This window comes from Stenotrophomonas maltophilia group sp. msm1 (assembly GCF_032025805.1).
Classification (GTDB): domain Bacteria; phylum Pseudomonadota; class Gammaproteobacteria; order Xanthomonadales; family Xanthomonadaceae; genus Stenotrophomonas; species Stenotrophomonas hibiscicola.
Genome location: NZ_JAVSKH010000001.1, coordinates 459511 through 517181 on the forward strand (window position 1 = coordinate 459511; position 57671 = coordinate 517181).

At 67.7% G+C, this 57671-nt stretch carries 34 protein-coding genes, 1 tRNA gene and 20 pseudogenes (2 of these 55 only partly in view); 27 read left to right on the top strand and 28 right to left on the bottom strand.

Annotated elements, in window-relative coordinates; all coding sequences use genetic code 11:
• Positions 1–36, top strand: the 3' end of a protein-coding gene (locus ROV95_RS02065; RefSeq protein ID WP_014648782.1) for a MoxR family ATPase. The gene continues 951 nt to the left of window position 1, outside the view; only the last 36 of its 987 coding nucleotides appear in the window; its start codon lies off the left edge, out of view; the stop codon is at positions 34–36.
• A pseudogene (locus ROV95_RS02070) lies at positions 33–1329 on the top strand (DUF58 domain-containing protein). Before ROV95_RS02065 ends, ROV95_RS02070 begins: the two are co-directional and overlap by 4 nt.
• 85 nt (positions 1330–1414) lie before the next feature.
• Here the strand turns inward: ROV95_RS02070 and ROV95_RS02075 are convergent.
• The 3 genes and pseudogenes from ROV95_RS02075 to ROV95_RS02085 all read right to left on the bottom strand — a co-directional run bounded on the left by ROV95_RS02075 (position 1415) and on the right by ROV95_RS02085 (position 3817).
• Positions 1415–1684 (bottom strand): hypothetical protein, encoded by a 270-nt coding sequence (locus ROV95_RS02075; protein WP_312542616.1) that lies wholly within the window; start codon positions 1682–1684, stop codon positions 1415–1417.
• Between the two features lie 376 nt (positions 1685–2060).
• Positions 2061–3237: pseudogene (locus tag ROV95_RS02080) on the bottom strand (glutathionylspermidine synthase family protein).
• Between the two features lie 7 nt (positions 3238–3244).
• Positions 3245–3817, bottom strand: coding sequence for a DUF1190 domain-containing protein (locus ROV95_RS02085; protein ID WP_005420172.1), 573 nt, complete (start codon positions 3815–3817; stop codon positions 3245–3247).
• Positions 3818–4265: 448 nt separating this feature from the next.
• Between ROV95_RS02085 and ilvD the strand changes: the two are divergent.
• Positions 4266–6101 (top strand): annotated as a pseudogene (ilvD, locus tag ROV95_RS02090) (dihydroxy-acid dehydratase).
• A gap of 142 nt (positions 6102–6243) precedes the next feature.
• Complete coding sequence (locus ROV95_RS02095; protein WP_312542619.1) at positions 6244–6798, top strand: hypothetical protein; 555 nt, start codon at positions 6244–6246, stop codon at positions 6796–6798.
• Between the two features lie 115 nt (positions 6799–6913).
• Here ROV95_RS02095 and dinG read toward each other — a convergent pair.
• From dinG to aroE, 3 genes and pseudogenes are all read right to left on the bottom strand, one after another.
• A pseudogene (gene dinG, locus ROV95_RS02100) lies at positions 6914–8983 on the bottom strand (ATP-dependent DNA helicase DinG).
• Positions 8984–9163: 180 nt separating this feature from the next.
• On the bottom strand, positions 9164–9517 hold the full coding sequence (locus ROV95_RS02105; RefSeq protein WP_134730918.1) for a hypothetical protein: 354 nt from the start codon (positions 9515–9517) through the stop codon (positions 9164–9166).
• Entirely contained in the window at positions 9493–10365 is an 873-nt protein-coding gene (aroE, locus tag ROV95_RS02110; RefSeq protein WP_312542626.1) for a shikimate dehydrogenase, read from the bottom strand. Before aroE ends, ROV95_RS02105 begins: the two co-directional genes overlap by 25 nt.
• Before the next feature lie 48 nt (positions 10366–10413).
• Here aroE and ROV95_RS02115 point away from each other — a divergent pair.
• Positions 10414–11285: pseudogene (locus tag ROV95_RS02115) on the top strand (hypothetical protein).
• A 148-nt stretch (positions 11286–11433) separates the two neighbouring features.
• Here ROV95_RS02115 and ROV95_RS02120 read toward each other — a convergent pair.
• The 4 genes and pseudogenes from ROV95_RS02120 to ROV95_RS02135 all read right to left on the bottom strand — a co-directional run bounded on the left by ROV95_RS02120 (position 11434) and on the right by ROV95_RS02135 (position 14031).
• Positions 11434–11682, bottom strand: coding sequence for an SHOCT domain-containing protein (locus tag ROV95_RS02120; RefSeq protein WP_312542628.1), 249 nt, complete (start codon positions 11680–11682; stop codon positions 11434–11436).
• A gap of 50 nt (positions 11683–11732) precedes the next feature.
• Positions 11733–12710: a porphobilinogen synthase gene (gene hemB / locus ROV95_RS02125; protein WP_312543795.1), complete on the bottom strand. Its 978-nt coding sequence runs from the start codon at positions 12708–12710 to the stop codon at positions 11733–11735.
• 30 nt (positions 12711–12740) lie between these two features.
• A pseudogene (locus ROV95_RS02130) lies at positions 12741–13662 on the bottom strand (bestrophin family ion channel).
• 121 nt (positions 13663–13783) lie between these two features.
• Positions 13784–14031: pseudogene (locus tag ROV95_RS02135) on the bottom strand (hypothetical protein).
• A gap of 212 nt (positions 14032–14243) precedes the next feature.
• Here ROV95_RS02135 and ROV95_RS02140 point away from each other — a divergent pair.
• Positions 14244–14671: pseudogene (locus ROV95_RS02140) on the top strand (hypothetical protein).
• Positions 14672–14755: 84 nt separating this feature from the next.
• Here ROV95_RS02140 and ROV95_RS02145 read toward each other — a convergent pair.
• The 4 genes and pseudogenes from ROV95_RS02145 to ROV95_RS02160 all read right to left on the bottom strand — a co-directional run bounded on the left by ROV95_RS02145 (position 14756) and on the right by ROV95_RS02160 (position 20405).
• Positions 14756–16556, bottom strand: a pseudogene (locus ROV95_RS02145) (DUF885 domain-containing protein).
• 236 nt (positions 16557–16792) lie between these two features.
• Entirely contained in the window at positions 16793–17308 is a 516-nt protein-coding gene (locus ROV95_RS02150) for a cytochrome c oxidase assembly factor Coa1 family protein (protein ID WP_019661666.1), read from the bottom strand.
• A 25-nt stretch (positions 17309–17333) separates the two neighbouring features.
• Positions 17334–19557, bottom strand: a pseudogene (locus tag ROV95_RS02155) (S9 family peptidase).
• A gap of 159 nt (positions 19558–19716) precedes the next feature.
• Positions 19717–20405, bottom strand: a pseudogene (locus ROV95_RS02160) (glutathione binding-like protein).
• A gap of 110 nt (positions 20406–20515) precedes the next feature.
• Between ROV95_RS02160 and ROV95_RS02165 the strand changes: the two are divergent.
• The gene (locus tag ROV95_RS02165) at positions 20516–21157 is read left to right on the top strand and encodes a TIGR00645 family protein (RefSeq protein ID WP_019661669.1); all 642 of its coding nucleotides are present in this window, start codon (positions 20516–20518) and stop codon (positions 21155–21157) included.
• Positions 21158–21358: 201 nt separating this feature from the next.
• Entirely contained in the window at positions 21359–22360 is a 1002-nt protein-coding gene (locus tag ROV95_RS02170) for an energy transducer TonB (protein WP_227853735.1), read from the top strand.
• A gap of 82 nt (positions 22361–22442) precedes the next feature.
• On the opposite strand, the gene ROV95_RS02175 is transcribed toward ROV95_RS02170, so the two are convergent.
• On the bottom strand, positions 22443–22697 hold the full coding sequence (locus ROV95_RS02175) for a hypothetical protein (RefSeq protein ID WP_134730910.1): 255 nt from the start codon (positions 22695–22697) through the stop codon (positions 22443–22445).
• Positions 22698–22775: 78 nt separating this feature from the next.
• Here ROV95_RS02175 and ROV95_RS02180 point away from each other — a divergent pair, with 78 nt between their 5' ends.
• The gene (locus ROV95_RS02180) at positions 22776–23561 is read left to right on the top strand and encodes a helix-turn-helix transcriptional regulator (protein WP_312543797.1); all 786 of its coding nucleotides are present in this window, start codon (positions 22776–22778) and stop codon (positions 23559–23561) included.
• A 67-nt stretch (positions 23562–23628) separates the two neighbouring features.
• Entirely contained in the window at positions 23629–24057 is a 429-nt protein-coding gene (locus ROV95_RS02185) for a hypothetical protein (RefSeq protein WP_312542644.1), read from the top strand.
• A 72-nt stretch (positions 24058–24129) separates the two neighbouring features.
• Here ROV95_RS02185 and ROV95_RS02190 read toward each other — a convergent pair.
• From ROV95_RS02190 to ROV95_RS02200, 3 pseudogenes are all read right to left on the bottom strand, one after another.
• Positions 24130–25315 (bottom strand): annotated as a pseudogene (locus ROV95_RS02190) (ABC transporter permease).
• Positions 25312–26058, bottom strand: a pseudogene (locus tag ROV95_RS02195) (ATP-binding cassette domain-containing protein). The pseudogenes ROV95_RS02190 and ROV95_RS02195 overlap by 4 nt, the downstream one beginning before the upstream one ends.
• Positions 26055–27574, bottom strand: a pseudogene (locus ROV95_RS02200) (alpha/beta hydrolase). The pseudogenes ROV95_RS02195 and ROV95_RS02200 overlap by 4 nt, the downstream one beginning before the upstream one ends.
• Before the next feature lie 296 nt (positions 27575–27870).
• Here ROV95_RS02200 and ROV95_RS02205 point away from each other — a divergent pair.
• The 3 genes and pseudogenes from ROV95_RS02205 to ROV95_RS02215 all read left to right on the top strand — a co-directional run bounded on the left by ROV95_RS02205 (position 27871) and on the right by ROV95_RS02215 (position 31106).
• Positions 27871–28395: pseudogene (locus tag ROV95_RS02205) on the top strand (DUF1203 domain-containing protein).
• 191 nt (positions 28396–28586) lie between these two features.
• Positions 28587–29758 (top strand): annotated as a pseudogene (locus ROV95_RS02210) (lytic polysaccharide monooxygenase).
• A gap of 178 nt (positions 29759–29936) precedes the next feature.
• The gene (locus tag ROV95_RS02215) at positions 29937–31106 is read left to right on the top strand and encodes a lytic polysaccharide monooxygenase (protein ID WP_312542647.1); all 1170 of its coding nucleotides are present in this window, start codon (positions 29937–29939) and stop codon (positions 31104–31106) included.
• A gap of 113 nt (positions 31107–31219) precedes the next feature.
• On the opposite strand, the pseudogene ROV95_RS02220 reads toward ROV95_RS02215, so the two are convergent.
• Positions 31220–31928, bottom strand: a pseudogene (locus ROV95_RS02220) (ferredoxin--NADP reductase).
• A gap of 123 nt (positions 31929–32051) precedes the next feature.
• On the opposite strand from ROV95_RS02220, the pseudogene ROV95_RS02225 reads away from it, so the two are divergent.
• The 4 genes and pseudogenes from ROV95_RS02225 to ROV95_RS02240 all read left to right on the top strand — a co-directional run bounded on the left by ROV95_RS02225 (position 32052) and on the right by ROV95_RS02240 (position 36043).
• Positions 32052–33013: pseudogene (locus ROV95_RS02225) on the top strand (ABC transporter ATP-binding protein).
• Positions 33010–33800, top strand: a pseudogene (locus ROV95_RS02230) (ABC transporter permease). The pseudogenes ROV95_RS02225 and ROV95_RS02230 overlap by 4 nt, the downstream one beginning before the upstream one ends.
• A gap of 381 nt (positions 33801–34181) precedes the next feature.
• A complete protein-coding gene (gene panE, locus ROV95_RS02235) occupies positions 34182–35120 on the top strand; it encodes a 2-dehydropantoate 2-reductase (protein ID WP_312542649.1) in 939 nt (312 codons plus the stop codon).
• Entirely contained in the window at positions 35117–36043 is a 927-nt protein-coding gene (locus ROV95_RS02240; protein ID WP_312542651.1) for an NAD-dependent epimerase/dehydratase family protein, read from the top strand. The genes panE and ROV95_RS02240 overlap by 4 nt, the downstream gene beginning before the upstream one ends.
• 77 nt (positions 36044–36120) lie before the next feature.
• On the opposite strand, the gene ROV95_RS02245 is transcribed toward ROV95_RS02240, so the two are convergent.
• The gene (locus tag ROV95_RS02245; RefSeq protein WP_312542653.1) at positions 36121–36918 is read right to left on the bottom strand and encodes a TatD family hydrolase; all 798 of its coding nucleotides are present in this window, start codon (positions 36916–36918) and stop codon (positions 36121–36123) included.
• Positions 36919–36984: 66 nt separating this feature from the next.
• Between ROV95_RS02245 and hrpB the strand changes: the two genes are divergently transcribed.
• Together hrpB and ROV95_RS02255 are read left to right on the top strand one after the other, a co-directional pair.
• On the top strand, positions 36985–39489 hold the full coding sequence (gene hrpB / locus ROV95_RS02250) for an ATP-dependent helicase HrpB (protein ID WP_312542655.1): 2505 nt from the start codon (positions 36985–36987) through the stop codon (positions 39487–39489).
• Between the two features lie 120 nt (positions 39490–39609).
• Positions 39610–39999 (top strand): hypothetical protein, encoded by a 390-nt coding sequence (locus ROV95_RS02255; RefSeq protein WP_019661686.1) that lies wholly within the window; start codon positions 39610–39612, stop codon positions 39997–39999.
• Positions 40000–40089: 90 nt separating this feature from the next.
• On the opposite strand, the gene ROV95_RS02260 is transcribed toward ROV95_RS02255, so the two are convergent.
• The 3 genes from ROV95_RS02260 to ROV95_RS02270 all read right to left on the bottom strand — a co-directional run bounded on the left by ROV95_RS02260 (position 40090) and on the right by ROV95_RS02270 (position 41957).
• Entirely contained in the window at positions 40090–40629 is a 540-nt protein-coding gene (locus tag ROV95_RS02260) for a pseudouridine synthase (protein ID WP_164144069.1), read from the bottom strand.
• Positions 40630–40736: 107 nt separating this feature from the next.
• The gene (locus tag ROV95_RS02265) at positions 40737–40988 is read right to left on the bottom strand and encodes a hypothetical protein (protein ID WP_224329425.1); all 252 of its coding nucleotides are present in this window, start codon (positions 40986–40988) and stop codon (positions 40737–40739) included.
• Positions 40989–41099: 111 nt separating this feature from the next.
• A complete protein-coding gene (locus ROV95_RS02270; RefSeq protein ID WP_312542658.1) occupies positions 41100–41957 on the bottom strand; it encodes a methyltransferase in 858 nt (285 codons plus the stop codon).
• Positions 41958–42126: 169 nt separating this feature from the next.
• Here ROV95_RS02270 and ROV95_RS02275 point away from each other — a divergent pair, with 169 nt between their 5' ends.
• The 4 genes from ROV95_RS02275 to ROV95_RS02290 all read left to right on the top strand — a co-directional run bounded on the left by ROV95_RS02275 (position 42127) and on the right by ROV95_RS02290 (position 46562).
• Positions 42127–43083 (top strand): aldo/keto reductase, encoded by a 957-nt coding sequence (locus ROV95_RS02275; RefSeq protein ID WP_312542660.1) that lies wholly within the window; start codon positions 42127–42129, stop codon positions 43081–43083.
• 645 nt (positions 43084–43728) lie between these two features.
• A tRNA-Gln gene (locus ROV95_RS02280) sits at positions 43729–43802 on the top strand.
• A gap of 357 nt (positions 43803–44159) precedes the next feature.
• Positions 44160–45284: a slipin family protein gene (locus ROV95_RS02285; RefSeq protein ID WP_099561891.1), complete on the top strand. Its 1125-nt coding sequence runs from the start codon at positions 44160–44162 to the stop codon at positions 45282–45284.
• Between the two features lie 57 nt (positions 45285–45341).
• The gene (locus ROV95_RS02290) at positions 45342–46562 is read left to right on the top strand and encodes an RtcB family protein (protein WP_312542666.1); all 1221 of its coding nucleotides are present in this window, start codon (positions 45342–45344) and stop codon (positions 46560–46562) included.
• A 109-nt stretch (positions 46563–46671) separates the two neighbouring features.
• Here the strand turns inward: ROV95_RS02290 and ROV95_RS02295 are convergent, their stop codons facing one another.
• Positions 46672–47577, bottom strand: a complete 906-nt coding sequence (locus ROV95_RS02295) for an NAD(P)/FAD-dependent oxidoreductase (protein ID WP_312542668.1) — start codon at positions 47575–47577, stop codon at positions 46672–46674.
• On the bottom strand, positions 47567–48022 hold the full coding sequence (locus ROV95_RS02300) for an Rrf2 family transcriptional regulator (RefSeq protein ID WP_312542670.1): 456 nt from the start codon (positions 48020–48022) through the stop codon (positions 47567–47569). The genes ROV95_RS02295 and ROV95_RS02300 overlap by 11 nt, the downstream gene beginning before the upstream one ends.
• A 182-nt stretch (positions 48023–48204) precedes the next feature.
• Between ROV95_RS02300 and ROV95_RS02305 the strand changes: the two genes are divergently transcribed.
• A complete protein-coding gene (locus ROV95_RS02305; protein ID WP_312542672.1) occupies positions 48205–50325 on the top strand; it encodes a methyl-accepting chemotaxis protein in 2121 nt (706 codons plus the stop codon).
• A gap of 245 nt (positions 50326–50570) precedes the next feature.
• Complete coding sequence (gene dkgB / locus ROV95_RS02310; RefSeq protein WP_134732091.1) at positions 50571–51380, top strand: 2,5-didehydrogluconate reductase DkgB; 810 nt, start codon at positions 50571–50573, stop codon at positions 51378–51380.
• Positions 51381–51453: 73 nt separating this feature from the next.
• Here dkgB and ROV95_RS02315 read toward each other — a convergent pair whose 3' ends face one another.
• Entirely contained in the window at positions 51454–52155 is a 702-nt protein-coding gene (locus ROV95_RS02315; RefSeq protein WP_019661696.1) for an alpha/beta hydrolase, read from the bottom strand.
• Between the two features lie 127 nt (positions 52156–52282).
• Between ROV95_RS02315 and ROV95_RS02320 the strand changes: the two are divergent.
• Positions 52283–52488, top strand: a pseudogene (locus ROV95_RS02320) (heavy metal-binding domain-containing protein); the annotation flags it as partial.
• A 73-nt stretch (positions 52489–52561) separates the two neighbouring features.
• Here the strand turns inward: ROV95_RS02320 and ROV95_RS02325 are convergent.
• Together ROV95_RS02325 and mgtE are read right to left on the bottom strand one after the other, a co-directional pair.
• The gene (locus ROV95_RS02325; RefSeq protein ID WP_312542674.1) at positions 52562–55282 is read right to left on the bottom strand and encodes a bifunctional acetate--CoA ligase family protein/GNAT family N-acetyltransferase; all 2721 of its coding nucleotides are present in this window, start codon (positions 55280–55282) and stop codon (positions 52562–52564) included.
• 129 nt (positions 55283–55411) lie between these two features.
• Positions 55412–56782 carry a magnesium transporter gene (gene mgtE, locus ROV95_RS02330; protein WP_019661699.1) on the bottom strand — a complete coding sequence of 457 codons (1371 nt, stop codon included), beginning with the start codon at positions 56780–56782 and terminating at the stop codon, positions 55412–55414.
• A gap of 344 nt (positions 56783–57126) precedes the next feature.
• Here mgtE and ROV95_RS02335 point away from each other — a divergent pair, with 344 nt between their 5' ends.
• A protein-coding gene (locus ROV95_RS02335; RefSeq protein ID WP_312542677.1) for a monovalent cation:proton antiporter-2 (CPA2) family protein crosses the window boundary here: on the top strand, positions 57127–57671 show its start. The gene runs 1234 nt beyond the window's last position; only the first 545 of its 1779 coding nucleotides appear in the window; it begins with the start codon at positions 57127–57129; its stop codon lies off the right edge, out of view.

Genomic DNA, 57671 nt, shown 5'->3' on the forward strand with positions numbered 1-57671 from the left:
GCACTGCTGGCCAAGGTGGAAGCGCCGCGCCGATGAGGCCGGCTCCGCTGCTGCTGCTGGCGCTGCTGCTGGCCGGGCCGCTCTGGGCGGGCTGGTGCTGGGCGGATGGCTGCCGCGCTGGAGCTGGGCACTGGCGGCCGTGGCCATCGCGTTGCCCGCCCTGTGGGACCTGTGGCGGCAGTGGCGGCGTCCGTCGCCGCAGGTGCAGCGCGAGCTGCCCGAAGCGCTGGCACTGGGCGTGCGCCGCGAGGCGGCGTTGCGTGTGCAGGCCGAGCAATCGATGACGGTGCAGGTGTTCGACCTGGTGCCCGGCGGCTGGCCGCTGGAAGCGCTGCCGCAGCGCGTGAGCCTGCAGGCCGGTACGGCGTCCACCCTGCACTACCACCTGCAGCCGCTGCAGCGTGGGCACTTCCGCTTCGAGGGGTGCACCTGCGCATGCGCTCGCCGTGGCGCCTGTGGTGGCAGCAACGCACGCTGCCGCCGGCGCTGGAGGTGCGGGTCTATCCGAACTTCGTGCCGCTCACCCGCTTCGCATTGTTCAGTGCCGACCAGGCCTCGCGGCTGGTCGGTGCGCACGTGAAGCGCCGCCGTGGCGAAGGCACCGACTTCCACCAGATGCGCGAGTACCGCATCGGCGACAGCCTGCGCCAGCTGGACTGGAAGGCCACCGCACGTGCGCGCAAGCTGATCTCGCGCGAGTACCAGGACGAGAAACCAGCAGTTGCTGCTGATGCTCGACAGTGGCCGACGCATGCTGGCCAGCGAAGGCGGGCTCTCGCACTTCGACCATGCCTTGAATGCCTCGCTGGTGGTGGCCTACCTGGCGCTGCGCCAGGGCGATGCCGCCGGCCTGTACGCTGCCGGGGGCGAACGCCGCTGGGTAGCACCACAGCGCGGCATGGGCACGGTCGAGCACCTGCTGCGCGCCAGCTACGACCTGCAGCCGCGCGCGGTGGCCACCGACTACCTGGCTGCGGCCACCGAAGTATCGCTGCGCCAGCGCCGGCGTGCGCTGGTGATGCTGGTCAGCAATGTGCGCGACGAGGACATCGAAGACCTGCTGGCGGCGGTGCGCCTGCTGCAGCGGCGCCACCTGGTATGCGTGGCCAGCCTGCGCGAGCGCGAGCTGGACGGCGCGCTGGAGGGTGACGTGCAGACCCTGGAGACGCCACCCAGGCCGGTGCCGCCGCGCTGTACCTGCAGCAGCGCTCGAAGGCGCACGAGGCACTGCGCAGCGAGAAGGTGATGGTGCTGGACGTGACCGCCGACGCCCTGCCCGGCGCGCTGGTGGAGCGCTACCTGGCGGTGAAGCGCGAAGGGTTGCTCTGAGCCGAGCGTAGGCTCGGCTCTACACGAATCGGGTTGCCTGTAGCACCGAGCCCTTGCTCGGCTGTCGGCCAGCGGCCGGCACTACCTACCCCTGCAGCAAGCGCCGCTGCAACCGCTCCACCGCACGCTGCAGCAGCACCCGGTTGCGGGCCAGCTTCATCCACTGCGGCAGGCGCGAGAACATGGATCGGTGATGGCCGCGGCTTTCGCGCAACGTCGCGCCCGCGTATTCGTGCAGTGCCTGCAGATGTTCGGCGTTATAGGCCCAGAGCAGGCCCGCGCGGGTCGGTTCGACCAGGCGCAGCGGCAATCCGAAGTGCGGATCGGCAGGCTCGGCGTCACGCAACGGACGCACCGCGACCGAAACATCGGTACTGCGATCACATTGCGCACATCGAGCAGCGAAGCACGCCGGTGCAGGCACTCCCGCGGGAGCCCGGCGACGCACATGCAGCCACTGATACCCACAGAATCCACAAGGTTGGCGGCCCAGCATGTAGACCGCACCGACCCAGTCACCACTATCCAACGCAGAACTGCAGCCGGTGCAGCGGAAACGCGCGGTCCATCGATAGGGTTCCCAGCGGGCGATCACCCAACCGGGGGTGTCGCAGCGGTGGCAACGCACCGCGACGCGGGCCGCGAAGGCCTGCAGGCTGCGCCCGTCATCGAAATGCCGGCCCGGCGCGGGCGTGGCACGTCCATGCCGGCCAGGCAACGCCGCACCGTCATCAGACGTAGATCCGCGTCGGCGCCTCGTCGACGATCGCGTGCGGCACGAACCGCGCACTGTCGCGGGTGATCGCGCTGTCGTCCTCGCGGATGCCGATGCCGCAGGCGTGGTCACCCACCACCCAGCTGCCGATCAGCGGGTAGCCACCTTCGAAGCGGGTCAGCGGATGGGCGCGCTGGATGATCGCCGGGCCGTCATAGGGACCGTCGCTGCGCTGGGTGCTGCCATCGGCCAGGTGCATCTCGATGTTGGCACCTTCGCGCGAGAACAGCGGCTTGCGCACCCAGCCCGGGGCCAGCGTGCTGCCGTCATCGAAGTGCGCCTCCAGCAGGTTCGGATGGCCTACGTTGCGCTGCCACAGCAACGGCAGGATGCCCTTGTTGCTCAGCACCGCCTTCCAGGCCGGCTCCAGCAGCTGCACGCCCGAAGCGGGCAGCGCGCGGCCGAATTCCTCGGCCATCAGGTCTTCCAGCGGATACAGCTTGAACAGCGTGCCGATCACCGAATCATCCAGCGCGGTGAAGCGGCCATCCTCGGACAGGCCGATGTCCTCGATCGCGATGGCCTGGCCATGCAGGCCGGCCTGCGACGCGCAGTCGCGCAGGTACTCGACCGTGCCGCGGTCTTCTTCCGAGCTTCCCACCGCGCTGAAGTACAGCGGTGGCGGCAGCTGCGTGGCCAGTTCGCCGAAGCGCTCGACCAGCGCCTCATGGATCGCATTGAACTGGTCGGCATGCTGCGGCAGGCGGCCGGCGTTGCGCTGGTCTTCCAGCCACTGCCACTGGAAGAAGCTGGCCTCGAACAGCGAGGTCGGCGTATCGTAGTTCAGCTCGTACAGTTTGGCCGGGCCGGTGCCGTCGTAGGCCAGGTCCAGGCGGCCGTAAAGGTGCGGCTGGCGCTGGCGCCAGCTGTCGGCGATCCAATCGCGGTAATGCGACGGAATCGCCAGCTGGTCCATCAACCGCTCGCTGCCGATGACATCACCGACCAGGTCCAGCGCCATCTGGGCAGCTCGGCACTGGGGTCTTCGATGTCCTGTTCGATCTGGCGCAGGGTGAACGCGTAGTACGCGCTTTCATCCCAGTAGGGCTGGCCATCGATGGTATGGAAACGGAAACCCGCTTCCCCGCGCGTGCCCGCCACTGGGCACGCTCGGCAATCCGGATGCGCTGCATGGGTCGATCAGCCGCCGTAGCTGCCGCTGGTGCTGCGGCGTGCGCTGGTGTTGCCGAAGCCACCACGGCTGGCAGTGACCGCACGGTTCGGTTCGCTGGTGACCGGTGCCAGACCGGCCTTGCCGGCGCCGATGCCGCTGGCGGTGTTCAGGCCACCGGTGCCGCCCGGTGCCGGGCGCGCCCAGCCAGCGTTCTTGTCCTGGTATGCCGGTGCCGACGCCGGCGCCTGCGGGGCGAGGCCGCCGCGGTTGCTCAGCATCTGCGACATGAAGAAGCCCATCATCATCGGGCCGATGAACGAGGTGCCGGCCGAGGTGTGCTGCTGCACGCACTGCTCCGGCTTGTAATCCTTCTCGCAGGCTTCCTTGCTGGCGTACTTCGGCGCCGCATCGGCGGCCTGCTTCTGCGCTTCGGCAAAGGCATTGCGGCACGACGACGGATCACCGGTGGCCTCGGTGCAGGCCTCGACCGAGGTGTACAGGCCTTCCTGCACCTTCACCTCCGGCTCCTTCTGGCAGGCGGTGAACAGCAGCGGCGCAGCGCTCATCAGCAGCAGCGCGGTGGTGCGGGAACGTTTCATGGCCTCATGCCCTGTCGACGGATCAATGCCCCAATGATGCCAAATCCGGGCCAGCAACCGGAATCGGCAAAGTGCGAAAGATGAACGGAATTTCATTTTCGTCGTTCCCCATCATCCGCGCATGACGTGGATCCACCGGTGTCGACCAAGGTCGACACCTACCAACAGCCGCAGGAAACGTCGAAGGCGGGGTGGGTCCGGTGGCAGGGGTGTGAGCCGCATGGATGCGGCGACCAAGCCCCCATGGACGGGTTAAGGCGTCCCCTGCCACCGGACCCACCCCGCCATCCCACGGAGCGCCCGCCTTTGACGTTGACGTGGACGTTGCCTCTGCGGGTGCCGGGCGCAGCCCGGCCGGACCACCCGGTGGTTGCAGCAGCAACCGAAAAAAAAAATTGGCCATGATCGGCTGACCCCCACGTCGTACGGCACGCCCGTTCCGCCCGCCATGCCCGAATACCGTTCCCGCACTTCCACCGCCGGCCGCAACATGGCCGGCGCCCGCGCCCTGTGGCGTGCCACCGGCATGAAAGACGGCGACTTCCACAAGCCGATCATCGCCATCGCCAACTCCTTCACCCAGTTCGTGCCCGGCCACGTGCACCTGAAGGATCTTGGCCAGCTGGTCGCGCATGAGATCGAACAGGTCGGCGGTGTCGCCAAGGAATTCAACACCATCGCCGTGGACGACGGCATCGCGATGGGCCACGACGGCATGCTGTACTCGCTGCCCAGCCGCGAGATCATCGCCGACGCCGTGGAGTACATGGTCAACGCGCACTGCGCCGACGCGCTGGTGTGCATCAGCAACTGTGACAAGATCACCCTGGCATGCTGATGGCCGCGCTGCGCCTGAACATCCCGGTGGTGTTCGTCTCCGGCGGGCCGATGGAAGCGGGCAAGACCAGGCTGTCCGAGCACAAGCTGGACCTGGTCGACGCGATGGTGGTGGCCGCCGATGACAGCGCCTCCGACGAGAAGGTCGCGGCCTTTGAACGCAGCGCCTGCCCCACCTGCGGCTCCTGCTCGGGCATGTTCACCGCCAACTCGATGAACTGCCTGACCGAAGCGCTGGGCCTGTCGCTGCCCGGCAACGGCACTACGCTGGCCACCCATGCCGACCGCGAGGCGCTGTTCCGCCGCGCCGGCCGCCTGATCGTCGAGCTCTGCCATCGCTGGTACGGCGGCGAAGACCCGAGCGCGCTGCCGCGGGATCGCCACCCAGGCCGCGTTCGCCAACGCGATGACCCTGGACATCGCCATGGGCGGCTCCACCAACACCATCCTGCACCTGCTTGCCGCAGCGCAGGAAGCGGAGGTCGACTTCGACCTGACCCACATCGACGCGCTGTCGCGACGCGTCCCGCAGCTGTGCAAGGTGGCGCCGAACACACCGAAGTACCACATCGAGGACGTGCACCGCGCCGGCGGCGTGTTCGGCATCCTCGGTGAGCTGGATCGCGCCGGCCTGCTCGATGCCACGGTGCCAACCGTGCACAGCGCCAGCCTGGCCGACGCACTGGAACGCTGGGACGTGGTGCGCAGTGACAACGACACCCTGCACACCTTCTTCAAGGCCGGCCCAGCCGGCATTCCCACCCAGGAGGCCTTCAGCCAGGCCACGCGCTGGCCGACGCTGGACCTGGACCGCGCCGGGGGCTGCATCCGTTCGCTGCAACATGCGTATTCGCTGGAGGGCGGCCTCGCGGTGCTGCGCGGCAACCTGGCTGTCGATGGCTGCGTGGTGAAGACCGCCGGCGTGGACGAATCGATCCACGTGTTCGAAGGCCCCGCGCGCGTCTATGAAAGCCAGGACGCCGCCGTCGCCGGCATCCTCGCCGACGAGGTGCAGCCGGGCGAGGTGGTGGTGATCCGCTACGAAGGGCCGAAGGGCGGCCCGGGCATGCAGGAGATGCTGTACCCGACCAGCTACCTGAAATCGAAGGGACTGGGCAAGCAGTGTGCGCTGCTCACCGACGGCCGCTTCTCCGGCGGCACCTCGGGCCTGTCGATCGGCCACGTCTCGCCGGAAGCGGCCAGTGGCGGTGTCATCGGTCTGGTGGAGAACGGCGACCGCATCCGCATCGACATCCCGGCCCGCCGCATCGATCTGCTGCTGGACGAGGCCACCCTGGCCCAACGCCGCGCCGACGCCGATGCCCGCGGCTGGAAGCCGCGTGCGCCGCGCCCGCGCAAGGTCACCAGCGCCCTGAAGGCGTACGCCCTGCTCGCCACCAGTGCAGACAAGGGCGCCGTGCGTGCGCAACGCCGCCCTGCTGGGTGATTGACCGCCATACGGTAGTGCCGGCCGCTGGCCGGCACCTGCACCGTGACGGCCCACATCGATGAGGCTGCCGGCCAGCGGCCGGCACTACCCATCCTGATCCGTTATGGTGGTCCAGGAAGTCACCAACACGGAGGTTGCGATGATGTTGCTTTCCTTTGCGCTGGCCGCTGCCATGGGCACGTCGACAGAACCGCCAAAAGCACCCGACTGCCGCTACGACCGTGCAGCGATGCTGGCGATGGAACCGGATGCGTTCGATCAGGACCTGGAAGGTGGCTGGCGCACGCTGGCCGACCGCGGCTGCCACCGTGAAGCCGCTGATCTGCTCGCCGCCTATGCTGCGTTGCCCAAGGCTGCGGGCAACACCATGATTCTGTGGCATGAAGGCCAGATGCGTGCGGAGGCGGGCCAGTACCCGCAGGCGGTGGCGCTGATGCAGCGCACCTACAAGCCCACCGACACCGACCCCGGTTACTGGAACGCCTACGTGGACGGCACGATCGCCTTCCTGCGGCGGCGCGATCGCGGCGCTGGAGAACGCGCGAGCAAGGTTGATTGCGATTCCTGCGCCGGAGCAGATTGCCAGGGCGCTGAAGAATGGGCGTTATCATTTCACGACCGCCGGCGGGCAGAAGGTGGATGTGCCGTGGCCGCCCAACCTGGACGTGCTCGATGGTTTCCTGCGCTGCTTTGATCGCGACTACCACAATGCGATGGGCAACCAGGCCTGCCGGAATCCGCTGGGCGGTTGAACAGCAGAGTGCGTGGTGGGGTCAGAGCCTTTCCTGCGGAAGGGATCCGACCCCGTCTCAGCCGATCACGCGCTTGAACGGTGGCAGCGCGTCGATGATGCGCTTGCCGTAGCGGCGGGTCAGCAGCCGCGAATCGAGGATGATCACGCGGCCGGTGTCGGTGGAGGTGCGGATCAGGCGGCCGGCGAACTGGGTCAGCGTGCGCAGCGCGTGCGGAATGGCGATCAGGTTGAAGGCATTGAGCCCGCGCCCCTCGAACCATTCGCTGAGCGTGGCGGTCTGCGGGTCGGTCGGCACCGCGAACGGCACCTGGGTGATCACCACCGTGGTGCAGGCTTCACCGGGCAGGTCGAGGCCTTCGCCGAACGAGTTCAGGCCGAACAGCACCGAGCCTTCGCCTGCCTCAACACGCCGCAGGTGTTCCTCGATCAGGCGGGTCTTGGACATCTCGCCCTGTACCAGCACCTGCTTGCGGCGCGCGGCCGGCATCAGGCCGGCCACCTTCTCCATCTTCCAGCGCGAGGTGAACAGCACCATCGAACCCTTGGCCCAGTCCAGCTCGGTGTCCAGGTAGCGCGCCACTTCGCGGGGATGGCCTTCGCGATCGTCGGGGGTGACCGGAAACTTCGGCACGATCAGCTCGGCCTGGTTGGGCAGGTCGAACGGCGACGACAGCGAGACCATCTCGGCCTCTTCCGGAATGCCGTTGTCGATCGCCAGCGACTGGAAATCGCCACCGCCGGTCAGCGTCGCCGAGGTCATCACCACCGAGTCCACTTCATCCCACAGCAGCTTGCGCAGCACGTGCGCGGCCGACACCGGCGAGCCGTGCAGCACCAGGTCGCCGTCGCGGGTGGCGGTGACCCAGCGCGCCATCGGCGGCGCGCCGTCCTTGTCCTCGCGGCGCCAGGCCTGCCACAGGTTGTACTGCTGCTCGATCATTTCCAGCGCCATGCCCAGGTTGCGCTGCGCGCGCGGCGGCATCGTCCGGCTTGCCCTTGGCCACCTGCGCGGTGGCGGCATGCGCCCAGTTGTAGAGGCTGCGGGTATCGTCAGCCAGCGCCTCGATCGGCTCGCGCCAGGCGTCGGGCAGTCGCCCATTGGCCGCGCGCCACATCGGCTCTTCGTCCGCCGGCGCCGGCATCCACACGCGCTCGATATGATCGCGGAACGCGCGCAGCTGCTTGGCCACGTTGCTGGCCACTTCGATCGCTTCGTTCGGCAGCAGGTTGCCGAGGCGGTCCTTGTCGACCGCGCGGTAGGCACCGGCGATCAGGATCTGCAGGCGGCCGGTGCGCTTGGCCATTTCATCCAGCGCCAGGCTGGCCGCGCCCTGGTCGATCGCCACGTTGCCGATGTGATGGCCTTCGTCCAGCACCAGCAGCATGTCCGACGGCGGCGCAATCAACGGCTGGCCGTTGTCGCTGTCACCGATCGACAACGCCGACAGCAGCAGCGCGTGGTTGGTGACCACGATCTGCGCATCGCGCACGGTATTGCGCGAGCGCAGCACCGCGCACTGCGCCGAATACGCACAACGGCGCCCGGCGCAGCCCGAAGCCGGCGTGGTGATGCGGCTGCGCAGGCCGGGGCTGATGGTCTCCGGCGCATTGTCAATGTCGCCATCCCAGCTGCCGCTGGTGAAGGCGTCGGTCAGGCGCTTGGCGATGTCCATCTCGATCGGCGCCAGCGGCCGGTCGAACAGCGGCGCGTCATCCTCGAACATGCCGCCCTGCGAGCCCTCGCCCTGCGCCTCGGCGGCATTGCGCGTGCACAGGTAGGGGTACGGCCCTTGGCCAGCGCCACGGTCGCCTCCAGGCCGGTGGCCTTGAGGAAGTTGGGAATGTCGCGCTCGACCAGCTGCGACTGCAGCGCCACGGTGCCGGTGCTGATCACCAGCTTCTTCCTGGTGGCCAGCGCGATCGGCACGCCTGCGGTGAGGTAGCCCAGGCTCTTGCCGACGCCGGTGGGCGCCTCGACCACGCCGACGCCGCCACTTTTCGACAGCGCACGCGACACCACGCCGATCATCTGGCTCTGCGAGCGGCGGGTGGAGAAGCCGGGGGTATTGGCCTGCAGCGTGGTGTACGCCTTGCGGATCGCGTCCTTCAAGGCGTCATCGAGCATGCGCGGAGCGGCGACGGTTTCGGTCACGCCGGGAACTACCGTAGCTGGATCAGGCCGGTCATTGTCGCATGGCCGGCCACGACCGCCGCCGCTGCCTGCCTGAACAAGCCAGCGACGACACCCGGCGGCCGGATGAACACGCCGGACGCTGCTGGGGACAGACCAGGGCCGTCACCGGGGTCACTGCACCACGTTGCCACGCAGCCGCAGCAGGCGCACCAGCGCCCACACCAGCAGCACCACGCCGATGGCCTCAACCATTGCCAGCGCGAAGTGCAGCACGCCGAGGATGGTGCCGATGCCCGACACGGCGCCGAAGTTGCCGCTGCTGACCAGCCACATCGGCAGGATGCCCGCTGCCAGGCCGCCGAGACTGGACAGCAGCAACAGCAGCAGGCCGGCCAGGGCACCGGTGCGGGTGGCATCGCGCGGCGCGCCGACCACCCAGACCAGGCCGATGCACAGCGCGATCAGCACCGGCAGGCGCACGCCCACCATGCTCAGCACGGTCACCAGCAGGGTTGTGCCGTCCATCGATCAGTCCTCGCCGGCCAGCACGGCCGAGCCCTGCGCAGCGACTGGTAGACCTCATCGGTCTGCGGGCGCACGCCATGCCACTGCAGGAAGCTCTCGGCGGCCTGTTCGACCAGCATGCCCAGCCCATCCACGGTATTGCGGCAGTTCGACGCGCGTGCCCAGGCCAGGAAGGCGATGGCAGCCTCGCCGTAGTTGAGGTCGACGGCGGTGGTCATCGAGTTGACCAGCGACAGCGGCAGCTTGAACTCGACGTCGCGGTCGCGGCCGGCCGAGGTGGCATTGACGATCAGCTCGAAGTCACCCAGGTCACGCAGGTCTTCCCAGTAGCGGCTGATCGCGCGGCCCGGTTCGCCCATCGCGTCGATCAGTTCATCGGCGCGTTCCGGTGTGCGGTTGACCACCACCAGCTCGGTGATGCCGGCATCGAGCAGCGCCGGCGCGACGCTGCGCGCGGAACCGCCGGCGCCGATCAGCAGCACGCGGCGGCCACGCAGGTCCAGGCCATGGCGGTCGGTCAGGTCACGCACCAGGCCGATGCCATCGGTGGTATCGCCGTGCCAGCGGTCGCCCTTGCGCAGCAGCGTGTTGACCGAGCCGGCGCGGCGCGCGCGCGCGGTCAGGGTGGTGCACACCGAGAACGCGGCTTCCTTGTGCGGCGAGGTGACGTTGGCACCGACACCGCCTTCGGCGGCGAAGGCTTCCAGGCCGGCCAGGAACGCATCAGGGGCCAGGTCGATTGCACGGTAGTCGATGCTGATGCCTTCCTGGCGACCGAACGTCGCGTGGATCTTCGGCGACTTCGAGTGGGCAACGGGGTGTCCGAAGACGGCGTAACGGTCGGTCATGGAATCCTCAAGCTGGCTAGACTGATGCTCTTTCGTGCATGGACCCGGATGATGCGCATCACCCCGCCCCTGCTGGTGCTTGCCGCCAGTCTACTCTCTGCCCCCGTGGCGATGGCGTTGAACGAGTACGGCATCGAAGGCATGGGCGTGGTCTCCACCCGTGCCGACGAGGGCCGCGCCACGATCAGTCCCGATGGTCAGCGCATCGTCTTTGCCCGCCGCGGTGAGGCTGGCTGGGGCCTGTGGGAGGCGCGCGTGGTCGACGGCCGCTGGCAGCAGGCGCAGGCCCTGCCGGTAGGCGTGGCCGGTGAGGTCCGTATCCCTACTTCAGCCGTGACGGCCACTGGCTGCTGTTCGCGGCCGGCCGCGAGGGCAGGCTGGCGCTGTACCGCGCCGCACTCTCCGCCGATGGCCAGCTGGGCAAGGCGCAGCCTTTGGCGGGCGACGGTGACCGCCGCGAAGAGCGCGGACCAGCCCTGAGCGTGGATGGCAAGCGGCTGTTGTTCGCCCGCCAGCAGGGGCGTGGTGCCGGCTGGGACCTGCTCGTGGCGACGCTGGACGCGCAGGGCGTGCGTGGCCCGGCAACCGCACTGACCGCCTTGAACAGCGGCGACGACGAGACCGACGGCGACTGGCTGGGCAACGACGGCGCGGTGGTGTTCAGCCGCGGCAGCGGCACGACCGCACAGGTGTGGAGCAGCGGCTGCGCGTGGAGTGGCGCGGCCCTGCAGCCGTTGGGACTGTCGTTCAACCAGACCGGCGGCTGGACCGGCGCGCCGGTGATCGACAACGCCAAGCCGGGCGAGATGCTGGTGGCCAGCAGCGCGGCGAAGGCGCCGCGCGCCGGTGGCGTGGACGTGTACCGCTTGGCGGTGCCGAAGGTGGCGGCGGTGGCCGGGTGCGTGCCAGGCGCGCGGTAACGGCAGACGCCAACCAAGGTTGGCGACTACCAGGGCGATGGAGGTGCCAGGTGCGTGCGATAGATCCACGCGATGCGTAGATGATCGCGGGGTAGGTGCCGACCTTGGTCGGCACGCCAAGGTGCCAACCAAGGTTGGCACCCACCCGTCAGCGAGACAACACCTTGGCGCGCTGCTGCTCGTACTCCAGCTCACTCAGCTGGCCGTTGTCCTTGCGCTGGTTCAACGCGGCCAGCTCGGCCTGCACGCTGTCCGGCAGCGCCTGCTCACGGGCCACGTGGCGGGCAGCGGAGAGCTGTTCCGGCGGGCGCTTGCCGGCCCGCCAGGCGGCGATGAAGACACCGACGATGATGGCGCCGAACACCAGTGTTCCGGTGCCCCAGATCAGCCATTGCATCCATCCCAGTTCGGTGCCATCGCAGTCCTCCGTCTATCGTGTCGCTATTGTCAGCGCTCGCGCAGCCATCGCGCCACCTGCGGCGCGAAATAGGTCAGTACGCCGTCGGCGCCGGCCCGCTTGAAGCCCAGCAGCGACTCCAGCACGCAGGCGCGTTCGTCCAGCCAGCCGTTGGCGAAGGCGGCCTTCATCATCGCGTACTCGCCACTCACCTGATAGGCGAAGGTCGGCACACCGAATGTCTCCTTCACCCGGCGCACCAGGTCCAGGTACGGCATGCCCGGCTTGACCATCACCATGTCGGCGCCCTCTTCCAGGTCCAGCGCGATCTCGCGCAGGGCCTCGTCGCCGTTGGCCGGGTCCATCTGGTAGGTCTTCTTGTCGGCCTTGCCGAGGCTGGCCGCGCTACCCACCGCATCACGGAACGGGCCGTAGAACGCCGAGGCGTACTTGGCCGAGTAGGCCATGATGCGCACGTTGATGTGGTTGTCGGCATCCAGCGCACGGCGGATCGCGCCGATGCGGCCGTCCATCATGTCCGACGGCGAGACGATGTCGACCCCGGCTTCGGCGTGCGACACCGACTGCTTGACCAGCGCTTCCACGGTGATGTCGTTCAGCACGTAGCCCTTGTCATCGATGATGCCGTCCTGGCCGTGGGTGGTGTACGGGTCCAGCGCCACGTCGGTCATCACGCCCAGCTCCGGGAAGCGCGACTTCAGCGCGCGGATCGCACGCTGCGCCAGGCCGTCCTCGGCCCAGGCGGCCGATGCATCCAGCGACTTCAGCGACGGGTCGATCACCGGGAACAGGTCGATCACCGGAATGCCCAGCTCCAGCGCCTCTTCGGCAACCTTCAGCAGTTCTTCGATCGACAGCCGCTCCACGCCCGGCATCGACGGCACTGCGGTGCGGCCGGCCAGTTCGTGCACGAACACCGGGTAGATCAGGTCGTCGGTGGTCAGCGTGTTCTCGCGCATCAGGCGGCGCGAGAACTCGTCGTGGCGCATGCGGCGCGGGCGGTACAGCGGTGGGACATGGCAGGCTCCGAGGAGTGGCTATTGCAACAGGTAGCCCTGCGGCAGCAGGGGTTCGGGCAACGGGCGTTCGCCGAGCGCATCGAGCTGGTCGATCTCGATCGTGCGCACCAGCGCGTCCAGCGGCAGATCGTTCGGCTCAAGGCCGAAGGGGTCTTCCATTTCTTCGCCCAGCTGGTCCAGGCCGAAGAAGGCATAAGCCAGCACCGCCGACAGCACCGGCGTGCCCCAGCCCAGCGAACTAGCCAGGCCGAACGGCAGCAGCACGCAGAACATCCACGCGCAGCGGTGCAGCAGCAGGGTGTAGGCGAACGGCAGCGGCGTGGTGAGGATGCGCTCGCAGCCGGCCTGGATCGACGACATCGCGTGCAGGCGCTCTTCCAGCTGGGTGTAGAGGATCGGATCGAGCTCACCGCTGCGCAGCGCCTGGGCCAGTTCGGCGGCGATCATCGCCAGCAGCGCGTCGGGCACGTTCTCGCGCTGGCCCAGCTGTTCGCGCTGGCGCTTGTCCAGCCACGGCAGGGCCATCAGCGCCACGATGCGCCCACGCAGGCGCCCGGCCAGGGCGTGGGCGAACGCGGTGGTGACGTAGGCGATGCGGCGACGGCGGCCGGTGTCATCGGCCAGCAGCAGGTTCACCTGGCGGGCGGGCCAGCGAACGCGATTCGTAGACCAGCTGGCCCCACAGCTTGCGGCCTTCCCACCAGCGCTCGTAGCAGGCGCTGTTGCGGAAGCTGAGGAAGATCGACAGCACCAAGCCGAGCAGCGTGAACGGCGTGACCGACACGCGTTCGATGCCGGTCGGCGGCGCCAGTTCCACCACCGCAGCCACGGCGATGGACAGGATCAGGATGGCCAGCACCTTGGGCGCGATCGCTTTGACGATCGAACCGCGCAGGATGTACAGCAGTTGCCAGCCGTGGGGACGGGGTCGGATGATCATGGGGCAGCCGCGCCGGGCGCGGATTCACAGGCACGCGGGGGCTCGCGCAGCCATTCATTGTACGCCCCCGCCCGGCCATCGGCCGTGCGCCTGCGACGCCCTGTCGCACCCGGGCGCGGGCTCAGATGACGCCACCACCCAGGCCGAGGCGGAGGATGCCCACCACCACCACGATGCCGTTCAGGACCAGGCCGGCCCAGGCCCGGCCACGCTTGCTCGGGTGGGTGAACAGGATGCCCAGCGCGGCGATGACCGCGCCCACCGCAGCGAACGGGATAAGGAACCAGTTGCCCCAGCCGAGCAGTGGAATCAGCGCCAGATCATCCACAACAGCGCCAGTACGCCCCACAACAGACTGATCACGCCCATGCCACTCTCCCGCAGTTGGTTCCTGCCCCAACCATAGACGTTCCCGCTGCCGTCGCCTACTGCCGTTGGCGGGGCTGTCACCCCCGGCGTGCTAGCGTGCTGCCGTGCGTGCCCTGGCCCGGGTGTTGGCGCCGATTCAGAGTGGCCCGCCGATGATCGCAACCAGTCCTACAGGGGTCGTGCCATGAACATCCGTTGGGCCGCGTTCGGCCATCCTGCTGGTCGCCGCCGGCTGTGCCAGCACCTCCAAGGTGATGCTGGGCCGCGCCCGCGCACCCATCGATCCGGCACTGGTGCAGATCTATTCGACGCCTCCGGCCGGTTCCCGAGGAAATCGCCCAGCTGGAATCGGCGTCCGCCGTCGGCTTCGGCACACAGGGCCAGACCGATGCAGCTGTGGCACGCCTGAAGCGTGAGGCCGCCGCGCTCGGCGCCAATGGCGTGGTGCTGATGGGTGGGCAGCAGTGGCTCGCCGGTGGGCATGTCGGTGGGCGCCGGCACGTTCGGCTCGCACGTCGGTGGCGGCGTCGGCATCGGTATTCCGACCACGCAGAAGCGCGCCGCCGGCGTCGCGATCTGGGTGCCGAATCCGGCACCGCCGGCGCGATTGCCGACACAGGTGATTACCCCGCAGCGGTGAGGCGGCAGCGTCACCGCGGGTAGCGCCGGGCCATGCCCGGCGTCTCTCCCGCTGCGCTCGCCGGGCATGGCCCGGCGCTACCGATTATTTCTGCCGGTACTTCGGCACGAACACCTTGTTCACCGCATCAGCCAGCTGGTCCGGCGGCAGCAGGCCCTGGTCGAGCAGGAAGTTGTTGAACGCAAGGCGGTCGAACTTCGCACCCAGTGCCAGCTCGGTCTGCATGCGCAGTTCCAGGATGCGGGTGTAGCCGTAGAAGTAGCTGCCGGCCTGGCCCGGCATGCGCACCATGTAGCGGTCCAGTTCCTGGGTGGCCATTGCCTTGGACAGGCCGACCTGCTCCATCAGCACGCGCTCGCCGTTGGTGCGGTCGGTCAGGCCGAGGTTGAGCATCGGGTCCAGCATCGCGCGCGCGGCGCGCAGCAGGCGGAACTGCAGGGCGATCATCTGACCGTCCAGCGGTTCGTAGGGCACCATCTCGGCCTCGGCATACAGTGCCCAGCCTTCCACGTTCACCGAATTGAACGCGAACATGGTGCGTGCCAGCGACACGCCACGCTCGACCATCGCGGTGAACTGGAGCTCGTGGCCGGGGCGGCCTTCATGCGCGCTCAGCGTCCATGCTGCCGCACCGAAGTTGAAGTCGTCGTACTGCGCGCCCGGGCCCGCTGCCGGGTTGCCCAGCGGCAGCACGAAGGTGCCCTGCTGCCCGGTGTTGTTGACCAGCGGCGCCGGCAGGAAATGCGGCGCGGGACTGGCCGCGCTCGGCGGCCGAACCCAGGCGCATCTGCATGGCGCGCTGGGGCACGTCGACGATGGCATGCTCGCGGATCAGCGGATCGATCGCGTCGATCACCTTGCGGTAGTGGCCTTCCAGATGGTCGTCGGCGATCTTGTCGGCCTTCAGCGCGCGGATCACCGCCACCGGGTCGCTCGGGTCGGCCACCTTCAGGCCCTTGTCCTTCACCACCAGCGGCGCCAGCTGCTGCATCGCCGAGCGGGTTTCCATGAACTCCAGCTGCGCGCGCTGCATCAGCAGCTTCGGGTCGATGTCGATGCCGACCTGCTTGAGCTGGTAGGCGTAGCGGCGCGCCGGCAGGCGCGCATCGGTGCGTGCCTTCGGCAGCACGTCCTTGCGGGTCCAGGCGGCGTAGTCCTTCATCTGCCCGGCCAGGGCCTTCATTGCTTCATCGGTGCCGGCGATTTGGTACTTCTTCAGCAGCGACTCGATACCGGTGATGTAGGTCTCGACGTTGTCCAGCGACTGCTGCACTTCGATCCTGGTCGGCTGCAGCAGGCTGGTGTCCTTCAGGCGCTCTTCATAGCGCTGGCGGGCCAGCGTGGTGAAGGCGGTGCCGCCCGGCTGCAGGCCGGCATAGGCCTTGAGGCGGTCGATCGCCTTGGCCCGGCGCTCGGCCGGCACCTGGTCGGACAGCAGCAGGTTGAGGCCGCTGAACACGGTCTGCGGCGCATCACTCCACGGCAGCAGGTATTTCTCGTTGAGCTCGCTGCCTTCGATGTTCTGGCTGGCGGCGTGGATCATGATCTCCAGGTCCTGGCGGACGTTGGGATCCTTCTCGGTGGCCAGCTTTGCCTTGAGTTCATCGCGGGCTTTGGCCATCGCGGCGCGATAGCGCTTGCCGTTGTCCGGGCCAAGGTCTGCGACCTTGTCGTCGTAGCCGGGAACGCCGAAGAAGCCGGTTTCCTCCGGCTGGAACGGGCCTTGTGCATCAAGCAGGATCTGCGCCAGTGCATTGCTGCGGGCAACCCAGGCCGGGCTGGCCGGGGTAGCGGCCTTGGCGGCGGGTGCGGCCAACGCCGGTGGCGCAGACAGCAGCGGTGCGGCAGTCAGGGCCAGGGCAACGGCGAACGCAATCGGCTTCATGGTGCACTCCAGGACGGGGTTGCCCGCACCCTACGCGCTCACGGCGATGGCGACAATCGGCGGGAAGTCATGGCGGCTGGTTGTGCAGCCGGGGCTCCGCGGAAGCCTGCCGGCGTAGAGTCGACTGTCAGTCGACTATCGCGCGCAGCGCGGGGGTTTCGCTATCTGACCGAAGAGCAGTCGACTGACAGTCGACTCTACCCGGTCGACGTCCCGCAGTCGCCTGCCCGGGGAGGTCACAACGCGGCGGTCAGCGGGCATTCGCCGCGATCACGGCAGGCCTGCAGCTCGCACTCCTGCGCAGCCTCATCATCATCCAGCGCCGTCAGGTCGAAGGTCTGCTTGTCTTCGGCCAGCACGTACATCACCGGGTAGTCCCAGACATCGTCACGACGGATGCCCTGCACGAACAACCGCCCGCGTGCCTGCGGCCCTTCCAGCGCAACGGTCAGGCCAACGTCGCGCTGGCCGTTGATGGCGGTCTGCATGCTGCCCAGCGGCATCGATTCGATATGCAGCGGCTCGCCGAAGGCTTCCACCAGTTCGATGCTGCAGCCCGCGCGGCGCAACGCTTCGCGCATCGGTGGACTTTCGCGTGCCGCCTCGCTCCAGCGCAACAGGCTCCAGGTCACCACGCCGCCGGCGCCACCCAGCACCAGCACCACCGTCAGCGGCATCGCCCAGCGCCAGTGGCGGCGCCACCATCCGGTGGACGTCTGGCGATGGGCGGGAATCGGCGGTGGCAGGGTCATCGGCGGGCTCCTTCCCGGTTGCGGATCAGGGTTTCAGGCAGCGTCCCAGGAAGGCTTCGGCCACGCGGTAGCGATGCAGGGCATCGGCGCCCGACAGGCCATGCTTGGCACCCGGGTAGGTCATCAGCTCGAACGGCTGTGCACGCTTCTGCAGCGCGCTCATCAGGCTGGTCGAGTTGGTGAACAGCACGTTGTCGTCGGCCATGCCGTGGATCAGCAGCAGCGGCGAGCGCAGGCCGTCGATATGGGTCAGCACGCGCGCTTCGCGATAACCGGCTTCATTGCGTGCCGGCAGATCCATGTAGCGTTCGGTGTAGTGGCTGTCGTACAGGCCCCAGTCGGTCACCGGCGCACCGGCCACGCCGCAGGCGTACTGGTTCGAGGCCTTGGCCAGCAGCATCAGGGTCATGTAACCGCCGTTGGACCAGCCCTGCACGCCAATGCGCGCCGGGTCCACCCACGGCTGCTGCTTGAGCCAGGCCACGCCCGCAGCTGGTCGGTCACTTCCACCGTGCCCTGCTTCCCGTACAGCGCACCACCGAAGTCGCGGCCACTGCGCGGGGTGCCGCGGTTGTCCAGCGAGAACACCACGTAGCCCTGCTGGGCCAGGTACTGGTTGAACAGGTGATCACCGCGGCCGGGCCAGCTGTCGGTGACGGTCTGGCTGGCCGGGCCGCCATAGACATACACCGCCACCGGGTAGCGCTTGGACGGATCAAAGCCGGCCGGCTTGATCAGGCTGTAGTTCAGTGGGGTCTTGCCATCGGCGGCGGTCAGCGTGCCGAACTCGACCGGGCGCTGCGCGTCGCGGTAGCGCGCATACGGGTGCCTGGGATCGGCCAGGTCGTTCTCCACCAGCGTAGCGATCTTCTCGCCATTGGCGCGGAACAGCTCGATCTGCGGCGGCGTGGTGCTGTTGGACCAGCTGTCGACATAGACGCTGGCATTGCGGGCGAACGTGGCGCTGTGCATGCCCGGTGCCTTGGACAGGCGCTGGGTCGCCGCCCTGCAGCGATACCGCGTAGATCTGGCTTTCGCGCGAGGTTTCGATGCCGGCGCGGAAGTAGGCCTTGCCGGCCTTCTCATCAACCGCCAGCAGTTCGTCCACCGGCCAGTTGCCGTGGGTCAGCGCGGTGGTCTTGCCCTTGCTGTCGATGCGGTACAGGTGCTGGAAGCCGGTACGCTCGGACGACCACAGCACGCTGCCGTCTTCCAGGAAGCGCAGGCTGTTATGCAGCGGCACCCAGGTCGGGCTGGTCTCGTGGGCGAGCACGCGCTGGCGGTTGGAGTCGAGCGCCACTTCCACCAGGTCCAGCTGCTTCTGGTCACGCGACTGGCGCTGGAAACTCAGGTGCTGCGGATCGCGCCAATCGACGCGGGCCAGGTAGATATCCTGTTCCCTGCCGAGGTCGACCCAGCGCGGCTGCGCATCGGCGGCCGGTGCGATCACGCCCAGCTGCACGCGCACGTTGGCGTCGCCGGCGGCCGGGTAACGCTGCTCGATCACGTCGGTGCGGTCGGCATAGACCTCGTAGCGCTTCTGTACCGGCACCGGCGATTCATCGATGCGGGCAAAGGCAATGGCCGAATCATCCGGCGCCCACCAGTAGCCGGTGTGGCGATCCATCTCCTCATCGGCGACGAACTCGGCCACGCCGTTGCCGATGGTGGTGCTGCCGTCGTGGGTCAGCTGCAGCTGCTTGCCATTGGCCAGGTCGATCACCCACAGGTTGCGGCCGCGGATGAAGCTGACGAAACCGCCCTTGGGCGACAGCTTGGCGTCGGTGGCGAAACCTTCACCGTGGGTCAGCTGGCGCACGGCCGCCTGGCCCTGCTGCTTGAGGTCGTACAGGTAGAGTTCGCCGCCCAGCGGGAACAGCAGGCGCTGCGCGTCCGGCGACCACTGGTAATCAACGATGCCGGTCATCGCGGCGATGCGCTGGCGCTCGCGGCGTGCCTTTTCCGTCGTCGCTGAGGGTCTCGGTGCCGGGCAGCACCACCTTGGAATCAACAAGCAGCCGGGTCTGGCCGCTACCGATGTCGTAGGTCCACAGGTCCAGCTGGTTTCGGTCGCTGTCCTTGCCGCGCAGGAAGCTGACCTGGGATCCGTCCGGTGCCACCTTGGGCTTCATCAAGGTCGGGCCGGACAGCGGCAGCGGACCGGTGATGGCTTCCAGGGTCAGCTTTTCAGCGTGGGCAGCGGTTGTGGTGGCAAGCATGAGGGCGAGCGAAGCGAACAGGTGGCGCATGGAGGGTCCCGGCAAACGGCAGGTCCGCCCCCGCGATGGACGCGGAGCGGTCGTCCCCCATCCTAACCAAGCCCGTGCGGGAAGGCAGCATGACCTTCTGCCCATAGCAGTGCGGACGAGTGCCGACCAACGGTCGGCACCCACCTTCAGATGCCGGGGTCAGCGCTGGCCGAACAGATGCTTGCGCTCTTCGTCGCTGAGCGGCTTGCCGGCGTTGGGGTTCACCTGCTGGCGCAGGGCATAGGCGCGCTGGGTGGCCGGGCGTGCGGCAATCGCTTCATGCCAGCGCTTGAGGTTCGGGAACGCGGCGAAGTCCACCGGCTGCGTGTCGTAGGCGCCGACCCACGGGTAGCTGGCCATGTCGGCGATGGTGTACTCATCGCCGGCCAGGAAGGCGTGCTGGGCCAGGCGCTTGTCCATCACCCCGTGCAGGCGGCGCACCTCGTTGTCGCGCGCTCGATGGCATAGGGAATCTTCTCCGGCGCGTACACGTTGAAGTGGCCCATCTGGCCACTCATCGGGCCCAGGCCCGCCATCTGCCAGAACAGCCATTCCAGGGTGGTCACGCGGCCACGCGCGTCGCTGGGCAGGAAGCGGCCGGTCTTCTCGGCCAGGTACAGCAGGATCGCGCCGGACTCGAACACACTCTGGGGAGCACCGCCATCGGCCGGGGCATGGTCGACGATGGCCGGCATCTTGTTGTTCGGCGAGATGGCCAGGAATTCCGGCTTGAACTGGTCGCCCGAGCCGATGTTGACCGGATGGATGCGGTACTCCAGGCCGGCTTCCTCCAGCAGCAGGGTCACTTTGTGGCCGTTCGGGGTGGGCCAGTAATACAGGTCGATCATGGCGGCGGCTCGGGGTGCGGAAAGGAACCTGAAGTCTAGTGCGTGAGTTGGGTTGGCACCGTCATGGCGGGCCGGTAACCTCGCGGCTCCCCCGAAACGCACTGTCCTGCATGAGCCACAGTCCTCGTCCCTTGTCCCCGTTGTCCTCGCTGATCTTCGCCTCGCGCTGGCTGCAGCTGCCGCTGTACCTGGGCCTGATCCTTGCCCAGTGCGTCTACGTGTTCCTGTTCGGCAAGGAACTGTGGCACCTGCTGTCCCACTCGGTGTCGATGGGCGAACAGCAGATCATGCTGATCGTGCTGGGCCTGATCGACGTGGTGATGATCTCCAACCTGCTGGTGATGGTGATCGTCGGCGGCTATGAAACCTTCGTCTCGCGCCTGCGCCTGGAAGGCCACCCGGACCAGCCGGAATGGCTGAGCCACGTCAACGCCAGCGTGCTGAAGGTGAAGCTGGCGATGGCGATCATCGGCATCTCCTCGATCCACCTGCTGAAGACCTTCATCGCCACCAGCGCGTTGAAGGGACTGCCGCTGTGCAAACCGGAACAATGGGCAGCGGCAGTGTCTTCGGCGTCGACCAGTTTCTACAACGCTGGCGTCGATACCTGCACGACCATGACCCAGGAAGGTGTGCTGTGGCAGACCATCATCCACTGCGTGTTCATCCTGTCGGCGATCGGCATCGCCTGGACCGACAAGCTGATGTCCAACGGCCACAGCAAGTCGCACGACAAGGCACACGACCACTGAGGTCGCCGCCGGCCACGACATGATCACTGCGGCCCCACCCGGCCACCACCCCTTGTGCGGGGCGGTGGCCGGGATGCTAGATTGCATCCTCGCCGTTGCCGGCGGTGGCGTCGGGAAACGCCACCCTGCCGCGCCTGGACCACGGGTCCCGGCCATGCATATCAATGATTTACGTCACGTCGTCTTCTAGAGGGGAGCAGGATGTCGCACGTCTCAACGATCACCGCCGCGCGCCGGTGGCTGCCGGTTGCTTTGGCACTGGCGCTGGCCGCCTGCTCGGGCAAGGAAGAATCCGCAGCACCGGCTCCGGCCGCCGCCCCCAACGCCGCTGCACCGGCCGCACCGGTGGTCGCCGCCAAGGTGCAGTCGATGGGCACCGAGCAGCTGCGTGAGTCGGCCAGCCAGGCCCTGCGCGAGAACCGCATGTACGCGCCGGCCGGCGACAATGCCATCGAGTACTACCTCGCCCTGCGCGACAAGACCCCGGACGACGCCTCGGTGAAGAGCGCGCTGACCGACCTGCTGCCCTACACCCTGATCGCCGCCGAGCAGCACCTGGGCCGCGAGGACTACACCGAAGCACAGCGCCTGGTGGCACTGATCGAGAAGGTGGATGCCTCCGCGCCCGCCCTGCCGCGCCTGAAGGACGGTCTGTCCAAGGGCGTGGAAAACGCGGCCAAGCGCACCGAGACCGAAGCGGAGAAGGCAAAGAAGGACGCCGAGGAGCGCAGCAAGCAGCAGATCGAACAGCAGCGCCTGGCCGAACAACGCGCCAAGGAAGCCGACGCGGCCAAGCAGATCGCTGCCCAGCAGGACGCCGCACGCCGCGACAACGAACGCCAGGAAGCCGAGCGCCAGGCCGCCGCACGCCGCGAAGCCGAACAGAAGCAGCAGCAGGCCGCGGCCCAGCAGGCCAGCGCGGCGCGCCAGGCCGCGGCTGCCGCCGCGCCCACCCTGCGCCCGATCAGTACGCCGGCGCCGCGCTATCCGGCCGAGGCACTGCGTTCGGGAACGTCGGGCGAAGTGCTGGTGGAGATCACGGTCGGTACCGACGGCTCGGTGGTCAACGCCCGCGTGCTGCGCGCAACCTCCGGCCGCACCTTCGACCGCGAAGCCCTGAACGCAGTCAAGCGCTGGCGCTTCGAGCCGGTCAGCGCGCCGGTCACCACCCGCCGCACCCTGGTGTTCGCGCCAGGCGGCTGACCGCAGAAAAGGGGACGGGGGGATTAAGTCGTTTCCGCCCCAAAATGACCACACGGCCCGGCATCTCCGGGCCGTGTCCGCTTCAGGAGAGGCTGTCAATCAGGCGTTGCAGTGCCGGATCGCGCGCGGCCAGCACCTGGAACAGGCCCAGCGCATGCAGGCCCGGCAGCAGCCCACGCAGATCTGCTTCGGCGGTGGCGCGGGTGGCGTCATCGCTGGCGGGGTCCTGCCAGTCACGGACGCTGGCGAGGAAGGCGCCCACGCTGCCCTTGCGCACGATGAGGCCGTTTACCTGCACGTCGTTCTGATGGTCGGGAAGAATGTCCTGGGGCTGCATCGGGGCGGCTCGTGTTGGAATGGGCGCCCAGTGTGGCGCGCGCGGATCGGCGCTTCTGCCGTATAACTGCCAATGGATATGGCAGATCAGACACCGACCGGCTTGATTGATCCGGCATTGGCGGACGCCGACGACGGCCCCATCGTGCTGGCCGGCCAGCTGCGCGTGCCCGGAAGGCGGCGCACCGCGCGCCACCAGCACGTGCGCGGCCAGTTGCTGGGTGCCCACCACGGCCTGCTGCGGATCGAGGCCGGCGACCTGCACTGGCTGCTGCCGGCGGGGCATGTTGCCTGGATACCGCCCTTGCTGCCCCACGCCCTGGTAGGGGCAGACGCATTCGATGGCTGGAGCCTGTACGTCCGCGCCGATACCGGCCTGGATCTGCCCCCGCTGCCCCGCATTTTCCAACCCGATGTGCTGTTGCAGGCGGCGGTGACGCGGGCACTGCGCTGGCCGCATCAGGCACTGGACGCTGCGCAGGCACGCCTGGCCGGCGTCATCGCCGATGAGATCCGTGCCAGCACTCCCTTGCCACTTGCCCTGCCACAACCGCAGGATCGACGGTTGCGGCGGATCGCGGCGGCGCTGGCACGGTCGCCGGACGACCTTCGCAGCGTCGAAGCGTGGGCAGCCACCAGCGGACTGTCCAGCCGCAGTCTCGCCCGCCGTTGGCAGGCCGAAACTGGCATGGCCTTGAGCCAGTGGCGGCAGCGCCTGCGCGTGCTGCTGTCGCTGCCACTCCTGCTGGCGGGCGAACCCGTGATCAGCGTCGCCCTGTCGATGGGCTACGACACGCCCAGTTCGTTCATCGCCGTGTTCAAGCGCGAGATGGGTGTGACGCCTGCGCGGTATAGAAGAGGCTGACGCATTCGGCACTTCCGCCGCCTTTCCGCACCTCCCAAGCTCGCTGTCGATCTCAAGGAAAGAACAGATGAAGTACGACGACGCCAGCTGGCATTCCGGCGGTGATTTCCCCGCGGATCTTCCTGCAGAGGCTGGGGCTACTCACATTGGCATGTACCTGGCGTGGCTGCTGCTACAGGGAATGGCAAGCGCGGAACTCGCCGAGGACGCAGAAGAAGACCTGCAGGCGCTGCGGGAACGTAGTACGACGCCGGGCCTGTTCCTGCTTCAATGCAGCGACGGCAAATTCGTAGACGCTCTGATCAGTGATGAAGCCAACACGTTCACTGCTGTGTACTACGACCTCGAGAATGGCCAGTATCTCGAAGACTATGAGGCACAGCTGGGGGCCCACGTCATTTCGCTGTACCACGTCGCCGACACCTGGGAAAACTTCGACCGACTGGCACCGGTGATCGCTCAGCGCTTCGCCGCTTGGCAGGCAACACAATCCTGAAAACAACGAGGCCCGGAATGACCGGGCCTCGTTTCATATCCGCCGGGCATGGCCCGGCGCTACCCGTGGCGGTCAGCCGGAGATGGCCAGGCGCTCGTTGTGGTAGCGGCGCACGGCGGCGAACCACAGTACGGCGGCCAGGCCGAGGCTGGCGCCGAGGTAGATCGCCCAGACCGTCGGGGTGATGGTCTCGTGGCGGATCACCTTCAGCAGCATCTGGTTCTGCGACAGGAACGGCACGGCGTACTGCCACATCTCGCTCTTCAGCGGATAGGCCACCAGGGCGTAGCCAGGCAGCATCGGCAGCAGCATCAGCCAGGTCATGTGGCTGCGCTTCCTTCATGCTCTTGGCCGCAGCCGACAGGAAGGTCAGCAGCGAGGTGCCGATCAGCAGCATCGGCAACATCACCAGCAGCATCTGCAGCATCGAGCCGACGTTCATGTTGAACTGGCGGCCGATGTTGCCGGGGGCGATCTGCGCGCTCACCTTGAACGCGACCAGGGTCAGCAGCAGCGACACGAAACCGACCACGCAGGCGGCGGCGATCTTGCCGCTGACGATCGCACTGCGCGAGCCCGGCGTGGCCAGCAAGGGTTCCAGTGACTGCCGCTCGCGCTCGCCGGCCGTGGCGTCCATCACCAGGTAGGCGCCACCGATGAACGAGGTCAGCGTCAGCAGTACCGGCAGCAGCATCGACAGGATCATGCCGCGCTTGGCCTCGGCACTGGCCAGGTCTGGCGCGCCACGTCCAGCGGGCGTGCCACCTGTGCGTCGATGCCGCGTGCCATCAGGCGCAAGGCACCGACCTGGCCGTTGTAGGTGGCCAGCGCCGCCTCCAGGCGTGCACTGGGCACTTCGGCCGCGCGACGCGTGCTGTCCTTGATCACCTCCACCAGCGCCGGCTTGCCCTCGGCCCAGTCCTTGCCGAACTCATCGCTGATGCGCAGCGCCACATCGATGTCCTGGGTGCGGATGGCCTCGGCCAGGTCCTTCGGTGCCGGTGCGGTGTTCAGCCCCTGCGCGGCGAGGAAGCGCACCAGGTTCGGCGCGTTGTCCGCACCGATGGTCGGAATCTGCAGCGGTTGTTCGATCTGGGTGCGCACCCGGCTCTCGGCCAGCTTGCCCATGCCCAGCAGCAGCACCGGGTACAGCAGTGGCCCGAACAGCAGGGTCAGAAGCAGCGTGCGGCGGTCGGTCACGCGACAGGTCACGCAGCTCCTTGCGCATCACCGTCATCAGGGTCGACATCATGCTCATGCGTGCAGGCCCTCTTCTGCCGATCAGTTTCACGAACGCATCTTCCAGGTTGGATTCGCCGGCCTGCGCACGCAGTTCGTCGGCGCTGCCGGCGGCCATCACACCGTGCCCTTGGCGATGATCACGATGTGATCGCACAGCGCGGCCACCTCCTGCATGATGTGGCTGGACAGGATCACACAGCGACCCTCTTCGCGCAGGCCCAGCAGGAAGCGGCGCAGCGCGCGCGTGGTCATCACGTCCAGGCCGTTGGTCGGTTCATCGAGAATGACGTTGCGAGGGTCGTGCACCAGCGCGCGGGCAATCGCGGTCTTGGTGCGCTGGCCCTGCGAGAAGCCATCGGTCTGGCGGTCGAGGATGTCCCCCATGTCCAGCGCGTGCGACAGCACCTCGATGCGTTCGCGGATGCGCTCGGCCGACAGGCCATGCAGTTCGCCGAAGTAGGCGATGTTCTCGCGCGCAGTCAGGCGCTTGTAGACGCCACGCGCATCAGGCAGCACGCCGAGGTGGCGACGCACCTCCACCGGATTGCGCGCCGCATCGATGCCGTCGACAGTGATGCTGCCCTGATCGGGCGTCATCAGCGTGTACAGCATGCGCATGGTGGTGGTCTTGCCGGCACCGTTGGGCCCCAGCAGGCCGGTGATGCGGCCATCCTCGGCGCGGAAGCCGACGTTGGACACTGCCTGGATACGGCCGGTGCGGGTGTCGAAGGCCTTGTGCAGGTTGTCGGCGACGATCATGGTTCCCATCCGTTGAACGAGGTGAACGCCGGCACGTAGCTCAGCGTATCCAGGCAGCCGGCGTCCAGCGCCTTGGCATCGGTCGTGTCGATGAACTGGCCGAGCAGGCGCGGCATGCAGCCGGCGGTCAGCGTGCCGTGGCCCTGGCCACGGGCGACCAGCGCGCGTCCATTGGGCAGGCCCTTGAGGACCTGCTCGGCATAGCGCGGCGGGGTCACCGGGTCCAGTTCACCAGACAACAGCAGCGCCGGTACGTCACTGCGCAGCGGCACGGCATTGGCTGCCGGTGCCGGACGGTGCGGCCACACCGGGCAGGCCGCGAAGAACGCACTGGCCACCTCGTTGCTAAACAGCCGCTCGGGATCCTCGGCCGGCGCGTGGTAGCGCGGCGCATCTTCGCTGCAGATCACCGACCAATGCATCCCGCGGTTGATCTGGAAATCCATGCTGCGGTTCGCACCGCGTGCCAGCGAGGCGAGCGGCGCGTAGCGGCCGTGCGCGGCTTCATCAAGAACCAGCGGCAGCAATGAGGCGTACTGGGGTACGTAGGAAAACGCAAAAGCCAGGCCCACCACGCTGTCCGGTGTCAGCACATCCTTCCGGGTCCCGAAGGTGCCGGGGTCGCGATACTCGACCGGAACCGGTGCACGGCGCAGGGTCTCGACCACGCTGCGCAGCTGCGCACGGGTATCGGTCGGGAAGCGCTTGCTGCAGGCAACGTCCTTGCGGCACTGCGCCGACTGCAGGGCGATCGCGTCCTCGAATGTCCTGGCGAAATCGCCGCCCACCAGCTCATTCGGCACCACGCCATCGATGACGATGCTGCGGGTGTGCTGTGGATAGGTGCCCGCATAGCGCTGGGCCACGCGGGTACCGTAGGAGCCGCCAACCAGGTTGAGCTGGTCCACACCGAGCGCCGCACGCACCGCATCCAGATCGGCGATCGCCTCGGTGGTGGTGTAGAAGCGCGCATCGGCACGCCCCTGCAGCGATGCGGCACAGCGCTGGGCGTAGTCGCGCAGCGATGCCTCGGAAGGCGCGGCATCCTCATCCATCGGCAGCTCCTTCCCGTCCGCGCCCAGGCAGCTGAGCGGGCTGGAACCGTGCCGCGCTGGTCGATCAGGAACACGTCGCGCTGTTTGCGCACCTGACGCAGTGCAGTATCGACGATGACCGCCACCTCGCTGGCCGCCTGGCCGGGGCCGCCGGCCAGGAAGAACACCGGATCCGGCTGGCTGGCGCCGCTGCTGCCCGATTCCAGCCAGGCGATACGCAGGCCGATCCGGCGACCGTCAGGCTGGGCCCGGTCCTCCGGCACCTGCAGGGTGGCGCACTGCGCCTCCACGTTGGCGCTGGCACCTACCGTGGACAGCGTGCAGGGCTGGAAATCGATCGTGCCGAAGCGGCGGCCGGGTGCGTCAGTGGCGCCCTCGGCGCCGGGTGACGGCGGCTGGCTGCAACCGGCAAGCATCAGGCTGGCCAACGCTGCGGCCAACGCGAGGTGGAGTCTTTGCATCGTGCTCGTTTCCCCTGGAAGACGTTCCTGGCAACCACGACGGGCTGCCGCGGAAGATGTGACCCAACTTACACGGGCAGCGCGCCGACGGCGATGGGCAATGACGAATCCGCCGCCAACGGCGCGCAGACCAGACGGTCCTGCCCCTCGGCCTTGGTCGGCACAGGGCGGCATCGGCGGCGACCCGCAGCGCCCCACGGGCCAGTGCCCCGGCCTGACGGCGATGCGGGGTCTGAAAACGGCGAGCACGGCCGCCGGCGCACGCGCAGAATCCGCCGCAGACCCAGGAGACACCCATGCACACGTGGTACCTCGGTGGCATCGACCATCGCCCCTTCCTGCACCTGTTCGAGATGAGCGACTGCGCGCTCGCTGCGCTCGGCATCCAGCGTCGCTGGGCCGGCGCCAACGGCGGGCATCCCTGCCGGATCAGCTGAGCGATCCCGCGCCTGGCAGCGAGCTGCTCCTGCTGTCCCACGTCCACCTGCCGCTGCATTCGCCGTACCGCGCCGCCGGCCCGATCTTCGTGCAGCGCGGCGTGACCCGTTGCGTCCTGCCGCCGGGCGAGGTGCCCCCGTGTGCAGCGCCGGGTGATCTCGATGCGTGCCTATGACCACGCCGCGCTGATGTGCGGTGCCCAGGTCTGTGCGGGCACCGAGGTGGCCGACCACCTGGATGCACTGTCTGCCGACCCGTCGGTGGCGTTCGTTCAGCTGCACAACGCCGCGCATGGCTGTTTCTCGTGCCAGGCAGATCGGGTGGGTACCGGGACTGCGTCGCGTGATCTCCATGACGTGATCGATGCCACGCCGGTCACGTGACGTCCAGCGCATCCGTTCAGCCCTGCGTGAAGCCTGCGGGAAGGGCTTCACATGCGCAGTCACGGATCGGCACTGCGATGGTTCCGCCGCCTGCAGTGCGACTCGATACTCGCCCTGGTGCCGCCGAAAGTCCGCCGCCCAGCGCAGCGCCTGCGGTCACCGTTCCCTTTCGACGACCACAAGGATGCGCCATGTCATTCCGATCCACACCGCTGTTGCTGGCCACCTCGTTCGCCGCTGCGGGCCTGTGCCTGGCCGGCAACGCGTTCGCCCACGGCACGATGACCACGCCGGTCAGCCGCGTCTATGCCTGCTTCCAGGGCAATCCCGAGAATCCGACCAACCCGGCCTGTGCCGCTGCAAAAGCGATTGGCGGTTCACAGGCGTTCTACGACTGGAATGGCATCAACCAGGCCAACGCCAACGGCAACCATCAGGCCGTGGTGCCCGACGGCAAGCTGTGCAGCGGCAACAACCCGACCTTCCGCGGCCTGGACGTGAACCGCAGTGACTGGCAGACCACGCCGATCCACGCCGATGCCAATGGCAGGTTCACCTTCGTGTTCAAGGCAACCGCGCCGCACGCCACGCGCGACTGGCGCTTCTTCGTCACCCGCGACGGCTGGCAACCGGGCAGCCCGTTGCGCTGGGCCGACCTGCAGGAGTTCTGCACGCTGGGCAATACACCGCTCTCTGCCGATGGCACCTACAAGCTGCAGTGCACGCTGCCGCAGCGCAGCGGCCAGCATGTGATCTACAACACCTGGCAGCGCTCGGATTCGACCGAGGCGTTCTACACCTGCATGGACGTGCGCTTTGAAAGCGGCGGCGGTGGTACGACGCCGGCACCGCAATGGCAGGATGCCGGCCCGGTCACCGCCCGCGGTGAATTGCCGGTCGGTACGACGCTGGCACTGCGCGTGTTCAATGCCAGCGGCAACGATGTCGAACGTGTGGAAGCGACGCTGGCCAGCGGCCAGACCTCGGCCGCGCAATGGCCCTTGGCGCTGGCCCGCAAGGTCAATGCCAGTGCCCAGCATGCGCGCGTGGGCGTGCTGGCCAATGGTGCAATCACGCCGACGGCCTCGGCCACCGCCAACCGCGTGTACCTGAAGGATGGCAACCGCTTCCAGCTCGATACCCAGGTGCCCGACCCGGGTACACCATCGCCGGGTGGTGATTTCGACCACGTGTACCCGGCGGGCATCGGCAGCTATGTGCCGGGCCAGACCGTGGTGAAGAGCAGCGACGGCAAGCTGTATGCCTGCCGCCCGTTCCCGGAAGGTGCATGGTGCAACGTCAATGCCGAGGCCTACCGGCCGGGCGTGGGCGCGCCTGGCGCGATGCGTGGATCGCGTACTGAGGCAGTGATGCGGGAGGCGGTGCACAATGCACCGCCTTTCGCCCGGATGACGGCAAAGTAAGCACCGTGTTGCAGATCGAACACAGCCGCCATCGATTTCAAACTTGTCCGATGTTGCCGGCGCATCTGCATGTGAAGACTCCTTGAGGTTTCCCACACCTCGCAAAGGAGTCTCTGCATGCACCTGTCCCATCGGGCAGTCTTCGCACTGTCCGTCGTCGCCGGCCTGGCCTTGTCCGGCAACGCCTTCGCCCACGGCACCCTGTCCAAGCCGCTCAGCCGCGTGAAGCAGTGCCACGAGGGCAATCCGGAGAATCCGACCAACCCGGCCTGCGCCGCCGCCAAGGCCATCGGCGGCGCCCAGCCGTTCTACGACTGGGCCGGTGTCAACCAGGCCAACGCCAACGGCAACCATCAAGCGGTGGTTCCAGATGGCGAGTTGTGCAGCGGCGGCAACAGCAAGTACCGCGGCCTCGATCTGAACCGCAGTGACTGGCCGACCTCGCCGATCCGCGCCGATTCGCGCGGGCGCTACACCTTCGAGTTCAAGGCACCGGCCCCGCATGCTACCCGCGAGTGGAAGTTCTACGTCACCCGCGACGGCTGGCAGCCGGGCAGCCCGCTGCGCTGGGCCGACCTGCAGGAATTCTGCACGCTGGGCAACGTGCCGGTCTCCGGCGACGTCTACAAGCTGGATTGCCCGCTGCCCAAGCGCAGCGGCCAGCACATCATCTACAACACCTGGCAGCGCTCGGATTCCGGTGAAGCGTTCTATACCTGCGCGGATGTGCGCTTCGAAGGCGGTGGTGGCGTTGAACCGCCGCCGCAGTGGCAGGACGCCGGCCCGGTCACCGCCCGCGGTGCATTGGAAGAAGGCACCACCCTGACGCTGCGCGTGTTCAACGCCCAGGGCAATGATCTGGAGCGTCCGGAGATCACCCTGGCCGCAGGCCAGACCGCTGCGAACCAGTGGCCGCTGGCGCTGGCCCGCAAGGTCAACGCCAGTGCACAGCAGGCGCGTGTGGGCGTAATGAGGAACGGCGTGATCACGCCGGTCGCCTCGGCCACCGAGAACCGCGTCTACCTGAAGCCGGGCAACCTGTTCCAGATCGATACCCGCCTGCCGGGCCCGGTCGATCCAATCGATCCGCCGCCGGCTGACGACTACGACTTCGTATACCCCGCGGGTATCGGCAGCTACAAGCCGGGCCAGACCGTGGTGAAGGGCACCGACGGCAAGCTGTATGCCTGCCGCCCGTTCCCGGAAGGCGCCTGGTGCAACATCAATGCAGAGGCCTACCGTCCGGGTACCGGCTCTGCCTGGCGTGATGCCTGGATCGAGTACTGAAGGCAGGGTACCGGGGGCGGCGTGGGGTCGCCTCCGGTTTCCAGGATTGCCGGCCAGCGGCCGGCACTACCAGGTTCGTGGGGTTGCCGGCCAGCGGCCGGCACCAGCCGGACCTACTTGCTGCTGACGTACTTCTCGCGGCGGATCTGCGGGTTGCCCAGGCCGGCGGCCTTCAGCAGCTCGGCGCAGGCATCGACCATGTCCGGGTTGCCGCACAGGTAGGCGACGTCGGTGGCCGGGTCCGGCGTGAAACCGGCCAGCGCCTGCTGCACGTAGCCGTGCTGTACATCCGGGTGCGGTTCGGCCGGCAATTCGCGCGACAGGCACGGAACATAACGGAAGTTCGCGTGCTTTTCGGCGAAGCTGTAGAAATCTTCGCTGTACAGCAGCTCGCCCGGGCTGCGCGCGCCCTGCAGCAGCACGATCTGCACATCGCGTTCGGCCATGGCCTTTTCCAGCAGCGGCAGCATGGAACGGTACGGGGTAACGCCGGTACCGGTGGCGATCAGCAGGTAACGGGCGTTGTGGTCACCGGGATTCAGGCAGAACCGGCCATAGGGGCCGGACGCACTGATCTGGCCGCCCGGCTCCAGTGCCTCGAACAGGGCCGTGGCAGCACCACCGGGCACGAAACTGACCGCGATATCCACCGCCTCGCCCGGGCCCAGCATGGTCGTGGATGGTCGCCAGCGAGTAGCTGCGCTTGGTTTCGGTGCCGTCGGCGTAGCTGAAATGGACCTGGATGAACTGGCCGGGCTGGAAATCCAGTGGCTGTCCATCATCACGCACGAACTGGTAGTGGCCGACGGTCGGGGCCAGCATGCGGCAGCCGACCAGCTTGAGGGGGAATTGAACAGGCACGACTTTTCGGGACAGTGTGTAGCCGGGGCAAGCCCTCGGGGTCTTCTATAATAGCCCCTCCCCGCCCCTCTCCAGCGCCAGCCCATGGGCGCGAAGGCTTCGAGCTTGGCATCCCAGAACGATACGGCGCCCGCCCTGCGCGTGCGCGACCTGCGCAAGACCTACGACAACGGCACCCAGGCCCTGAAGGGGTTTCCCTGGAAGTGGCCCCGGGCGACTTCTTCGCTCTGTCGGCCCCAACGGGGCCGGCAAGTCGACCCTGATCGGCATCATCAGCTCCCTGGTCAACCTCAGCGAGGGCCAGGTGGAGGTGTTCGGCAGCGACCTGGTGCGCAACCGCAGCGCGACCATGCGCCTGATCGGGCTGGTGCCTCAGGAAATCAACTTCAACCTGTTCGAGAAGCCCTTCGACATCCTGGTGAACTACGCCGGCTTCTATGGCGTGCCGCGCGAGGAAGCCGAGCAGCGTGCCGAAGAGGAACTGAAGCGCGCGCACCTGTGGGAAAAGGCACAGGTGATGAGCCGCACGCTGTCCGGCGGCATGAAGCGCCGGCTGATGATCGCCCGCGCGATGATGACCCGCCCGCGCCTGCTGATCCTGGACGAACCGACCGCCGGCGTGGACATCGAGATCCGCCGCGACATGTGGCGCGTGCTGAAGGAGATCAACGGTGCCGGCACCACGATCATCCTCACCACGCACTACCTGGAAGAGGCCGAGTACCTGTGCCGCCACCTGGCGATCATCAACCATGGCCAGATCGTCGAACAGGGGCCGATGCGCACCCTGCTGGCCAAGCTGGACGTGGAAGGCTTCCTGCTGGACATCGACGGTGACCTGCCGGCGCAGCTGCCGGTGATCGAGGGCGCGACGCTGACCGCCCCGGACCCGCACACGCTGGACATCGATATGCCACGCGCGATGGACCTCAACCGCGTGTTTGCGACGCTCAACGCGTCCGGTATCCGCGTGCGTTCGATGCGTACCAAGAGCAACCGCCTGGAGGTTCGTGCGCCTCACCGGCAACATGGAGAAGCCCGCATGAGCACCACCGAGCTGACCGACGGCCAGCGCAACCGCATCGCGCTGATGACCATCGTGCGCCGCGAAGTCGCCCGCATCATGCGCATCTGGGGCCAGACCCTGGTGCCGCCGGCGATCACCATGACCCTGTACTTCCTCATCTTCGGCAACCTGATCGGGTCGCGCGTGGGTGACATGGGCGGCTACACCTACATGCAGTTCATCGTGCCGGCCTGGTGATGATGAGCGTGATCCAGAACAGCTACGGCAACATCAGCTCCTCGTTTTTCGGCGCCAAATTCGGCCGCCACGTCGAAGAGCTGCTGGTCAGCCCGATGCCGAACTGGGTGATCCTGTGGGGCTATGTGGCTGGCGCGGTGCTGCGCGGCCTGATGGTGGGCGTGATCGTGCTGATCATCGCGATGTTCTTCACCCCGGTGCGCATCCCGCACCCGCTGGTGATGCTGACCACGGTGATCCTGGGCGCGACGATCTTCTCGCTGGCCGGTTTCATCAACGCGGTGTATGCGAAGAAGTTCGATGACGTGGCGATCGTGCCGACCTTCATCCTGACCCCGCTGACCTATCTGGGTGGCGTGTTCTATTCGGTGAAGCTGCTGCCGGGCTGGGCCGAGGCGGCCACGCACGCCAACCCGATCTTCTACATGGTCAACGCGTTCCGCTATGGCCTGTTGGGCAGCAGCGATGTACCGCTGCCGGTGGCCTACGGTCTGATGATCGGTTTCGTGGTGGTGCTGACGGCGCTGGCGCTGTGGCTGCTGCGCCGTGGCGTGGGCATGCGCAGCTGAGTTTTGCCTGCAGGGCCTGCGGCCCTGCACCCGCTGAATCAACGTCAACTTCAACGGCAAAAGCTGACTATCCGGGGGATGGCGGGGGGAGTCCGGTTGCGGGGGACGCCGTGAATCCGTCCATGGAGGCTCGGTCGCGCCATCGATGGCGCTCACGCCCCCGCAACCGGACCCACCCCGCCTTCGACAAATTCCTGCGATCTGCCGGGGAGCCGTTCTGCGCTGCTGTTGGTAGGTGTCGACCTTGGTCGACACGATGGATCCAAGCCATGCGTGGATGAAGCGATCTCTGTAGAGCCAAGCCGATGCTCGGCTCTTTTTTTGCCCGCAATCTCCGGCACAATCGCAGATCTGATTCCCCCAGAAAGCGGTGAACGTGCAATGCGCATCCTGATCCTCGGCGCCGGCGGTACCGGCGGTTACTTCGGTGGTCGCCTGGCCCAGGCCGGCGTGGACGTGACCTTCCTCGTGCGCCCCGCGCGCGCCGCACAGCTGGACCGCGATGGCCTGGTGATCCGCAGCCCGCTCGGCGATGCCAGCTTCCCGGTGCAGCACGTCACCGCCGATGCGCTGCCCGCATTGGCCGCGCAGAAGCCGTTCGACCTGGTCATCCTCAGCTGCAAGGCCTACGACCTCGACAGCTCGATCGACGCCATTGCTCCAGCCGTGGGCGCGAACACCACCGTGCTGCCGATCCTCAACGGCCTGCACCACTACAACGCGCTGGACCTGCGCTTCGGCCGCGACGCCGTGCTCGGCGGCCTGTGCTTCATCAGCGCCACCAAGGCCCCCGACGGTGCGGTGCTGCACCTGGGCAAGCCGGCCAAGCTCACCTTCGGCGAGCGCGATGGCGGCGCGATCTCCGCACGCGTGCGTGCCTTCGCCGCTGCCTGCGCGCAGGCCCATCTTGATCACCTGGCGAGCGAACACATTGGCCAGGAACAGTGGATCAAGTACACCTTCCTGACCGCGCTGGCCGCCGCGACCTGCCTGCTGCGTGCGGATATCGGCACCATCGTCGCCACCGATGATGGCGAGGCGATCGTGCGCGGCCTGTACGACGAGTGCCTGGCCGTGGCCGAAGCTGCCGGTGAGCCGATTCCCGATGCCGCGCAGGACACCGCGCGCGGCACCCTCACCCAGGCCGGCTCTGCATTGAAGGCATCGATGCTGCGGGACCTGGAGGCTGGCCAGCAGGTCGAGGCCGAGCAGATCGTCGGCGACATGCTGGCGCGTGCACGCAAGGCCGATCAGGAAGCCCTGCTGCTGCAGGTCGCCTACAGCAGCCTGCAGGCCTACCAGGCACTGCGCGGCGCGTGAGCATCCCATTGCAGGCCGGCACGCTGCCTGTGCGGGTGCTGATCCTCGGTATGGGCTGGAGCGGATGCGTGCTGGCCCCGCATCTGCAGGCGCGGGGCGTGCACGTCGTCGGCACGGTGCGTAACCCCTCGTCGGCGCCGGACGATGGCCTGCTGCGGCATCAGCTGCACGCTGACTCCCCACCGTCGCCCGCCCTGCTCGATGAGGTCGCGCAGGCCGAGGCCGTGCTGTGCAGCGTGCCGCCAGATGCCGCGGGCGACCCGGCACTGCGCCTGCTGCTGCCGGCTCTGCGGGCCAGCCCGGCACTGCGCTGGGTGGGCTATCTGTCGTCCACGTCGGTGTATGCCGATCGGGCCGGCGGCTGGGTTGACGAGCGCAGCGCAGCCGATGCCACCGAAGCAGCCGGCGTGCAGCGCCTGCGTGCCGAAGCGCAATGGCGTGCGCTTGCAGAGGTACGTGGCATCGCTTCGGCGGTGTTCCGCCTGCCCGGCCTGTACGGGCCGGGGCGCAATGCGTTGCTGCAGCTGTCACAGGGCCGTGCCCGCCATGTGATTCGGCCGGGCCTGGCGTTCAACCGCCTGCACGTAGAGGATCTTGCGGCAGTGATCGTCGCGGCGATGCAGCGACCGGTTGCGCAGGGGATATACCTGCCCAGCGATGACGAGCCGGCACCACCGCAGGATGTGCTGGCCTTCGCCGCGAAGCTGGGCGGGTTTGCGATGCCACCTGCCGTGGCGTGGGACGACCCTGCACTCAGCCCGACGCTACGGCGCTTCTACGAGAGCAACAAGCGCATCGACAGCCGTGGCACGCGTGTGGCGCTGGGGTGGGCACCGCGGTTTCCAACGTATCGGGAAGGGCTGCAGGCGCTGGCCGCTTCGCTCGCCGGGCATGGCCCGGCGCTACCGGACAGCGCTTTGTAGAGCCGAGCCATGCTCGGCTGCTCTTTGCGTCTTTCGCGCTGCGCGCGATAAGCCGAGCATGGGCTCGGCTCTACGGATCAACCGGCGTTGGGCAGGCGGAAGAACGCACGCGTCGCCGCAGTCGCATTGGCCGCCGTCACTGCAACGTCCTCGCCACGGTCACGTGCCAGCTCTTCCACGATGTGCGACAGGAACATCGGCTCGTTGCGCCGGTCCTTCGGCATCGGCTTCAGCGTGCGCGGCAGCAGGTACGGTGCGTCGGTCTCGATCATCAGGCGGTTGGCCGGGATGTTCTTCACCAGTTCGCGCAGGTGCGCGCCACGGCGCTCGTCACACAGCCAGCCGGTGATGCCGATGTACCAGTCCTGGTCCAGGTAAGCGAACAGCTCATCGCGTTCGCCGGTGAAGCAATGCACCACGGCCGGGCCAATGCGGCCTTCGAAGTTCTTCATCTGTGCCATGAAATCGGCATGCGCATCGCGCTGGTGCAGGAACAGCGGCTTGCCATTGTCAGCGGCCAGCTGCAGCTGGCGCTCGAAGGCACGATGCTGGGCCGGGCGCGGCGAGAAGTCACGGAAGTAGTCCAGTCCGCACTCGCCCACCGCCACGACTTCCGGGTGGGCATGCAGCGCGCGCATCTCCGCATCACATTCCTCGGTGTATTCCACCGCGTGGTGCGGGTGCACGCCGGCGGTGGCGTACAGGAAACCCGGGTGCTGCTGCGCCAGCTGCAAGGCCAGCGGCGAGTGCTCGCGGCTGGCACCAGTGATCACCATCTGCACCACGCCGGCCTGGCGCGCGCGGTCCAGCACGGCATCGCGGTCGCGGTCGAAGGAGTCGTGGGTCAGGTTGGCGCCGATATCGATCAGGTGCATGGTCATCGCGGGGGAAAGTGCCCGCGCATTGTACCTGCGCCTGCCCTGGCCCCTTATCCTTTGCACATGAACGCCCCGCTCTTCCCGATTTCCCCGCTGCTGCCGCAGATCCAGCAGCACCTGGCCCTGCAGCCACGGCTGGTGCTGGAAGCCCCGCCCGGCGCCGGCAAGACCACCCAGGTACCACTGGCCCTGCTCGAAGCGCCATGGCTGCAAGGCCGGAAAATCATCCTGCTGGAGCCACGCCGGGTTGCCGCACGCAGCGCTGCACTGTTCATGGCGCGGCAGCTGGGCGAAGAGGTCGGTGGCACGGTCGGCTACCGCATCCGCTTCGAGAACAAGGTCTCGGCGCGCACGCGCATTGAAGTCGTCACCGAAGGCATTCTGACCCGCATGCTGCAGGAGGACCCGATGCTGGAAGAGGTCGGTGCGATCCTGTTCGACGAATTCCACGAGCGCCATCTCAGCGGTGACCTCGGCCTGGCGCTGGCGCTGGACGTGCAGGCGCAGCTGCGCGATGACCTGCGCCTGGTAGTGATGTCGGCCACGCTGGATGGCGAGCGCTTGGCACGCTTCCTCGATGCGCCGCGGCTAAGCAGCGAGGGCCGCAGCTACCCGGTGACGGTCAGCCATTTCCCGGCGCGCCGCGATGAGACGCTGGAACTGCAGGTGCGCCGCGCGGTGCAGCAGGCCCTGGCCGATCACCCCGGTGACCTGCTGGTGTTCCTGCCCGGCCAGCGCGAGATCGCGCGGGTGCAGGCTGGCCTGCAGGAGTCACTCGATGGCAACGTCGAGGTGCTGGCGCTGCATGGCGAGCTGCCGGTGGAACAACAGGCGCGCGTGCTGCAGATGGCCAGCGATGGCCGCCGTCGCGTGGTGCTGGCGACCAACGTGGCCGAGTCGTCGGTGACCCTGCCCGGCGTGCGCGTGGTGATCGACAGCGGCCAGGCGCGCGAACCGCGCTACGACCCCAACAGCGGCTTCACCCGGCTGGACGTGGTGGCCATCGCCCAGGCGTCGGCCGACCAGCGCGCCGGTCGCGCCGGTCGCGTGGCCGAAGGCGTGGCTTGGCGGCTGTGGCCGCAGTCGCAGCGATTGGAGCCGCAGCGCCGCGCCGAGATCGACCAGGTGGAACTGGCCGGACTGGCGCTGGAACTGGCCGCGTGGGGCAGCAGCGACCTGCGCTTCCTCGACCCGCCGCCGGCCGGCCCGATGGGTGCGGCGCGCGAACTGCTGCAACGCCTGGGTGCACTGTCGGACTCGGGCGCGATCACCGCACTCGGGCGCCGTGTACTGGCGCTGGGTACGCACCCGCGGATGGCGGCGATGCTGCTGGCAGCGCCCGATGCCCGCGCGCAGGCGCTGGCCACCGATCTGGCCGCCCTGCTGGAAGCGCGCGACCCGCTGCGCCAGGGCGGTGACGCGCTGGCGAGCCGCTGGCGCGCACTGGCTGCGTTCCGCAATGGCCGCATACCGGGCGATGCCAACCGCAGCGGGCTGGCCGCCATCGATGCCGCCGCCAGGCAGTGGCGTCGCCGCCTGCGCTGCGAAGCCACGCCGCCGGCCAGCATCGAGGCCCATGAGCTGGGCGACCTGCTCGCGCACGCCTTCCCAGACCGGATTGGCGTCCAGCATCCCAGCGATCCATTGCGCTACCTCCTGGCCAATGGCCGCAGCGCGCGCCTGCACGAGCTGAGCGACCTGCGCGGCGAGCCGTGGCTGGTGGCCAGCGAACTGCGCTTCGAAGCGCGCGATGCGTTGTTGCTGCGTGCCGCACCGGTGGATGAAGGCCAGCTGCGCAAGGCATGGCCGGAGCGCTTCGTCACCGAAGACGTGGTGCGCTGGGACAGCGAGCGACGCGCCCTGGTGGCGCTGCGCGAGACCCGTTTCGACCGGATCGTGCTGGACAGCCGCTCGGCCGGCCGGGTCGATCCGCAGCACGCCGCGCAGGCGCTGACCGATGCGGTGGCCGAGCTCGGCCTGCAGGCGCTGCCGTGGACCGAGGGCCTGCGCCAGTGGCAGGCACGGGTGGAATCGCTGCGGCGCTGGATGCCCGAGCTCGGCCTGCCCGACTGCAGCGACGACGCCCTGCTGGCCAATCGCGCGCAGTGGCTGCAGCCCGCGTTCGCCGGCAAGACGCGACTGGATGCGCTGGACGAATCCAGCTTCGGCGAAGCGCTGAAATCGCCACTGGAGTGGCCACAACGGCAGCTGGTCGAGCGTCATGCGCCGACCCGCATCACCGTGCCGTCCGGACTGGAGCGGCCGATCACCTATGCGCTGGACAGCGAGAGCGGCGACCCGCTGCCGCCGGTGCTGGCAGTGAAGCTGCAGGAACTGTTCGGCCTGGCCGATACGCCGCGCATCGCCGATGGCCGCGTGCCGCTGACCCTGCACCTGCTCTCCCCCGGCGGCCGCCCGCTGCAGGTCACCCAGGACCTGCGCAACTTCTGGGAAAGCACCTACGCCGAGGTGAAAAAGGAAATGAAGGGCCGTTACCCGCGCCATCCGTGGCCGGATGACCCGTGGACGGCCACGGCCACGCATCGGGCCAAGCCGCGCGGGACGTAGCCGGACCCTGCCTGATCCTGAATGGCTGCGGTAAAGTCACACCGCGTGCCACCTCGACTGACATACCGTTTACGGGCAACACGCGACACTGGACTTCGACCCGAGGCAAAGGACCCCCGCATGAGCAAGCTGACCGTAATCACCGACCGCGCTCTGGAGCGCGCCCTGGACCTGGCCCACAGCGCCGGCGACGGCCTGAAGAGTGCCGGTGGCAGCCTGCGCCACCTTGGGCCGCAGGCCAGTGACTGGATCAAGACCGGCGCGGCGCTGGGCGCCGTCAAGACCGGTGGCAAGGTGGCCACCAAGTTCGCCCGGCGCAACCCGGCGGTGACCATTGCCGCCGCTGCGGTGGGTGTCGGCCTGCTCGGCTATGCGCTGTACCGCAAGCAGCAGAAGAAGAAGGCCGCCAACGGCCACGTGGTGAATGGCCAGGCGCAGCGCATCAATGCGCGTGACCGCCGCAACGACACCGTGGTGGACGAGCACAGCGATATCGGCAGCGACGCCTGAGTCTGCCGGGGTCGGCTTCCTTCCGCAGGAACTGAGCCCATCAGCCCGCTATGAGGGCCGGATACCGTAGGGTATCCGGCCCTTCCTGTTTCAGCCGATCTGCCGCCACTGCCCCGGCTGCAGGTCGTCCAGGCGGTAGGGTCCCATCGACACGCGGACCAGCCGCAGCGTCGGCAGGTTCACCGCCGCGGTCATCCGCCGCACCTGGCGGTTGCGGCCCTCGCGGATCGTGATCGCCAGCCAACTGTCGGGCACGGTCTTGCGGAAGCGCACCGGCGGATCGCGTGTCCACAGCGACGGCGACGGATCGAGGCGCTCGATCTTCGCCGGCAGGGTCGGTCCGTCATTCAGCTCCACCCCATCGCGCAGCCGTTGCAGCTGCTCATCGCTGGGGGTGCCTTCCACCTGCACCCAGTAGGTCTTGTCGGCCTTATGCCTGGGGTCGGTCAGCTTGTGCGCCAGCGTACCGTTATCCGTCAGCAGCAGCAGGCCTTCGCTGTCATGGTCCAGGCGACCGGCGGCATACACGCGCGGCGGCAGGCCGAACCCGGCCAGCGTCGGCCGCGGCGGTACGCTGCGGTCGGTGAACTGGCAGAGCACGTTGAAGGGCTTGTTGAAGGCGATCAGCATTGCGGGCACGACGGGCGGCAGGTGCAGCATTGTCCCATGCCGCGCAACCTCGGCCGAGCGCGGCCCCGGTGCTGCCGGGCATCACGCCGGCCGAGGCTGCGGCGCGATCAACCGAAGACCTTCCACTCCAGCAGGAAAGAGCCCAGCACCAGTGCGATGCCGCACGCCGCGATGACATTGGCCCGGCGCCGCAGGCGAACCGGCGGCGGATTCATGGCACGCGCACGCTCCTCCAGCAGCGCACCGGCAAACAGCACGGCAAACCCCACGGTCGCCACCAGGTCGTAGGCATGGCCACCGTAGAACACGAAGTCAATCAGCCGCGCCAACACCAGCACTGCAACAGCGATATAGAACACCTTCTTCAACTGTCCACTCCATTGGCAGCAGGGCCGGGCCACGCCCGGCGGATACACGTTACGTCCATTGTGACGCCGCAGCGCTCACCGGGCGCAGCCCGGCGCCGCCCGCTACGGCTTGATGAAGCGCAGGGTCATGCGGTCGCTTTCGCCGATCGCCTGGTACTTCGCATCGTCGGCCTTGTCGTGCTGGTTGGTCGGCGGCAGCGTCCACACGCCGTTCGGGTGGTCCTTGGTGTCGCGCGGGTTGGCGTTGACCTCGCTGCGAGCATCCAGCTTGAAACCGGCGGCCTCGGCCATCGCGATCACCTGCTGCTGGCCGACATAGCCGGTGTCATCGTCGTCGGCTACGTCGGCCTTGGCACGATGCTCGACCACGCCCAGCACGCCGCCCGGCTTGAGCACGTTGAAGAAGCCCTGGAACATGCCCTGCGCCTGGCCGGCCTTGCGCCAGTTGTGCACGTTGCGGAAGGTCAGCACCACGTCGGCTGAATTGGCCGGGCCGAACACCGGCTTGGACGGATCGTAGGCGACCACGGCAGTCTTGCCGAACTGTGCCGGCGCACCGGCGTACTTCTTCTCCAGGCTGTCGCGGCTGCGCTGCTGGTAGTCACGGCCGCGGCCTTCGGGCACCGCCATCGGGTCGACCACGGCGGCAACGTAGTGGCCCTTGTCATGCAGCAGCGGCGCCACGATCTCCGAGTACCAGCCGTTGCCGGGGGTGATCTCGATGACGGTCTTTTCCGGCGTCACCTTGAAGAACGACAGCGTCTGCGCCGGATGACGGAAGCCATCGCGCTTGACGTTGTTGGCATCACGGGTCGACGCCTTCACCGCCGCATCGATGGCCGGCGACACCTCGATCTTCGCCGGCGCGACCGTGGCCGGTGCGGCGAACGCGGGAACAGCAGCAAGCAGGGCCGAAGCAAGCAGCAGTCGGCAACCACGCAGGGACGAAGCAGGCATCATCGGAGTGACTCCAGCGGAAGATGCGGCGAGACTAGCAGCCGCGGCGTCCCAGGTGTTCACAAAACGTTAGCGGCGTGCGCGGCGCGGAACACTGTTTTGTGGTCACCGCCGCAGCACGGTCACACTACGCGTTCTATTCTGGAGCACTTCCCCCAAGGAGTCCGTGCCCATGACGGCAACCCGCGAACTGGGCCGTTCCGGCCTGCATGTACGTCCGCTCGCCTTCGGTGGCAACGTGTTCGGCTGGAGCGCCGATGAGAAGGCCAGCTTCGCCCTGCTCGATGCCTTCGTCGACGCCGGCTTCAACCTGGTCGACACCGCCGATGTGTATTCGGCCTGGGTGCCGGGCAACGCCGGCGGCGAATCGGAAACGCTGATCGGCAAGTGGTTCGCGCGCAGCGGCAAGCGCGACAAGGTGGTGCTGGCGACCAAGGTGGCCAAGTGGGCCGAACGCCCCGGCCTGACCCCGGACAACATCACTGCGGCGGTCGAGGATTCGCTGCGCCGCCTGCAGACCGACGTGATCGATCTGTACCAGGCCCACGAGGATGACGAGTCGACGCCGCTGGAAGCGACCCTGGCTGCGTTCGGCCGGTTGATCGAAGCTGGCAAGGTGCGTGCGATCGGTGCTTCCAACTACAGCGCCACGCGCCTGGCCGATGCGCTGAAGGTGTCCACCGACTACAGGCTGCCGCGTTACGAAACGCTGCAGCCGGAGTACAACCTGTATGACCGCGCCGGCTACGAAAAGGAACTGGAACCGCTGGTGCAGCGCGAACAGATCGGCGTGATCGGCTACTACGCGCTGGCCAGCGGCTTCCTCAGCGGCAAGTACCGCACGCCGGCCGATGCAGCCAAGAGCCCGGCGCGTGGCGAGAACGTGGTGAGGCGCTATCTGAATCCGCGCGGCCTGCGCATCCTGCAGGCACTGGATGACGTGGCCAGCAAGCACAGCGCAAGCGCTGCACAGATCGCACTGGCATGGCAGATCGCGCGGCCGTCGGTCACCGCACCGATCGTCAGCGCCACGAGTGTCGAGCAGCTGCACGATCTGCTGGCGGCGGCAAACGTGTCGCTGAGCGTGCAGGATATCGCGCAGCTGGATGCCGCCAGCGCGGAAGCCTGAGTTGTAGTGCCGGCCGCTGGCCGGCATTGCACAACAGCGAAGAAAATAATTGAACAAAATGGTTGCGCGCGACTAAATCGTGGTTTATCGTGCGCACCTCGTTTCAACAACCACTGGAAACTTCCCTTGAACGCGCATTCCGTCGCCACCGCCAAACTGCTGCCATGCCTGCGCATGGACGTGCTGGCGCGCGCATTCGGCAAGGAAGACCAGCTGACAACGGCCTGATATCCGCCCTGCGGAGATCGGCCACCCCGATCTCCGAGGCCTGACGACGCCCTCGGAACGCAAGTCCCGGGGGCGTTTTCGTTTGCGTCGGCACAAGGACCCGCGATGCCAGAACTGCACCCCGCGCGGCAACCCGCCGCTCACTGACCCAGGCTTTTCCCGCCCCGCCGAAGGATTTACTTCGCGCGACCGGCAACGCCTGGACATTATCTGCATCGCACCCAAACATTATCGCTCGCCGATAATGTCGGTGGCCTGCACCCTCGATTCTCCAACGGTCCCGTTTCCACCACGGGCTGGTGCGCGCGGCGTTGCCGTGGCGTATGCCGGAGGTCGCGGACATGCCATCGCCTGGATCGCCTGCTGGAGGCAGGCGCCGGTTCGCCGGTACGCGGTTCGATTCCGCGCGGTCCCCAACTGGATAGCTCAGCTTGGTCAGAGCAACGGATCCTGATTCCGTCTGTCGTGGGTTCGATTCCCACTCCAAACCACATGACCTGTCACGTCATGACTTGAAGCAACACCCGGGGCGCAAGCCCCAGCGGCCATCGTCGCCATCCACGGACATCGCCTTCGGGCAGGAACGTGGACGGCAACGGACCGCACGCCGGGCCCCGGCCCGCCGCCACTGCCAGCCACGCTCCGCCCCGGTGCTGCCTGCCGGGAACGACGATGGCAGCACTGCCGGTGCACCGAAGGCTCCGCGCGCGGACCGTCCGCCGATGGCCGCCCTCTTCCGCTGCCTGCACGCGGTGTGCAGGCGGCCGCGCCACGACCTGATCGACCCGGGTCATGGCGATTCATACGCAACGGGTCGAACCACCAGAGCCATACAAGGAGACACTCCCATGTTCTGGACCATCAAGGTCGTGATCGGCGACGGCGAGCGCGGCCTGGTGTATCGCAACCGTCGTTTCCAGCAGATCCTGCTGCCGGGTGTGCACCGCCTGTCGCCGTTCGGCGGCCGCCCACACGTGGACATCCACACCGCATCGAAGGGCGCGGCCTATACCGGCAGCGACCAGGACAGCCTGATCGAAGCGCTGGGCGCACAGCTGGACATCCACTTCGTGCTGGCCAATGTTGGCGCCAGCGAGGTCGGCCTGTTGCTGCGCAATGGCCGCATCGATGAAGTGCTGCCGCCGGGCAGCCGTCGCCTGTACTGGCGCGGTTCGGTCGACACCCAGGTGCGCGTGATGGCGCTGGGTGACGAGCCGCGCATTCCGGTGGACGTGCAGCAGCGCCTGGGCCAGCTGGGCGTGCTGCCGCGTGTGGCGGTGATCAGCACCGTGCCGAGCGAGTCGGTGGGCCTGCTGTTCATCGATGGCACGCTGCGGCAGACGCTGGACGCCGGCCTGCACGCGTTCTGGAACTTCAACGGCAACGTGTCGGTGGAGCGTGTGGAACTGCGTGCACGTTCACTGGACGTGTCCGGCCAGGAGCTGCTCAGCCGCGACAAGGTGACCCTGCGGGTGAACCTGGCCGCGACCGTGCAGGTGGTCGACCCGGTGCGTGCACACCGCACGCTCAGCAATGCCGATGAGTTCATCTATCGGCAGCTGCAGTTCGGCCTGCGCCAGGCGATCGCCGCACGCAGCCTGGACGAGCTGCTGGGCGACAAGGCGGCACTGGACGGCGAGATCGCTGCCCATGTGCAGGCGGCGATCGAGGGCCATGGCGTGCGGCTGCTCGGTGTGGGCATCAAGGACGTGATCCTGCCGGGCGAGATGAAGGAGATCCTCAACGGCGTGGTGCTTGCCGAGAAGCAGGCCCAGGCCAGCGTGATCCGTCGCCGCGAGGAGGCCAACGCCACGCGTTCGCAGCTCAACACCGCAAAGCTGATCGAGGACAACCCGGTGCTGATGCGCTTGAAGGAGCTGGAAGCGCTGGAGAAGGTCACCGAGAAGATCGACAAGTTCACCGTGTTCGGCGGCCTGGATGGCGTGCTGAAGCAGCTGGTGACGATCAGGTAGGGGGTAGCGGCGGCGCAGGGACGCGCCGCCGGCCCATCAAGGACATTCAACAAGACAATGGACACGCAACAGAACTATCAATGGCTGCACGCCGAGGGCACCACGCCGATCAAGGGCTGGATCAACGGTGTGCCGCTGGAGGCACAGGCCCACGAGCAGCTGCGCAACATCGCCGCGATCCCGTTCGTCGGGCCGTGGGTGGCGGTGATGCCGGACGTGCACCTGGGCAAGGGCGCGACCGTGGGCTCGGTGATTCCGACCCGTGGCGCGATCATTCCGGCCGCGGTCGGCGTCGACATCGGCTGCGGCATGGCGGCGGTGCGTACCACGCTGCGCGCCAACGACCTGCCCGATGACCTGCGGCAACTGCGCAACAGCATCGAGCGCAGCATCCCAGTCGGCAACGGGCGCGGCGGCGAGCATCGCCGCATGCCCGACAGCATCCACACCCGGTTGGTGCAGTCCGGGCTGGCCGACGGCCTGGAGAAGATCAAGGACAAGCACCGCAGGATCCGCACCGATAAGCTGGACCGCCAGCTGGGTACGCTGGGCGGCGGCAACCACTTCATCGAACTGTGCCTGGACGAGACGGATACGGTGTGGGTGATGCTGCACAGCGGCTCGCGCGGCACCGGCAACCTGATCGGTACCTACTTCATCGAGAAGGCGCGCGAGGAACTGGCCCGGCGCGTGCTGGGCTTCCACCTGCCGGACAAGGACCTGGCGTTCTTCATGGAAGGCGAGCCGCTGTTCGATGACTACGTCGAAGCCGTGTCGTGGGCGCAGGACTACGCCCGGCAGAACCGCGAGGCGATGATGTCGCGCGTGCTGGCCGAGATGCGCCACCGGCTGCCGAAGTTCCAGCTGGCGGCAATGGCGGTGAACTGCCACCACAACTATGTACAGAAGGAAACGCACCACGGGCAGGAGCTGCTGGTGACCCGGAAGGGGGCCGTCAGCGCTCGCGAGGGGGAGCTGGGCATCATTCCCGGCAGCATGGGCACGCGCAGCTACATCGTGCGTGGCAAAGGCAACGCGGACAGCTTCCACAGCTGCAGCCACGGTGCCGGCCGGGTGATGAGCCGTGGCGCCGCGCGCCAGCAGATCACGCTGGCCCAGCATCGCGAGGCCACCGCGCACGTGGAATGCCGCAAGGACAGCGGCGTGCTGGACGAGTCACCGGCCGCGTACAAGTCGATCGACGATGTGATGGCCGCGCAGCTGGACCTGGTCGACGTGGTGCACACCCTGCGCCAGGTGTTGTGCGTGAAGGGGTAACGGAGCGGTGCCGGCCAAGGCCGGCACCCACCGCACCCGATTGCAGTAGATCCACGCCATGCGTGGATGGAACAGCGCCGACCAAGGTCGGCCTCTACCTGTGCAACGTTCAGCGCGCGATGCTGTCTTCGGCCACCAGCGCGTGGTGCACGCCGATGCCCGCGCGCACGCCTTCGGCCATGGCCAGGGTGATGTTGCCGACCGTCGTCGCATCGCCTGCGGCATACACGTTCGGCACCGAGGTCTGCTTCATCGCATCGACCTCGATCAGCACGCCCAGCGGGCTCTCGACCAACGTGCAGCCCAGCTGCTGCACCAATGGCGTGGCCATCGCCTGGGTGGCCGGCACGAACAACGCACGCTGGGCGATTCGGCGGCCGTCGGCCAGCTCCACTTCCAGCCAGGTCGGCTGGTCGCCCTGCACGCCCAGCACGGGTGACGTCTCGATCTGCACGCCGCGCTGCTGCATGGCGGCGCGTTCCTCATCCGTGATGTCCAGTCCCATGCTGAAGAACGTGACATTGCCCCAGTCGGCGAACAGCGGCGCCTTGCTGGCGGACATCGGATGACCGCCAAGCAGGCCAATGGCACCACCACCCACTTCATAGCCATGACAGTACGGGCAGTGCAGCACGGTGCTGCCCCAGCGCTCGGCGAGGCCCGGCAACGCCGGCAACTGGTCGGCGATGCCGCTGGCGAGCAGCAGCTTGCGCGCGGCCAGCACCTGGCCATCGGCGGTACGCACTTCCACGCCTTCGGCGCGGGCGGTGGCCTGCACGACTTCGGCATGCACCCAACGCACCGTGGGGTAGTCCAGCAGCTGCTGGCGCGCCGTCTTCAGCAGCTCGGCGCCACTGATGCCATCCAGCCCGAGCACCCCGTGCGAATGACTGGCGAAACGGTTGCGCGGCGAACCTGCGTCGATGACGGTGACCGGGCGACGGGCACGGGCCAGGATCAGGCCGGCGGCAATGCCGGCATAGCTGCCGCCGACGATGAGCACATCAGGATTCATGGTGACCTTCCAGGGAACGGTGATGGGCGAGATGGCGGGCGAAGTCGGCGCCAAGCTGGTCCAGCGTGGTCGCCTGCAGCCGCGCTTCGAGCAGGCGCTGCGCTTCGCGCGCCCCATCGAGCAAGGCGCTGTTGACCAGCCGCTGGATCGGGCAGCCACCGCCGGAGTCGCGTGCGCTGACCTGGACCAGCGGTGGTGCGCCCACCGCCAGGTAGATGTCATGCAGGGTGATCGCCGCGGCGTCGCGTGCCAGCAGGCTGCCGCCGCCGTGGCCGCGGGTGCTGCGTACCAGGCCGACCTTGTGCAGCTGCGCTAGCAGGCGGCGGATCACCACCGGATGGGTCGGCAGGCAGGACGCCAGCTGCTCGGACGTGCGCGGGGCAGCATGGCCGACCAGGTGCGCCATCACATGCAGGGCGTCGGACAGTGGATTCGCTGATTTCATGTAACAACGATAGTTACATTTAAATTCTCTGTCGAGGGTCTTCTTTCGTTCCATATGGACACATTTGTCCTATGAGACATCCCCTTCACATCACTAAACGAAACGGTAATGCGATGAGCGTCGCACTTCAGACGCATGGGGACAGGTCGATACCGCATTGCCCCTTCCCGAGAGTCCCTTCCATGAAAGCGTCTGTCCGTGCTCCGCGCCTGCAGTCCAAGCTGCTCGGCGCGGTTTCCGTTGGTCTGGCCGTGGTCCTGCTGTGCGCATTGGCGGGCCTAGCCTCCGCCTGGTTGAAGCTGTCCACCGAGGTTCCACCCGAAGTCGCGCACAGCCGCGACGCCGAACGCCTGCAGCGCGAGTTCCGCGGCCAGGTGCAGGAATGGAAGAACGTGCTGCTGCGCGGCCACGACGACGCGCTGCGCCAGCGCCATCTGGACGCCTTTGACAGCGAGGGCCGCCTGGTCGAGCAGCTGGCCAGGGGCCTCGTAGCCAGCCCGGACATACGCACGCGCGAACTGGCACAGTCCTTCATCGGCCTGCACACGCAGCTGCAGAAGGACTACCACGCCGCCCTGCAGGCGTTTGCGGAAGCCGGCTACGATCCCGCCGCCGGCGACAATCTGGTGCGTGGCAAGGACCGCCCGGTGGCGACCGCACTGGATGCGCTGAGCACGCATGCCACGCAGGTGGCCGAAGCAACCGTAGCGGCGCGGTCGCAGCAGGCCCGGCAGACCCTGCTGCTGTGCGCGGCGCTGACCGTGCTGGCCGCCGTGTTGCTGCTGATGGGCCTGGCCTGGTGGCTGCGGCGCGCGGTGGTGCAGCCGGTGCTGGCGGTGGAAGCCGCTGCGCGTGCCGTGGCCGCCGGTGATCTGCAGCACGTGGTGCAGGTGCGCAGCCGCGACGAGATCGGTCGCCTCGCGCAGGCGATGCAGGCGGTGCAGTCCACGCTGCGCGGCGTACTGGACGCACAGGCGACGATGGCGCAGGCGCATGACGCCGGCACCATCAGCCATCGCATGGAGGCCAGTGCGTTCCCGGGCGCGTTCGGCACCATGGTGGCCGACTGCAACACGCTGGTTGACGCGCACATCCAGGTGAAGATGCGCGCGATCTCGATCATGGGCCGCTATGCCGTCGGTGACCTCAGCCAGGACATGGAACGCCTGCCCGGCGAAAAGGCCGTGATCACCAACGCATTGGATACGGCCAAGGCCAATCTCGGCATGATCAACGGCGAGATCCGCCGCCTGGCCGAAGCCGCCGCCGCCGGTGACTTCAGCCAGCGCGGCGACAGCGCACGCTTCGAGCATGATTTCCGCGCAATGGTCGACGGCTTGAACCGATTGATGCAGACCACTGAACTGAACCTCGGCGAGGTCTCCAGCATGCTGCGCGCGATTGCCGATGGCCGCCTCGGCGCGCGCATGCACGGTGATTTCCAGGGCGTGTTCGCGCGTATCGCCGGCGACGCCAACACCACCGCTACGCAGCTGGCAACCATCGTCACCGACATCAAGCACGCCTCCGGCAACATCCACACGGCGGCGGCGGAGATCGCCGCCGGCAACAACGATCTGTCGCGCCGTACCGAACAGCAGGCCGCCAACCTGGAAGAGACGGCGGCATCGATGGAGGAACTGACCTCCACCGTGCGCCAGAACGCCGAGCATGCGCGCCAGGCGAACCAGCTGGCGATCGGCGCGCACACCGTTGCCTCTCACGGCGGCAGCGTGGTCGGCCAGGTGGTGACGACGATGGGCGCGATCGAAACCTCGTCGCGGCAGATCGCCGAGATCATCAGCGTGATCGACGGCATCGCCTTCCAGACCAACATCCTGGCGCTGAACGCCGCGGTGGAAGCGGCACGCGCCGGCGAGCAGGGCCGCGGCTTCGCGGTGGTTGCCAGCGAAGTGCGCACCCTGGCACAGCGTTCGGCGGCAGCCGCGAAGGAGATCAAGGCGTTGATCGAAGCGTCGGTGGAACAGGTCGGCCACGGTGCACGGCGCGTGCGCGAGGCCGGTGACACCATGGCCGAGATCGTGGCGTCGGTGCAGCGCGTCACTGACATCATGGCCGAGATCTCCGCCGCCTCGCAGGAGCAGAGCGCGGGCATCGAACAGGTCAGCCAGACCGTGATCCAGATGGACGGCACCACCCAGCAGAATGCCGCGTTGGTGGAGGAAGCCAGCGCCGCCGCACGCAGCCTGGAACAGCAGGCGAACCGGTTGATCGACGCGGTGGATGTGTTCGACCTGTCGACCACCGCCGCAGCGAAGGACGCGCTGATGCGCGCGGCCTGATTGATCCGGTTGCTGGCCGGCGGCCGGCACTACCGTGGAGCGCAGACAGGGGGAGTGCCGGCCGCTGGCCGGCAGCTCCCAACGCTGCATGGGTGGCGGCATGAACAGTGCGGACCAACGGTCCGCACCCATCACCACCTGCCGTCGTACACGTCGATGCAATGCACCGTTGCCGGCATGCACACGGCCGCTGGCCTACCCTTTCGTGGATATTCCCGCCTCCCTCCCCCTCTGCTGGAGCCCCCATGACTGTCCCCGCCTTCGGTCTCGGTACCTTCCGCCTGAAAGACCAGACCGTGATCGACTCGGTGCGCAACGCGCTGGATGTCGGCTACCGCGCCATCGATACCGCGCAGATCTACGGCAATGAAGCCGAGGTCGGCCAGGCCATCGCCGATTCCGGCGTGCCGCGCGAAGAGATCTACCTGACCACCAAGGTCTGGATCACCGCCTTCAAGCGGGAAGCGCTGCTGGCCAGCCTGCATACCAGTCTGGAAAAGCTGCGTACCGATCATGTGGACCTGACGCTGATCCACTGGCCGTCGCCGAACGACAAGGTCGACGTGCCGATGGAGGAGTACCTGCCGGCGCTGGCCGAGGCCAAGGCGCAGGGCCTGACGAAGGCGATCGGCATCTCCAACTTCACCATCGCCCAGACCCGCAAGGCCATCGAGATCCTTGGCGCCGATGCCATCGCCACCAACCAGATCGAGATCCATCCCTACCTGCAGAACCGCCTGCTGGTGAAGTTCCTGCAGGACAACGGCATCCACGTCACCGCCTACATGAGCCTGGCCTATGGCGAGGTGATCAAGGACCCGGCGATCCAGGCCATTGCCGGCCGTCACCAGGCCACTCCGGCGCAGATCGCGCTGGCCTGGGCGCTGCAGCAGGGCTTCTCGGTGATCCCGTCGTCGACCAAGCGCGAGAACCTGTCGAGCAACCTCGAAGCGGCAGCGATCCGGCTGACCGACGAAGACATGGCGCAGATCGCCAAGCTGGATCGTGGCCATCGCCTGGCGAATCCGGAAGGCATTGCGCCGGCCTGGGATTGAAGAGCGGCCGCCGGGCATGGCCCGGCGCTACCGGATACGCGTGGGTAGCGCCGGGCCATGCCCGGCGGATCCATCAGGCCTGCAACAACCAGCCTCGCATTGCCGCACTGACCTCATCCGGCTTTTCCATCGGTGCCAGGTGCCCGCAGTCCGGCACCACCACCAGCTGCGAGTGCGGCACCAGGGCGTGCATTTCCTCGCTGACCGCGAGTGGCGTAATGCGGTCGTTGGCGCCACATACGATCAGCAGCGGATCGCGGTAGCCAGCCAGCACGTCATGGCCGTCACGGCGTTCCAGCGCACTCTGGCGCAGGAACACGTCCGCGCCCAGGCGGGCGGTCATGTCACGCACACGTTGCACCAGCACGTAATCATCCAGCCGCGAGGCATCGATGTAGCTGCGCATCAGCACATCGCCGAAGCCATGGAACTTGCCGGGCAGGCGCACGCTGGCCCGTTGGCTGCGGCGCTGTTCGGCACGTTCCGGTGAATCGGCGTGGATCGAGGTATCGATCAACGCCAGCTGCAGCACGCGTTCCGGCGCGATGCGCAGGATCTGCTGGGCGACGAAACCGCCCAGCGAGAAACCGGCCAACGCAAAGCGCTCCGGCGCCTGTGCCAGCACGTCCTCGGCCACCGCCTGCAGGGTTTCGCCACGGGTCTGGTCGCCTACCGTGCAATCGGCGATGTCGGCAAGATCAGCCAACTGTGAGCGCCACAGCTCAGCGTCGTTGAGCAGGCCAGGCAGCAGCAGCAGGGGGATACGGTCGGTCATGGGGGTATTGTCGCGCCAGCACGGTGACGGAACCATGCCGCAACAGGGGGCGGATTGTAGCGTCGAGCCACGTTCGACGGCTGCATAGCCAGTGGCGCATGGCTCGACGCTACAGAAGACAGCGGCGGAGCCGCTCTTTGGCGACACCATCACCATCTACACCGCGCTGTGCGGACAGGCCGCGAGTAAACCTGGCGCAGCAGAGACAAGCAAGCACGGCAGCTGGCTGCCAACCCGATCATCGGCATGCGCTACGACGCCATCTATGTGATGACCGGGCTGACCGTGCGGCTGTGCTATGGCACGGCGGTGGCGGTGGAACCGCAGCGGTGATCTTGTAGAGCCGAGCCCATGCTCGGCTCAGGCGTGCCCGTGAGATGTAAGGCAGCCGAGCGCAGGCTCGGCTCTACAACGGGGTTCCGGGCACTTCGACCTGCTGCACCGGCAAGGTCACCATCATCACCGTCGGGTCATCCGGGTCCAGCTTCGTCTTGAAGCCCAGGCTCTGGCACATCGCCAGCATGGTGCTGTTCTCGCGCAGCACCTGGCCTTCGACCACGTCCAGGCCCAGCCACTTGGCGTACTCGATCATGATCGCCATCAGCCGCCAGCCGATGCCATGGCCCTTCAGGTCCGAGCGGATCAGGATGCCGTATTCACCGCGGCGGTAATCCGCATCGGCGTGCAGGCGCACCGCGCCAAGCATTTCGCCACTGCGCGGTTCGATCGCCACCAGTGCGATCGAGCGTGCGTAGTCGAGCTGGGTCAGGCGCGCGATGAACTCGTGGCTGAAGTGCTTCACCGACTGGAAAAAGCGCAGGCGCAGGTCCTCGTCGCTGACGCGGGCGAAGAACGCACGGAACAGCGCGTCGTCCTCCGGCCGCACCGGACGCACGAAGGCACGGCCGCCATCGGACAGTTCGATGGTGCGCTCCCACTCCTTCGGGTACGGGAACACCGAGAAGCGCGGATGGCCACGGCCCTTGTGCAGGATGCGCGACGGCGCCACCGCCACGCGTGCGTCGAGGGCGAGGATGCCCTTGCCGTCGACCAGCAACGGATTGATGTCCAGCGTACGCACTTCGGGGATGTCGGCGGCCAGCTGTGCCAGCTTGACCAGCGCCAATGCCAGTGCGCGCTCGTCGGCGGCAGGCACATCGCCATAGGCCTTGAGGATGCGCGAGGCGCGGGTCTGGCCGATCAGCTCGTGGGCCAGGCGCAGGTCCAGCGGCGGCAGCGCCAACGCCTTGTCATTGATGACTTCAACCGCGGTACCGCCACGGCCGACCACGATCACCGGGCCGAACGTCGCGTCATCGGCAATACCGACGATCAACTCGCGCGCCTTCGGGCGAACGATGGTCGGCTGCACCAGCAGACCATCGATGCGCGCATCCGGCCGCAGCTGGCGTGCGCGCGACAGGATCGCGTTGGCCGCGCTCTGCACCGCCGGCAGGGTGGACAGGTTCAGGCGCACGCCGTCCACTTCCGACTTGTGCGGAATATCCGGCGAGAGAATCTTCAGCGCGACCGTGGCACCGCGTTCCAGCAGCGGCTGCGCCAGATCCATCGCCTCGTGCGCGTCACGCGCATGCATCACCGGCGCGGAGGGAATGCCGTAGGCCTTGAGCAGTTCATGCGTAGCCAGCGGGTCCAGCCACTGCTGGCCGTTGGCCAGCGCGGCATCGACCAGTGCGCGCGCGGCGGCCGTGTCGACGCTGAAGTCCTGCGGCAGGCTGGGCGGCGTTTCCATCAACGCGTTCTGCGCTTCGCGGTAGCGCACCAGATGCTGGAAGCCACGTACGGCTTCGGCCTCGGTCGGATAGGTCGGCACCCGCGCCGCGTTGAGCGTGGCGGTGGCCTGGTCATCGTTGCCCAGCCACACCGCGAACACCGGCTTGTCGCGATGATGGCGCGGGCGCAGGCCGAGCGTGCGGGTGAGTGCCTGCGCGGCGTCCGCCGATGAGGTGAACGCGGTCGGCACGTTGACCACCATCACCGCGTCGTTCTCGTTGTCGGCCAGCAGCGCTTCGATGGCCGCGGCATAGCGGTCACCATCGGCGTCGACCACGATGTCGACCGGATTGCTGCGCGACCAGCCCTGTGGCAACACTGCATCGAGCTTCTGCACCGTGCTGTCGGACAGGGTGGCCAGCGTGCCACGCAGCGCGATCAGCTGGTCCACGGCAAGGCGACCGACGCCGCCACCATTGCTGAGAATGGCCAGGCGACGACCGGGGAAGGTCCCCAACCGGCCCAGCGATTCGGCGGCCGTGAACAGTTCGTCCAGCGCGCCCACGCGCAGCAGGCCGGCGCGGTTGAAGGCGGCACCGTACACATCATCGGCACGGGCCAGGGCCTGCACATGGGTATCGCGGCTGCCCGGCTGCACGCGCTCGGCGCGCCCCGACTTCACCACCACCACCGGCTTGGCGCGGGCGGCGGCACGCGCAGCCGACATGAACTTGCGCGCGTCCTTGATCTGCTCGACGTAGAGCAGGATGGCGCGCGTACGGTAATCGGTGGCGAAGTAGTCGAGCAGATCGCCGAAGTCGACGTCCATCGTGTCGCCCAGCGAGACCACGGCGGAGAACCCGACCGAGCGCGCCACGCCCCATTCCACCAGCGCGGCGGCAATGGCCGAGGATTCGGAGATCAGCGCGAGGTCGCCGGCCTGCGGAAAATGTGCGGCGATGCTGGCATTGAGCCGCGCGTGCGGCGCGATCACGCCCAGGCAATGCGGCCCGAGGATGCGCAGGCCATGCTTGCGCGCCACCGCCTCCACCTGTGCAGACAACGAACCGGGGCCTTCGCCCAGGTGCGCGGTGAGGATGATCGCCGCCTGCACGCCACGTTCGGCGGCAGTGCGCACCACCTGCGGCACGATGGCCGCTGGTGCGGTGATCACCGCCAGGTCGGGGACCCAGTCCAGGTCCTTCAGCCGCTTGACCGTGCGGATGCCATCGATCTCGGCATGCCGCGGATTGATCCACGCCACCTTGCCGGGGAAGCCGGTGCCGCGCAGGTTGCGCATCACCGCGCGGCCGGCCGAACGCTCACGCGGACTGCCGCCGATCACCGCGACCGACTGCGGACGGAACACGGACTGCAGGTGGTAGGTACTCATGCGCCTACGGTACACGGACTGGCGCGGCAACGGCATGATCGTGCGCAAGGTCCTGATACCGCACCCACGCATGGCGTGGATCTACCGCCGGGACCAGTAGATCCACGTCATGTGTGGATGACGCTCCCGTTACAACAGCGTGCCGTGCAGGATCATCGCGGCGATGCTGAAATAGATCACCAGGCCGGTCACGTCCACCAGGGTGGCCACGAACGGGGCCGAGGCGCTGGCCGGGTCGAAACCGAGCCGCTTGAGGATGAAGGGCAGCATCGAGCCGGACAGCGAGCCGAACGTGACGATGCCGACCAGCGCGGCACCGATGGTGATCGCCAGCAGTATCCAGTGCTCGCCGTAGTCGTGCAGGCCGCCCAGCTGCCAGATCACGATGCGCACGATGGCCAGGCAGCCGAGGATCGCGCCCAGCACCATGCCGGTGGGCACTTCGCGCAGGGCCACCTTCCACCAGTCGCGCAGGCGCAGCTCGCGCAGCGCCAGGCTGCGGATCAGCAGCGAGGTGGCCTGCGAACCGGAGTTGCCGCCCGAACTCATGATGAGCGGAATGAACAGGGTCAGCACCACCGCGCGCGCCAGTTCGTCCTCATAGTGCTGCATCGCGCTGGCGGTCAGCATCTCGCCCAGGAACAGCACGCTCAGCCAGCCGGCGCGCTTGCGCAGCATCTCCAGGAAGCCGATCTGCATGTAGGGCTTGTCCAGTGCCTCCATGCCGCCGAACTTGTGCGCGTCCTCGGTCGATTCCTCGATCAGCGCGTCGAGCACGTCGTCCACGGTGACGATGCCGAGCATCTGCTGCTGCGCATCGACCACCGGGATCGCCAGCAAGTCGTGGCGACGGATCAGCCGTGCCACTTCTTCCTGGTCCATCAGTGCGTCCACCGTCACCGGTGGATTGACCTGGGCCACGTCCAGGATCGACTCCTCCGGCAGGCCGGTGATCAGCCGGCGCATGGTCACCACCTGCTGCAGCTGCTGGCTGGACGGCTCCAGCACGTAGATCGCGTACACCGTTTCACGGGTGCGCTCGACCTGGCGGATGTGCTGCAGGGTCTGCGCCACGGTCCAGCTGGCGGGTACCGCCACGTACTCGGTGGTCATCAGCGCACCGGCGGTGTTCGGCGGGTAGCTGAGCAGCTTCTGGATGGCCTGGCGGGCGTCGGTGCCCAGCAGCGGGATCAACCGCGCGCGTTCTTCCTCATCCAGCTCATGGACGATGTCGGTGGCGCGGTCGTCGGCCATCAAGCCGAGCAGGGCGGCAGCGCGCGCCGGGGGCAGCGCAGCCACCAGCTCGCCACTGCGGTGCAGTTCCGGCGCTTCCAGCATTTTCACTGCACGCGGCAACGGAAGGGCAGCCAGCGTTTCCGCGGCGCGGGTCAGCTCCAGCGTGTTGAGGAATTCCACCGCATCGGCAGTGTTGAAGTTCGCCAGCGGCGCGGCCAGTGCGGCGGCATCGGCCACCGGGCGCAGCAATTGCTTCTGGTTCATCGGGTTTGCCTTGTGGGGGTGCGACCTCGCGCAACGCCAACGCAGGCAAACCGTCCCGATGTCAGGCGGTGGCCATCGCTGGCGTCGAACGAGGTCGACTTCTACTGTCGCTGGACATGGGTTGGGGACTCCGGGATGCGTGTGCCGGCGGACGCGCCGCCAGCGGCGGGCAGTCTGGACCCGTGGACCATGCAGGTCAACCCGGTCCCGCCGCGGCAGCACCCTGCCCGCAGGTTGTTCTCGTGCATGCACAGGCCGGCGCGCATAATGGCGCGGTGGTGTTCGCCACGCTTTTCCCAACCCGAACGGACGCACAGCGGCTCCCCCGATGACCAGGTATTCCCATGCATAGCGGTGGTCTGGAACTGGCGCTGGTGCTGCTGCTGGCGGCGGTCATCGCCGTGCCGGTGTTCAAGAAGTTCGGCTTCGGCGCGGTGCTGGGCTACCTGGCCGCCGGTGTGGTGCTGGGCCCGGACGGGCTGGGCTTCGTGCAGGACGCCGACCGCATCCTCGGTGCCGCCGAGATCGGCGTGGTGATGCTGCTGTTCGTGATCGGCCTGGAGCTGTCGCCGGCGCGCCTGAAGGTGATGCGGCGCTCGGTGTTCGGTGCCGGTGCGGCGCAGGTGACGCTGTCCGGGCTGGTGCTGGGCGGCCTGCTGCTGCTCGACCACTTCCAGTGGAAGAGCGCGCTGGTGGTAGGTGTGGCGCTGGCGCTGTCATCCACGGCGGTGGGCCTGCAGCTGCTGTCCGAGCACAAGGCGATCAACAGCGACCATGGCCGGCTCGGGTTCGCCATCCTGCTGTTCCAGGACCTGATCGCGATTCCGCTGCTGGCGGCCATCCCGCTGCTGGGCGGGGTGAAGAACGAGACCCTGCGCTGGGAAGACGC

Bases quoted from the DNA above. Each gene is read 5' to 3' on its own strand.
- ROV95_RS02085 (WP_005420172.1), bottom strand. From the start codon at position 3,817: ATGAAACGTTCCCGCACCACCGCGCTGCTGCTGATGAGCGCTGCGCCG.
- ROV95_RS02095 (WP_312542619.1), top strand. From the start codon at position 6,244: ATGATGTTGCTTTCCTTTGCGCTGGCCGCTGCCATGGGCACGTCGACA.
- ROV95_RS02105 (WP_134730918.1), bottom strand. From the start codon at position 9,517: ATGGACGGCACAACCCTGCTGGTGACCGTGCTGAGCATGGTGGGCGTG.
- aroE (WP_312542626.1), bottom strand. From the start codon at position 10,365: ATGACCGACCGTTACGCCGTCTTCGGACACCCCGTTGCCCACTCGAAG.
- ROV95_RS02120 (WP_312542628.1), bottom strand. From the start codon at position 11,682: ATGCAATGGCTGATCTGGGGCACCGGAACACTGGTGTTCGGCGCCATC.
- ROV95_RS02150 (WP_019661666.1), bottom strand. From the start codon at position 17,308: ATGACCCTGCCACCGCCGATTCCCGCCCATCGCCAGACGTCCACCGGA.
- ROV95_RS02165 (WP_019661669.1), top strand. From the start codon at position 20,516: ATGAGCCACAGTCCTCGTCCCTTGTCCCCGTTGTCCTCGCTGATCTTC.
- ROV95_RS02170 (WP_227853735.1), top strand. From the start codon at position 21,359: ATGTCGCACGTCTCAACGATCACCGCCGCGCGCCGGTGGCTGCCGGTT.
- ROV95_RS02175 (WP_134730910.1), bottom strand. From the start codon at position 22,697: ATGCAGCCCCAGGACATTCTTCCCGACCATCAGAACGACGTGCAGGTA.
- ROV95_RS02180 (WP_312543797.1), top strand. From the start codon at position 22,776: ATGGCAGATCAGACACCGACCGGCTTGATTGATCCGGCATTGGCGGAC.
- ROV95_RS02185 (WP_312542644.1), top strand. From the start codon at position 23,629: ATGAAGTACGACGACGCCAGCTGGCATTCCGGCGGTGATTTCCCCGCG.
- ROV95_RS02215 (WP_312542647.1), top strand. From the start codon at position 29,937: ATGCACCTGTCCCATCGGGCAGTCTTCGCACTGTCCGTCGTCGCCGGC.
- panE (WP_312542649.1), top strand. From the start codon at position 34,182: ATGCGCATCCTGATCCTCGGCGCCGGCGGTACCGGCGGTTACTTCGGT.
- ROV95_RS02245 (WP_312542653.1), bottom strand. From the start codon at position 36,918: ATGCACCTGATCGATATCGGCGCCAACCTGACCCACGACTCCTTCGAC.
- hrpB (WP_312542655.1), top strand. From the start codon at position 36,985: ATGAACGCCCCGCTCTTCCCGATTTCCCCGCTGCTGCCGCAGATCCAG.
- ROV95_RS02255 (WP_019661686.1), top strand. From the start codon at position 39,610: ATGAGCAAGCTGACCGTAATCACCGACCGCGCTCTGGAGCGCGCCCTG.
- ROV95_RS02260 (WP_164144069.1), bottom strand. From the start codon at position 40,629: ATGCTGATCGCCTTCAACAAGCCCTTCAACGTGCTCTGCCAGTTCACC.
- ROV95_RS02270 (WP_312542658.1), bottom strand. From the start codon at position 41,957: ATGATGCCTGCTTCGTCCCTGCGTGGTTGCCGACTGCTGCTTGCTTCG.
- ROV95_RS02275 (WP_312542660.1), top strand. From the start codon at position 42,127: ATGACGGCAACCCGCGAACTGGGCCGTTCCGGCCTGCATGTACGTCCG.
- ROV95_RS02285 (WP_099561891.1), top strand. From the start codon at position 44,160: ATGTTCTGGACCATCAAGGTCGTGATCGGCGACGGCGAGCGCGGCCTG.
- ROV95_RS02290 (WP_312542666.1), top strand. From the start codon at position 45,342: ATGGACACGCAACAGAACTATCAATGGCTGCACGCCGAGGGCACCACG.
- ROV95_RS02295 (WP_312542668.1), bottom strand. From the start codon at position 47,577: ATGAATCCTGATGTGCTCATCGTCGGCGGCAGCTATGCCGGCATTGCC.
- ROV95_RS02300 (WP_312542670.1), bottom strand. From the start codon at position 48,022: ATGAAATCAGCGAATCCACTGTCCGACGCCCTGCATGTGATGGCGCAC.
- ROV95_RS02305 (WP_312542672.1), top strand. From the start codon at position 48,205: ATGAAAGCGTCTGTCCGTGCTCCGCGCCTGCAGTCCAAGCTGCTCGGC.
- dkgB (WP_134732091.1), top strand. From the start codon at position 50,571: ATGACTGTCCCCGCCTTCGGTCTCGGTACCTTCCGCCTGAAAGACCAG.
- ROV95_RS02315 (WP_019661696.1), bottom strand. From the start codon at position 52,155: ATGACCGACCGTATCCCCCTGCTGCTGCTGCCTGGCCTGCTCAACGAC.
- ROV95_RS02325 (WP_312542674.1), bottom strand. From the start codon at position 55,282: ATGAGTACCTACCACCTGCAGTCCGTGTTCCGTCCGCAGTCGGTCGCG.
- mgtE (WP_019661699.1), bottom strand. From the start codon at position 56,782: ATGAACCAGAAGCAATTGCTGCGCCCGGTGGCCGATGCCGCCGCACTG.